This is a genomic window from Amycolatopsis lexingtonensis (assembly GCF_014873755.1).
GTDB classification, from domain to species: domain Bacteria; phylum Actinomycetota; class Actinomycetes; order Mycobacteriales; family Pseudonocardiaceae; genus Amycolatopsis; species Amycolatopsis lexingtonensis.
Genome location: NZ_JADBEG010000001.1, coordinates 4,444,647 through 4,500,504 on the forward strand (window position 1 = coordinate 4,444,647; position 55,858 = coordinate 4,500,504).

Here is a 55,858-nt window from a genome sequence, read left to right on the forward strand (position 1 = left end):
CAGGATGTCGACGATCGGCTTCGCGCACAGGCCGGGCACCGACGTCGAGCCGACGTGCTCCAGCACCACGACCCGCTCCCCCAGCACGCCCCTGATCCGCGCGGCTTCGCGCTCGAAGAGCGCCGGCCACGCCGGGTCGTAGTCCACCAGCGTGACCGTGGAGTTGAGTTTCGGTGCCTCGCCGACCCACGCGGCGGCGATCTCGGCCTCGCTCTGCGCTTCCTGGCTGCTCATCCCGTGCAGACCCCCTTCTTTTGGGCAGCCCGCCAGAATAGCGTCAGTCGATCGGCAGCGGCAGCAGATTTCCGGTCGCTTCGCGCAGCGCGTCCCGCATCGCCGCGCGCGGGGCCGGGCGGCCGGTGAAGTGCTCGGACTGGCCGAACGCCTGGTGCAGCAGCATGTCCAGGCCCGTCGCGAGGCGGCCGCCCCGCGCCGCGACCGCTTCGGCGAGCGGGGTCGGCCACGGGTGGTAGATGACGTCGAGGACGTGCCCGATCGCCGCCAGTTCCGCCGCGTGCGGGGCCACCGCCGGCGGCGGGACCGTGTTCACCAGGACCGCCGAGGACGCCAGCGACGCGAAATCCGTGTCGGACCAGCGAAGGACGTCGACGTCGAGCGCGGCGCGCTTGGCCGCGTCGAGGGTTTCCGCCGCCCGGGCCGGTTCGCGCACCACCAGGCGCACCCGGCGGACGCCGAGGGCCGCGAGGCCGACGACCGCCGCCGCCGCGGTGCCGCCCGCGCCGAGGACCACCGCCGTGTCGCCCGGGGACGGCTCGTAGCCGCCCGCCGCGCGCAGGGCTCCGGTGACGCCTTCGACGTCCGTGCAGTCCGCGAGCCAGCCCTTCGGCGTCCGGACCAGGGTGTTGGCCGCGCCGACCGCCGCCGCGCGCGGGGTCACCTCGGCCGCGTGGTCGAGGGCCGCGCGCTTGCCCGGCATGGTGACCGAAAGGCCCGCCCACTCCGGGCCGAGACCGTCGACGAACGCCGGGAGCTCCTCGGCGCTCGTCTCGATCCGCTCGTACGTCCAGCCGGTCAGGCCGAGCGCGGCGAACGCGGCGCCGTGCAGCACCGGGGACAGCGAGTGCGCCACCGGCTTGCCGAGCACGGCCGCCTTGCGGGGCTCAGATGACACCACGATCCCTGGCCAGGTCGCGGTTCTTGTTGTGCTCGTCGTTGGTGACCGCGAAGCAGGACAGGCCGTTCTTCTCGCACTTGACGAAGTAGACCCAATCGCCCGCCGCCGGGTGCACCGCAGCCTGGATCGCGTCCGCGCTCGGCACCGAAATCGGCGTCGGCGGCAGCCCGTTGATCTTGTACGTGTTGTACGCGCCGGACTTCACGCGGTCGCCCTCGTTGGTCAGCAGCGTCGGCCGGTCCAGCACGTAGTTGACCGTCGAGTCCATCTGCAGCCGCATGTTGATCGCCAGCCGGTTGTAGATCACCCGCGAAAGCTTGCCGAAGTCGGCCTTGACCGCTTCGCGCTCGATGATCGACGCGATGATCAGCGTCTGGTACGGCGTCATGCCCGGACCGGTCGACTGCGGGCTCAGCCCGGCGTTCTGGATCGCCTCGGTCGAGCTCTTCACCAGCTGCCCGAGGATCTCCTGCGCGTTCGCCCCGGGCCGGACGTCGTAGAGGCCCGGCGCGATCAGGCCTTCCAGCCTGCGGTCCTTGCGGTCGGCCTTGTTCGCCGGCTCGATCGCCCAGTCCGGCACCCCGAGCGTCTTGAGGTCCGCGCCGTCCACGGCCTTGCGGAAGTCGTCGGCGGACACGCAGGTGCTCTTGCCGTCGAGCTGCGCGCACGACGCCTTCGCCAGCAGGCTGAACACGCCGGGCGTGACCTTGCCGTCGGGCTGGGTGATGTCGTCGAACTGCGTGTACGGCCGGATTTCCAGCTGGCCGACGCGCGAGGACGGTGTGGTGATCCGGTCGACCGCGCTGGCCCCGGACATGTGCGACTTCATCACGTAGAAGCCGTGCTGGATCCGGGCCAGCTTCGGGTTGTCCTCGCCGGCCTTCACGAACGCCTTGCCGCTGGCGACGATGCCCGCCGTGGCGAGCTTCGCGCCGATCGCCGACGTCGAGTCGCCGTCGTCGACCTGGAACAGCACGTCCCCGTCGCCGGCGCCGTCGAAGTCCTCGTAGCCGAAGAACTTGGTGAAGCCGTAGTAGGCGCCGCCGGCGAGCAGGGCGATCACCGCGATCGCGGCGACCCAGCCCAGGAAGCGCTTGCCCTTCTTCTTGCGGGGCTTCGCCGGCTCGTCCTCGTAGTCGTCGTACTCCTCGTCGTACGCGGCCTCGTCGTCGTAGTCGTCTTCGTACTCGTCGTAGTCCGCGTACTCGTCGTCCTCGGCGAAGAACTCGTCGGGTTCCTCGTGGGCCGGCTCGGCCGGCGCCTGCGCGGGGATGATGTCCGTGGGCGGGTCGTCGCGCACCGGCGGGGGCGGCGGACGGCGGCGCCGCGGCGGTTCGGCACCGGGTTCGGGCACGCCGACAGGACGGTCACCCGGCTGGCGGGGCCGCCGCGGGGCCTCGGGAGCCGCGAGCCGGGGATCGAACTCGGCCTCGGGATCGAGGGCCGCGCGGCGGCGGCGTGACTCGTCGTCGGGCTCGGCGGCCCGGCGGCGGCGCCGCGGGGGCTCGTCTTGGGGTCCGCCGTGCAAGTGGGCGATCTGCGCTTCGGCGCCCTCGTCGACGGGGCCGCCGCGCATCCGGGCAGCCTGCGCTTCGGCGGCCTCTTCCAGGTCGAGCATCGCCTGGTGCCGGCGCGCGGCCTCGGCTTCGGCCAGCTCTTCCGGAGTGGGCCGGCGACGGCGCCCCTCGTCCACCTCCGGATCCGGCATCGCCTGGCGGCGACGCGCGGCCTCGGCTTCGACCAGTTCCTCGGGACTGGGCCGGCGGCGGCGCGCGGCTTCGGCCTCGGCCAGTTCCTCCGGGCTCGGCCGACGACGGCGCGGCGGCGCCGCCTCGTCCGGTGCGGGACGGCGGCGCCGGGGCTCGGCGGGGTCCGGGGCGGCGCGACGACGGCGCGGGGCGGGGCCGTCGGCACCGGCGTCGAGGCCGTAGCGGGCGCGGGCCGGACCGGCGCGCTCGGCGTCACGGGGGTCGAAGTCCGCTTCGGCCGGCGGCAGCGGGGCCGGCGGCTCCAAGCGGCGACGGCGGCCGGACGGCGGGGCGTCGGGACCCGGCTCGGCGGAACGGCCGCGGCGGGAAGGCTGGGGCAGGTCGTACTCGCCGCTGTGCCGTGAGGCCTGCGGCAGTTCCTGGTACCCGCTCGCCCGCGGGTCGTCGCGGCGTGGTGCGGGACGGGACGGCGGCGGGGTGGCCGGTCCCGGCTCGCGCAGTCGCCTGCGTCCGCGGGGCAGCTCGGGGTGCTGCTCGTTCATCGGTCTCCCTCCCGGGCGCGGTGCGCAGCGGCGGCGTCGATCCAGGCCTGCAGGATCTCGACGGCGGCGGCCTGGTCGACCACCGCACGCTGCTTGCGGCCTTTGACCCCGCGCTGGGAGAGGATGCGGGATGCGGTGACCGTGGTCAGCCGCTCGTCGCCCAGCCGGACCGGCACGGGCGTGATCCGCCCGGCCAGGCGTTCAGCGTACGCGATCGCCAGCTCGGCCGCCGGACCCTGCCGGTTGGCGAGCGTTCTCGGCAGGCCCACGATCACCTCGACCACCTCGTGTTCGGTGACGAGGTCGGCCAGCCGGTCCAGATCACTGTCGTCGGTCGCATCGCGGGAGAGGGTAACCAATGGCGAAGCGAGCAGGGGGGCCGGATCGCTGAGCGCCACTCCGACCCGGACGGATCCGACATCCACCCCGAGCCGACGGCCGCGCCCCGGATCGTCCTTGCCTGGCCGATCCGGGCCGCGGTTTCCGCGGTTAACCAATGCCGGCGATCGCCGCGCGGAGGGCGGTGACCCCCTCGGCCGCACCGGCCGGGTTCGTGCCACCGCCCTGGGCCATGTCGGGCTTGCCGCCGCCCCGGCCGCCGATCTTCTCGGCGAACGACGGGACCAGCTTGCCCGCGGCGATGCCCTTGTCCTGGGCCGCCTTGGTCGTCGCGACGACGAAGCTCAGCTTCTCGCCGGCCGGCGAGAAGAGCGCCACCACGCCGGGCCGCGTACCGAGCCGCCCGCGGATGTCCGACGCGAGCGCGCGCAGGCCGTTGCCGTCGACGTCCGGGACGACCTCGGCGACGACGGTGACGCCGCCGATCTCCTGTGCCTTGTCGACCAGCGCGCCCGCCGAGCCCAGCACCTGCTGGGTCTTCAGCTGCGCGATCTCCTTCTCGGCGTTCTTCAGCCGGGTCAGGACGTCGTCGATGCGGCCCGGCAGCTGGTCCGACGGCACCTTGAAGGTGTTCGCCAGCTGCGAGACCAGCAGCTGCTCCTTGCGGACGTACTTCAGCGCGTCGGTGCCGACCAGCGCCTCGACGCGGTGCACGCCGGAGCCGATGGAGGCGTCGGAGACCAGCTTGACCAGGCCGAGCTGGCCGATCCGGTCGACGTGCGTGCCACCGCAGAGCTCGCGGGAGTAGTCGCCCATGTCGACCACGCGGACGTCGTTGCCGTACTTCTCGCCGAACAGCGCGACCGCGCCCAGCTCGAGGGCCTTGTCCTTGGTCGTGGTGTAGCTCTGCACCTCGACGTTGGTCTGCAGGTAGTCGTTGACCTCCTGCTCGACCTCGGTCAGCACGTCCGCCGACACCGAGCCCGGGGTGGTGAAGTCGAACCGCATCCGGCCCGGCGAGTTCAGCGAACCCGCCTGCGCCGCGCGCTTGCCGTACGCGCCGCGCACGGCCGCGTGCACCAGGTGCGTCGCGGAGTGCGAGCGCTCGATCGAGAGGCGGCGGTGCGCGTCGACCGAGCCGGTGACCTTCGAGTCGAGGCCGACCTCGCCGTCGACCACCTCGACGCGGTGCACGAACAGCCCCGGGACGATCTTCTGGACGTCCAGGACCTTCAGTTCGACGCCGTCGCCGAGCAGGACGCCGGTGTCGGCGACCTGGCCGCCGCTCTCGGCGTAGAACGGCGTGCGGTCGAGGACCAGCTCCGCCTTCTTGCCCGCGGAGACGCTGCGGACCGGCTGGCCGTCTTCGAGCAGCGCGACGACCTTCGCCTCGGCCTGCAGGTCGGTGTAGCCGAGGAACTCGGTCTCGCCGTGCTGCTCCAGGACCTTGCGGTACTCCGAGAGGTCGCCGTGGCCGGTCTTGCGAGCCGCCGCGTCCGCCTTCGCGCGGGTCCGCTGCTCGTTCATGAGCGTGCGGAAGCCGTCCTCGTCGACGGTCAGGCCCTGCTCGGCCGCCATCTCGAGGGTCAGGTCGATCGGGAAGCCGTAGGTGTCGTGCAGCTGGAAGGCCTTGTCGCCGGCCAGCACGTCGCCGCCGCCGCGCTTGGTCTCCTCGGCCGCGAGGTCGAAGATGCGCGAGCCGCTGGTCAGGGTCGAGAGGAAGGCCTCCTCCTCGATCCGGACGACCTCGTTGATCCGGTCGAAGCCGTCGACCAGCTCGGGGTAGGTCGGGCCCATGGTGTCGCGGACGACCGCCGCGAACGCCTGCAGCACCGGCTCGTGCACGCCCAGCAGGCGCGAGGAGCGGATGATGCGGCGCAGCAGGCGGCGCAGCACGTAGCCGCGGCCGTCGTTGCCCGGGGTGACGCCGTCGCCGATCAGCATGACGCCGGTGCGGGCGTGGTCGGCGATCACGCGGAAGCGGACGTCGTCGGCGTGGTTGCTGCCGTAGCGGCGGCCGGAGAACTCCTCCGCGCGGCCGATGACCGGGCGCACGAGGTCGGTCTCGTAGACGTTCTCGACGCCCTGCAGGATCGTCGCGACGCGCTCGACGCCCATACCGGTGTCGATGTTCTTCTTCGGCAGCTCGCCGATCGGCTTGTGCCCGAGCTTGGGGCTCAGCTCGCCGCGGACGTCCTGCATGAAGACGAGGTTCCAGATCTCGATGTAGCGGTCCTCGTCCGCGACCGGGCCGCCCTCGCGGCCGTACGCCGGGCCGCGGTCGTAGTAGATCTCGGAGCACGGGCCGCCGGGACCGGGCACGCCCATGTCCCAGTAGTTGTCCTTGCCGTCGCGCGCCTGGATCCGCTCGCCGGGCAGGCCGGTGAGCTTGCGCCACAGGCCCGCGGCCTCGGAGTCGTCCTCGTAGACCGTCGCCCAGATGCGGTTCGGGTCGAGGCCGTAGCCGCCTTCGCTCTGGGGCTTGGTGATCAGCTCCCAGGCGTTCTCGATGGCGCCTTCCTTGAAGTAGTCGCCGAAGGAGAAGTTGCCGGCCATCTGGAAGAACGTGTTGTGCCGGGTGGTCTTGCCGACCTCGTCGATGTCCGGCGTGCGCACGCACTTCTGCACGGAGGTCGCGCGCGGGTACGGCGGCGGCGCCTCACCGAGGAAGTACGGCTTGAACTGGACCATGCCGGCGTTGACGAACAGCAGGTTCGGGTCGTCGAGGATCAGCGGCGCGCTGGGCACGCGCGTGTGGCCCTTGGCCTCGAAATGGCGCAGGAAGCGATCGGTGATTTCGTGTGTGTCCACGGGTCAGTCCTTGTGCTGGTGGCGACGAACGGGGTCGGACGGCGGCGGCGGAAGGGTTCCGGGCAGGCCCGGATCAGCCTTCCGCCCGGCGAGCTCGCCGGACCGGGCGCCGCGCGGCGGCCGCGTGCCGTCCTTCGGCGCGGGGCGCCGAGACGCCCGTCCGCTCCTCGACCATGTCGTGCAACTCCTGCTCCCGCTCGTTCATGCCCGCGCGCACTTCGGCGCCGAACGAACCGACGGCGCCGGCCAGCTCGCGCACGGCGTCCCCCAGGTTCGATGCTAACCCCGCGGGAGTGGCCTGACGAGCCGTTTCGGCGGCCTTGCGGGAGAGCACCACGCCGGTGACCACGCCGACGCCGAGCCAGAACAGCCGCTTCACTTCGCGGCCTTCTTCGCGGCCTTCAGCGCGTTCTTCTTCTTGCGCGCGCGGATCGCCTTGGACAGGCCGTAGGACAGCGCCGCGGTCTTGACGAGCGGGCCACCCAGCGTCGCGGTGAACACCGACGTCAGCGCGGAGACGTTGCCGGTGACGGCCTGCGCGTTCGACGTGATCCCGTCCACCCGCTCGAGCTGGGTGTTCACGTGCGTGATCGTCTGGTTCGCGCCGATCAGCAGCGGGTCGGTGTTGCTGTTGGTGCGCTCGATCGCCTCGGTGGCCGCGTCCAGCGTCTTGCCGAGCTTGATCAGCGGGATCGCCAGCAGGACGACCAGCACCACGAATGCTCCTGCGGCGATCAACGCGGCGATCTGCCCTGCCGACACGGGCCCTCCTCGGATAAGCGGTCTTGGGTGCTGGTGAGGTTACCGCCTGGCCGGGTTCCCGACCGTGTCACCCCGCGCGGGCCGGAAAACGCCTCGCCCCGGTGCTCGCGGGAGCGGTACACCTGGGCGATGGGACACGACGAAGGACCCGTTTCGTTCAGAGTCCTTTCCGGGCCGGGCGGGGCGGCGGCCGACGTGCTGGCCGCGTTGCCCGGCGCCGACCTGACCACGGTCCAGCTGGAGATCGCCCGCCGCCGGGCGGCTCGCCTGGCCGGGCCCGACGTGCTGCGCCGGCACCGGGACGACCGGTTCGTGGCCCCGAGCCCGCTGCCGTCCGGGCTCCTGCGGCGGGTCGAGGACACGCTGCTCGTGGCGGCGTCGTCGTTCGAGCTGGTGACGCTTTCGCCGCTGACGCCGCTGGGGACGCACTCGGCGGTGACCGGCCTGGCCCAGCACCGGGTGGTCCCGACCGGCCGCGGCACCGAGGTGGCCGCCGACCCCACAGCGGGCCTGGCCCTGGAGGCGGCGGTCCGGCGCGCTTCGGCGTCCGTGGTCCGCCTGGCGACGGTGCAGCGGGTGGTCCGCGCCCAGCAGGTCGCCGCGGGGCTGTTCGCGCACTTTTCACTGTTCGGCGCGGTGACGGCGGGCCGCGACACCGGCAACCTGGGCTTCGAGCGGGAGCACGCCGCCGAGCACGCCCGGCTGATGGCCGCGGGGTGCCGGGCGCTCGGCGCGACGAAGGTTTCGCTCGGGGTCACGGTGCTGGATCCGCGGTTCGAGGGCCTGCTCGACGGCGCCGGGGTGCCGGTCCACCCGTTCCCGGACCGCGAGGGCGGCCGTGGCGGCTACTACGAAGGCCTCTGTTTCAAGGTGTACGCGGCCTTCGGCGGCGAACTCGCCGAAGTCGGCGACGGCGGCTTCACGCCGTGGACGCGGCGGTTGCTGGGGAACGCGAAGGAACGGCTGATGACGAGCGGCCTGGGTGTGGACCGCCTGGCGACGCTCCTCCCGGCCTGAAGCGCCCCAATGTGGCGTTCGGTGCGTCCAGCGCACCCAATGTGGCGTTCGGTGCGTCAGACGCAACCAACGCCACATTGGGGCGCTTGGGGCCGGGGTCAAGCTTCCTTCAGGACCGCGCGGTAGAGCGCCGCCATGTCCTCGTCGCCGTGGCCCGCTTCGACCGCCGCCTCGAGGTGGGACAGCACCGCGCGAGCGCCCGCCAGGTCGACGTCGTCGCCCGCGGCCGCCACGACCAGGCGTGCGTCCTTCGCCGCCAGCCCAGCCGGGAACGACGGCGGGTACTCGCCCGACAGCATCGCGCCGCCCTTGACGTGCGCGTAGCCGACGTCGAGGCCGCCGCCCGAGATCGTCTCCAGGAACAGCGCGGGGTCGAGGCCCAGCGCCTTGGCCAGGCCGAGGCTCTCGGCGGTCGCGTTGGTCAGCGCGAGCACCCAGGCGTTCACCACCAGCTTCAGGCGGCTGCCGCCGCCCGCGGGCCCGAGCCACTGCGTCTTGATGCCGACCGCGTCGAACACCGGGGTGGCCTTGGGCCGGGCTTCCTCCGGACCGGACGCCAGGACCTGCAGCTGCGCCTGCTCGGCGGGCTGCCGGGTGCCGAGCACGGGGGCGTCGACGAACACGACGCCGGCCTTCTCGGCGGCCGCGGCGAGCCGGTCGGTCCAGTCGAGGCCGACCGTGCTCATCTGCAGCCACAACGTCCCCGAAGCGGGCGAAGCGGCTTCGAACGCTTCGGCCACCGCGGGCCCGTCGGCGAGCATCGTCACGAGGATGTCCGCGCCCTCCGCGGCCTCAGCCGCCGAGTCGGCGATCGTGGCGACGTCGGCGAGGGGCTCGGCCTTGGCCCGCGTCCGGTTCCAGACCCGGACGTCGAGGCCCGCCTTGGCGATGTTGGCCGCCATCGGGGCGCCCATGATCCCGGTTCCCAGGAAAGCGACAGTCATGCCTTCATCGTGCCCAGCGGGCGCGCTCAGTAATCACCGAGGAGGCAGAACGGGTGGCCCGCCGGGTCGGCGTAGACGCGCCAGCCGCGGCCGCCGAGGTCGGGGTCGAGCAGCCGGCCGCCGTTCGCCAGGACGACGTGGTGGGACTCCCGGAAATCGTCCACCTCGAAGTCGAGGTGGAACTGCTGCGGGAACGCCGGGTCCGGCCAGTGCGGCGGCTGGTGGTCCGGCGCCCGCTGGAAACCCAGGACCAGGGCGCCCACGTGCAGCGTCGACCAGTCCTCGTCGACGCGCCAGCGCGGGTCCGGCCGGTCCACCTCGCCGCCGAGCAGGGCCTGGTAGAAGCGGGCGAGCACGAGCGGTTCCGGACAATCCAGGACGATGCACTGCAGCGTCGCGGGCACGGGTACGCCTCCTGCCGTCGCCGGGCCCGGTGCCGGGCCGCCTTGAAGGCCAGCAGCTTACGGAACCCGATGATCTTGACCGCCCCGGCCCGCGAAGGTGATCAGGCTCCCGAAGATCCTTCCGCCGCGGTCACTTCTCCCCGCGGATCGTCCGGCGCAGCTTGGGAACGCGCTCGGCGAGCGTCCGCTCCGCCCCGCGCTGGGTCGGCTCGTAGTAGTCGCGGCCCACCAGCTCGTCCGGCGGGTATTGCTGCGCCAGCACGCCTTCCGGGACGCCGTGCGGGTAGCGGTACCCCTGGGCGTTGCCGAGCTTCTTCGCGCCCGCGTAGTGCCCGTCGCGCAGCGGGGGCGGCACCGCGCCCGCCAGCCCCGCGCGGACGTCGGACAGCGCGGCGTCGATGCCCGTGATCACCGCGTTCGACTTCGGCGCGGTGGCCAGGTGGATCGTCGCCTGCGCCAGCGCGAGCCGGCCTTCCGGCATGCCGATGAACTGGACGGCGTGCGAGGCCGCGACCGCGACCTGCAGGGCCGTCGGGTCGGCCATCCCGATGTCCTCGCTCGCGTGCACGACCAGGCGCCGGGCGAGGAACCGCGGGTCCTCCCCCGCCTCGATCATCCGGGCCAGGTAGTGCAGCGCCGCGTCGACGTCGGACCCGCGGATGGACTTGATGAACGCGCTGATCACGTCGTAGTGCTGGTCGCCGTCGCGGTCGTAGCGCACCGCCGCCTTGTCCACAGTGGACTCCACGATGGCGAGGTCGATCGCCTTCGCCTCGGTGGCCGAAGCCGCGTCCGCCGCCGCTTCGAGGGCGGTCAGCGCGCGGCGCGCGTCCCCGCCCGCGAGCCGGACGAGGTGGGCCCGCGCGTCCTCGCTCAGCGTCAGCTCGCCGCCGAGGCCGCGTTCGTCGGCCAGCGCGCGCTCCAGCAGCCGCGTGATGTCCTCGTCGGTCAGCGGGCGCAGCTGCAGCACCAGCGACCGCGACAGCAGCGGCGAGACGACCGAGAACGACGGGTTTTCGGTGGTCGCCGCGACCAGCAGCACGGTGCGGTCCTCGACCGCGCCGAGCAGCGCGTCCTGCTGGGTCTTGGAGAAGCGGTGCACCTCGTCGATGAACAGCACGGTGTTTTCGGCGTTGTACTGGCGCCGCCGCCGGGCCTCTTCGATGACCCCGCGGACCTCCTTGACGCCCGCCGAAAGCGCGGACATCGCGACGAACCGGCGGCCGGTGGCGATCGAGACGAGGTTGGCCAGAGTTGTCTTGCCGGTGCCGGGCGGGCCGTAGAGCAGCACGGACGCCGGCGCGGCCCCTTCGACCAGGCGCCGCAGCGGGGCGCCTTCGCGCAGCAGGTGCTGCTGGCCGACGACCTCGTCGAGCGAGCGCGGCCGCATCCGGACCGCCAGCGGCGAGCTCGCCGGGTCCGCCTGCGGCTCGCCCGCGTTCGCCCCCGTCGGTTCCGGCGGGGGCGCCAGATCGGCGTTCACGGTGAAGAGCTCGTCCTGTGCCACACCGATGACGTTAACGGACGGCACCGACAGAACCGCTTGCCGTGGCCCCGGCGGCCGCGCTACGGTCGTGCTGACCGGTTGACCGAAAGTGCGATTCTGGTCAACAGGTCAAACGTTCAACAGATCAGCAGGTGGAACCGCATGAGTCATCCGAACCGCGAGCGCGCCGACCGCATCCTGGACGCGGCGGGCGAGCTGCTGCTGCGCATGGGCTACCGCAAGGTGGCGATCGACGACATCGCGCGCGCGGTCGGCATCGGCAAGGGCACCGTCTACCTGCACTGGCGCAACAAGGAACTGCTGTTCCAGGCGCTGATGATGCGCGAGTCGGCCGACCTGACCGACGAGATACTGGCGTCGATCAAGGCCGACCCGGCGATGATCCTGCCGCACCGGATGATCTCGTCGTCGTTCCTCGTCACGCACCGCCGTCCGCTGGTGATGGCGATGCTGCGCGGCAACGCCGAGATGTTCGGCTCGCTCGGCGACCTCGCCCTGCGCAAGCAGCAGGACGAGCTGCGCGGGCAGTTCGAGGACGCGATGCTCCGGCGCGGGCTGATCCGCGCGGACGTCCCGAACGTGACCTACGCGCTGCACGCCGCGACGCTCGGGTTCTACCTCGGCGACACGCTTTCCGACGAGTTCGAGGGGATCGCCCTCGAGGAGAAGGCGGCCGTCCTCGCGCACATCATCCGCACCGCGTTCGAGCCGGCGGGGGAACCCGATCCCCTGGCCGTCGCGGACGTGGCGGCGGAACTGGGTTCGGCGCTCGAGGCGCTCGTCTCGGGCTACCGGAAAGGGATCTACGCACACGATCCCACCAAGGCCCCCGGCTGATCCCGGGGCCGCACAGGGGAAAGAAGGGGCGGACATGACGACCACACTCGCCGACACCTGGGGACTCCACGAATCCCAGTTCTGGCTGCGGGGGAAGCAACCGGAAGCGCGGGTGCAGCACGCGCCCGAACTCGGCTTCTGGAACGTCTACGGGCACCCGGAGGCCGAAGAGGTCCTCCGCGACCCGGCGACGTACTCCTCGGACACCACCCGGCTGGTGCCGCAGGAGATGATGAAGGACGCCGACCTGAAGGAGATGTCGGCGGGCAACCTGCTGCAGCTGGACCCGCCGCTGCACAACAAGATGCGCAAGCTCGTCAGCCGCGCCTTCACGCCGAAGGTCGTCGCGGACCTGGAGCCGCGCATCGCCGCGGTGACGAACGAAATGCTCGACGCGGCCGGTGGCGACGGCCGGCTCGAGCTGGTCGAGGACCTGGCCTACCCGTTGCCGGTGATCGTGATCGCGGAGCTGCTGGGGGTCCCCGCGAGCGACCGGTACCTGTTCAAGGGCTGGGTGGACAAGCTGTTCGACTCCTCGGAACAGTTCTCGCTGAAGGAGCAGACGAAGACCCAGGAGGAGTCGGTCGCGAAATCCCTGGAAGGCCAGAAAGCGCTTGCCGAATACCTCGGCACGCACGTCGACGAACGGCGGAAGCAGCCGCGGGAGGACCTGCTGACGAAGCTCGTCGAAGCCGAGGTCGACGGGGAACGGCTGACGCGCAACGAAGTCGTCAACTTCGCGAACATCCTGCTGCTGGCCGGGCACATCACCACGACGATGCTGCTCGGGAACGCGGTGCTGTGCCTGGACACCCACCCGGAGTGGGACGAGCGGGTGCGCGCCGACCGGTCGCTGCTGCCGGCGACGATCGAGGAGTCCTTGCGGTACCTCTCGCCGTTCGCGGCGGTGGCCCGCACGGCGAACCGCGAGGTCGAACTGGGCGGGGTGACCGTGCCGCCGGACCAGATGCTGCTCGTGTGGGTGGCGGCCGCCAACCGCGACGAGCGCGTGTTCGCCGACCCGGACACGTTCAACCCGCTGCGCGACCCGAACCCGCACCTGGCGTTCGGCCGCGGGATCCACTTCTGCATCGGCGCGCCGCTGGCCCGCCTGGAGGGGCGGGTGGCGCTGGACATCCTGTTCGACCGCTACCCGGCGCTGCGAACGATCCCGGGTGAGCCGCCGAAGTTCCAGGTCAACCCGAACATGACGGGGGTGCGCGAGCTGCCCCTCTCGATCGGGTAGCACCGGTTGCGCCCTGGGCGAAATCCCTCGCTCAGGGCGCCGCCGTGCCGGATGGTGGACCGGTGAAGGTGGCGGTGCTGTCGGACGTCCACGGGGTGCTCCCCGCGCTCGAAGCCGTCCTGGCCGAGCCGGACGTCGAGGCGGCGGACCGGATCGTGCTGCTCGGCGACGCCCTCGCCGGGCCGATGCCGGTCGAGACGTTGTCGCGCCTGCGATCGCTCGGTTCCCGGGCGGTGTGGGTGCGCGGCAACGCCGACCGCGAGCTGGCGGCGTCCGCGCGCGGGGCCGGCGACTTCGTCCCGGACCCGATCTTCCCGTGGGCGGCGAAGCAGTTGCGTCCGGACCACCTGCCGTTCCTGGACGCGCTGCCCCTGACGGTGACCTTGGGCGAAGTCCTGTTCTGCCACGCGACCCCGCGCGACGACAGCGAAATCGTGCTCGTCGACAGCCCGCTGGAGCGGTGGGCGGAAGTGCTCGACGGCGTCACGGCGGAAACCGTGGTCTGCGGGCACACGCACATGCCGTTCGTGCGGCTGGCCGACCGGCGGCTGATCGTCAACCCCGGCAGCGTCGGAATGCCTTACGGCGCAAGGGGTGCGCACTGGGCGTTGCTCGGCGACGGCGTCGAGCTGCGGCGCACGGAGTACGACGCCGAAGCGGCGTGCCGGTTCCTCGCGGAGCACTGCGCGTACCCGGACATCGAGGAGTGGGCGGACTTCTTCGTCCGCAACCCGGCTTCGGATGCGGAAGCGCTGCGCGTGTTCAGCGGGCGCGGAACGAGTTCCACATGATGACCGCGGCGTAGGGCAGGAACTCGCGGCCGCGGCGCCAGAGCCACGGGATGCCCTTGAGCACCAGCCACCCCACGTGCCCCGCGGCGCTCGGCTCGACACCGCCGCTGCAGGTGAGGCTCACCGGCTCCGGCACGGCGAACCCGGCGCCGGCGAGCAGCGCGGTGAAGCCCTCCGCGAGCATGCGGTGGCCGAGTTCGGACGGGTGCAGGCGATCGACGCTCCACGAGGCCAGCTCGTACGCGCCGGGCAGCCGGTCGAGGTCGAGGCAGGGCACGCCTTCGCGGGCGACGACCTCGTCGATGGCCGCGTTCAGCTCGGCGACCCGGGCGCTGAGCGCGCGCTTGAGCGACGGCGGGAGGCGGAACACCTTGCTGTGGTCGTGGAACCGGACGGGCACCACGGTCGTCCCGGCCTCGCGGAGGCGGTGGATCACCTCGGTGAGGTCGGCGGCGATGCGAGCGGCGTCGAAGTCCGGCCGGAGCGTGTCGTTCATCCCGGCTACGAGAAGGGCGACATCCGGCCGGTGCGCGACGGCGGCGGGCACCTGCTCGGTGAGCACGCACCGCATCCGCGCCCCGGTGAAGGAGGGGTTGAGGTACCCGTCGCCGGTCACCCCGAGCGCGGCGGCGACCAGCGGGCCGACCCCGCGCCACCCGCCCCGCCGGGGCAGCGGATCCCCCAGCCCGACGGCGGTGGAGTCCCCGAGCACGACAAGCCGCCGCGCTTGCTTGAGGGCATGGTCCGGCACGGCCGCGAGCGGGGGCCGGGAGGGTTCGGGAGTGACTTCGACACTGATCACGGTCACGCGTCGACCATCGGCCACCGAGGCTCACGGCCGGTGAGGACGAGGTAACGCGACTTCGACACCGCGCCTAATTCTTGACGCTCACCTCACAAGTGCCGGAAAAGTCCCGTTCGCCGACGCAGCGGGATGCCAGGAACGGGTCGTTCACCGCGCCGGACACCGGAGTTTCGGCAAAGGTGCGGCGGCCCGCCCGGCGACTTCGCCGGCGGTGGCCCCCAGCGCCCCAATGTGGCCTTCGGTGCGTCAGACGCAACCAAGGCCGCCTTCGGTGCGTGAGACGCAACCAAGGCCACATTGGGGCGCTGGGGTCAGCGGAACGCCGGGTAGAACGCCAGGTCCGCGTGCGGTCCCAGCTTCGCCGCCAGCGCCGCCGCCACCCGGGCCGCGAACTCCGACACCGCCGTCATCCGCACGTACCCCGCGTGCTTCGCCAGGTCGCGCCACCACGTCACGAACGCCGCCTCGCGGCTCACCGGGGCCGCGTGCCGGGACAGGTCCAGCGACGCCAGCTCCTCCCCCGTGATCAGCCAGACGCGCAGCAGCTCGCTGGTCGTCAGGTGCTCCGCCAGCGCCTCGTCGTCGGCGAACGCCGGCCAGACGCCCACCACCTCCGCGCGCCACGCCGCGATCATCGCCTCGCTCATGCCCGCCGGCAGAGCCAGCGCGTCCGGCCAGCTCGCGAACGGCAGCCTCAGGTGGGCCGCGTCGACCAGGGCCGAGCGGACGCAGCCGTACTCGAAGTCCAGGAAGCGGACGCCCTCGCCGGTCACCAGGTTGTTGTCCGGGCTGAGCTCGACCGGGCTGAACGCGCGGAAGCCCGCCGAGCGGGACAGCTCCAGCGCCGCCGTCACCTGGGCGCGGACCGCGTCCGGGACCGGGATGCCCAGGCGCTCCTGGATCAGCGGCGGCACGGCCGCGCACAGCTCGTCGACGCCGCTCTCGTCCCCCTTCGCCGGGCCGCCGAGGCGCCGCAGCAGCGCGTTGAAGTCCGCTTCGCGGCCCGCGGTGTTCGCGTGCAGCCGGCCCAGCGAGCGGGCCCAGGACAGCAGCGCGCGCTCGGCCGCGCGGGAATCACGCGCGTAGAGCTTGTCCTCCAGCGTCGGGGTGCGGCCCAGGTCCTCGAGCACCAGCGCGCGGTCGCGGCCGTCGTGGGCGAGCAGCTCCGGGCACATCCGCTCCTCCGGGGCCAGCGCCGTGAACAGCTGGTAGCTGACCGCCTCCTGGGCGAACGGGTCGGCGCCCGGGCCGGGCGGGTCCGGGTAGTGCTTGACGACCACCGTGCGCGGCAGCGCGAACGACGACGACACCACCCGTGCGCGGACCACCGTCGCCGGCCCGCTCCCCGCGAGGTCCTCGGGGGCGACCAGGGTGATCGCACTGCCGAACCGGCGCGAGAGAACGGACTCGCCCGCCGCGACCGCCGCGGCGACGGCGAGCTGCTCGGCTCCTGCCCCGACCCCAGCGTCGCCGGAGGAGGAGGTGTCGACTGTCATTGTCACCGACCCTACTCGTGACTGAGCAACCATGACTACTGACATCCGGACAAGAAGACGCATCCCACCCGGATACGGGTCACCCGCGTGGAAGCGGACGCATCCCCACCGGTGAACGTTGCCCATTCCGGCGCACGATCAACACAATGGCCGCTGCTGCAACGATTCCGAGAAGGTTCACGAGCAGCTGTCCCACCGATTGGAGGCATCGGCTCCACTCCCCCGCCACGGCCGCGACCATCGCGTAGCCCGCGGCGGGAACCGTGGTCACGGAGATGAACACGCCGACCAGCGCGGCCGACTTGGCCGACGTCATGGCGAGCATCCCCGCGGCGCCCGCGAGCATCGCCACCACCAGGGACGGTACGCCGACGGAGAAGACGAAGTCGACCTCGTTGTGCTGTTTCAGCTCGAACGCGCGCTCGCCGAAGACGTCGGTCACCCGCACCAGCAGCGCGCCGCCCAGCGTGACCACCATCGCCAGCGGGAAACCGACGCCGAGCGCGGTGCCCGCGAGGCGGACGAGGTCCCAGCGCCGCAGCACCAGCCCGACCGCGAGCGCGGCCAGCGGGCCGAACTCCGGGCCGACGACCATCGCGCCGACGATCGTCACGGCGGAGTCGGTCAGGACCCCGACCGCGGCGAGCAGGCAGGCGATGGTGAGGAACGCCAGGAACGTCACGTTGAGCCGCGACTCCTCGCCCGTGCGGCCGAGCAGCTCCTGCCACACGACGGCGTCCGCGCCCTCGCCGGGCGCGGCCTCTTCCGCCTGGTCGGCCGCGTCCGAGAGCGCCGTGTCGAGCGCTTCGAGCGTGATCCCGCCGGAGTGGTCGAGGTCGAGCCCGCACAGGGCTTCGACGATCTCGTCCGCCGCCTCGCGCGCGATGTCGGCCTCGACCAGGTCACCCGCCGGTTCCACGGCGGCCCCGCGGTGCACGATCAGGTGCGCCGTCCCGGCGTGCGCCCGCAGGATGTCGAGCGCCTCGGCGGTCTTGTCCGGCGGGCACACGGCCCTCAGGTGCAGCACTAGTTCTGCGGAGCGGGGGCCGGCTTCGCGTCGATGCCGGCTTCCTTGCGCTGCTGCGCCGTGATCGGCGCCGGCGCCGCGGTCAGCGGGTCGTACCCGCCGCCGGTCTTCGGGAACGCGATCACGTCACGCAGCGAGTCGGCCTTGGCCAGCAGCATGACGATCCGGTCCCAGCCGAACGCGATGCCGCCGTGCGGCGGGGGGCCGTAGGCGAAGGCGTCGAGCAGGAAGCCGAACTTCTCCTGCGCCTCTTCCTCGCCGAGGCCCATCAGGCTGAAGACGCGCTTCTGGACGTCGCCGCGGTGGATACGGATCGAGCCACCGCCGATCTCGTTGCCGTTGCAGACGATGTCGTAGGCGTAGGCGAGCGCGTTGCCCGGGTCCTGCTCGAACTTGTCGATCCACTCCGGGGTCGGCGAAGTGAACGCGTGGTGCACGGCGGTCCACTTGCCGGATCCGACGGCGACGTCGTCGCCGATGTCCTCGACCGGCGCGAACAGCGGCGCGTCGACGACCCACACGAACGACCAGGCGTCTTCGTCGATCAGGCCGAGGCGCTTGCCGATCTCGTCGCGCGCGGCGCCGAGCAGCGGCTGGGTCGACGCGGCCTTGCCGGCGGCGAAGAAGATGCAGTCGCCCGCCTTGGCGCCCGCCGCGGCGGCGACGTTCTCGCGCTCGGTCTCGGACAGGTTCTTCGCGACCGGGCCGCCGAGCGTGCCGTCCTCGTTCACGAGGATGTACGCGAGGCCGCGCGCGCCGCGCTGCTTCGCCCACTCCTGCCACGCGTCGAGCTGGCGGCGGGGCTGGTCAGCGCCGCCCGCCATCACGACCGCGCCGACGTACGGGGCCTGGAACACGCGGAACGGCGTGTCGGCGAAGAACTCCGTCATGTCGGTGATCTCGAGGTCGAAGCGCAGGTCCGGCTTGTCCGAGCCGTACTTGGCCATCGCCTCGTGGTAGGTGATGCGCGGGATGGGCCGCGGGATCTCGTGCCCGATCAGCTTCCACAGCGCCGAGACGATCTGCTCGCCGATGTCGATGACGTCGTCCTGCTCGACGAAGCTCATCTCGATGTCGAGCTGGGTGAACTCGGGCTGGCGGTCGGCGCGGAAGTCTTCGTCGCGGTAGCAGCGCGCGATCTGGTAGTACCGCTCCATGCCGCCGACCATGAGCAGCTGCTTGAACAGCTGCGGCGACTGCGGCAGCGCGTACCAGGAGCCGGGCTTGAGCCGGGCCGGGACGAGGAAGTCCCGCGCGCCTTCGGGCGTCGAGCGGGTCATCGTCGGGGTCTCGATCTCGACGAAGTCCTGGTTGTGCAGCACCTCGCGCGCGGCGCGGCTGACCTCGCTGCGCAGGCGCATGGCCGCGGCCGGGCCGCTGCGGCGCAGGTCGAGGTAGCGGTGCTTGAGGCGGACCTCTTCGCCGACGTCGACGCGGTCGTCGATCGGGAAGGGCAGCGGCGCGGCTTCCGAGAGCACCTCGAGCTGGGTCGCGAGGACCTCGATCTCACCGGTGGGGATCTCGGCGTTCGCGTTGCCCTCGGGGCGCTTCGCGACCTCGCCGACGATCTTGACGCAGAACTCGGAGCGCAGGGCGTGCGCGCGCTCGGCCATTTCGCCTTCGCGGAAGACGACCTGCGCGACGCCGCTGGCGTCCCTCAGGTCGATGAAGATGACGCCGCCGTGATCGCGCCGCCGGGCCACCCATCCGGTGAGGGTGACGGTCTGTCCGGCCTGTCCGGCACGCAGGGTGCCGGCTTGGTGGGTGCGGAGCACTGCGACTGCTCTCCTTCGAGATGGGCTGCTGCGGCGGTTGTCGCCGCCCAAAGGCTAACGAACAGCCCAGCCTACGACGTCGGCAGGCTCGCCCGGCGCGGTGCTCCCTTCAGAGCACGTATTTGGGCCGGGCCTCCAGCGCCGCCACCAGCCGGTGAGCTTGGGCCAGGTAGGCCGCCACCTGGTAGATCCGGCCGCCCGGGTGGGCCACCAGCCAGCTCGCCGCGGCCGAGGCCGAGGCGAAGAACGGCTGGCCCGCGCAGGCCACCGCGTCGACGTTCTCCAGGCCGAAGCCGAGGTCGATCGCGGCCACCACCGCGGACGGCGGGTCGGCCTGGATGATCCCGTGGGGCACCAGGTCGATCCGGATGTGGGTGCCGGTGACCGGGCAGACGGCGGCCGCCTGCACGCGCTCGCCGGCGGCGATGGCCAGCAGGAACATGTCGACCGAGCCGTCCGGGCCGGCGCCGAGGGTGCCTTCGGCGGGCTCCAGCCGGCGGTGGGCGCCGAGGGTGCCTTCGGCGGGCTCCAGCCGGCGGTGGGCGCCGCGCGGGGCGGGGCCGGTGGAGACGAGGTCGCGGTGCAGCGTGAAGCCGATCAGCTCGACCAGCCGGCGGGCTTCGGCAGGGGTGACGCCGACGATCGCGGCCAGCCTGTCGACGCCGACCGGGTGCCGTCCGGCCCGCGTCAGCTTCAGCGCGGCCCAGGCGAGCCGGGCGGCCGCGACGCGGTCGGTCTGCGAGGTCGTCACCGCGCTCCTTCCGGGTTCGATCCCTTCGACGTTAGGCGCCGGTGACGCGGGACGACAACGACACGATCGGACATTTTCCCGCAAGCCCAGGACAGCGCGGTGCACCGGTCCCGCGATTACGTCGAACGGCCCAGCGCGTCACCCGGATGGTCCACAGTGGACCGTCAGAGCAGGCGCAGCTGCTCGGCGGGCGCGACGGGTTCCGGCCCGGCCGCCGGTTCGGGGTCTCGCGGGTCGTAGCCGGTCTTCGGCGCCAGCCCGTGCCGCCGTAGCAGGGGCGCGACGCGCTCCGCGAGCCGCTCGCGGTAAGCCTTCTGGACGTAGCTGCCCCGCGCGTACAGCTCCCGGTACCGCGGGACGAGCGCCGGGTACGAGCCGGCCAGCCAGCGCCCGAACCACTCGCGGGCGCCCGGGCGCAGGTGCAGCGGGAAGACCGTCACGCTCGACGCGCCGACGTCGGCGAGCTGCGCGAACAGCGCGTCGAGGGCCTCGGCTGAGTCGGTCAGCCACGGCAGCACCGGCGCCACCAGCACCGAGCACTCCAGCCCGGCGTCCCGGGCCTTGCGGACCAGCTCGAGCCGCGCCCGCGGGCTCGGCGTCCCGGGTTCGAGGCGGTGCTGCAGCTCGCCGTCGAGCAGCGCGATCGACACCGCGAGCCCGACCGGCACGTCGGCCGAGACGTCCTGCAGCAGGGGCAGGTCCCGCGCCAGCACGGTGCCCTTCGTGAGCACCGACAGCGGCGTGCCGGAGCGCGCCAGCGCCGTGATGATGCCCGGCATCAGCCGGTAGCGGCCCTCCGCGCGCTGGTACGGGTCGGTGTTGGTGCCCATGGCGACGTGCTCGCGCCGCCACGACGGCTTCTTCAGCTGCGCGGTCAGCACCTGCGGGGCGTTGACCTTGACGACCACCTGGGTGTCGAAGTCGCGGCCGGCGTCGAAGTCGAGGTAGGTGTGGGTGTTCCGGGCGAAGCAGTTGTGGGACACCATGCCGTCGGCGATGAAGTCGCCGGTGCCGGTGGTGATGTCGAACAGCGGCAGCTGCAGGCCCAGCGGCTCGATCGCTTCGACGCGGCGGCGGCTCGCGCCGATCACCGTGCCGTCCAGCGACCGCTTCCACGTCACCGCCGGGTTGCTCACGTGCAGGAACCGCAGTACCTCGGCGGCCCCGCCGAGCAGCCGGACCTCCTGGCGCGACGGGAACTTCGGCACCTCGTCGAGCTGGCGCGCGAAGCCGAACCGGGCGAGCGCGGCGGCGACGGCGTCGGTGATCTCGGGTTCGTCGTGCGCGATCGTGAGGATGCCGCGGCCGTAGCCGCCCGCGAGGTCGAAGACGCCGGCGAGGAACCCGCGCTGCCAGTGCGCGTCCGGGTCCGGCGGCACCTTCAGGAACCCGACGGACGACCCGAAATCGGGCAGGTAGGCGAGCGCACGGGCGGCGGCGTCCGGTTCCGCGGCGAACCCGCCGGAGCGCAGCATCCCGCAGAGGTACCCGGCGCGGTACCCGAGCGTCTCGTCCGGCGTCGGCGCGAACCGCCCGACCCCGATCAGCTCGGTCCCGGCCTCGAGGTGCGGCCGCTGCGCGGCACCGAACTTGCTCCCGGTGACGTGCTTCCACCCCTTGTTCGTCAGGAACCGGTGATCCCCGCCGGCGACGAGCCGCGTGCCGTCCTCGAGGGTCACCCGGTACGCGGCGCGCAGGGTCGTCCAGTGGGCTTCGACGCGAGTCGGCACCAGCCGCCGGGCGGCGCCGTGGCCGCGGGTGCCGTAGATGGCGTCCCCGACCTTCAGCTCCGACAGCGCCTTGGTGCGGCCGTCGGCCAGCAGGATCCGGGTGCCGCCTTCGAGGCAGTAGGTGCAGGCGTGGGAGCAGCCGCGGTAGGGGTTCACGGTCCAGCCGAAGGGCACCCCGGACCCGGCGGGCACCTTGTTCAGCACCGAGCGCGCGTGCACCTCGTGAAAGGTGACGCCGTCGAATTCCGGTGACCGCACGGAACGCACCAGGCCTTCCAGCCCGGGCAGTGCCGGCTCACCCTCCCCTGCTCGCTGCCGATCCCATCGCACGACGCCAGTCGAACATATGTTCTAGTCGAGTGTCAAACCGGTTCGCGGCAGGCGAATCGGGTGGTGCTGGTGTGACCGCTGGGGCCGCGGAGGGACTGTGCGCCGGCTCCTGATGTCTTGAATGACTCATTCAGGTCTTCGGAGGTCCTGAATGACTCATTCAAGACACTGCGGGGCCGCCCCGCACCGCCCGACCGCCCACTCAGGACGAAAAGCGGTCCAGCGCGCGGATCTTGTTCGTCGCGTCCAGCGCCGCCACCTTGTACGCCTCCGACAGCGTCGGGTAGTTGAACACCGCGTCGACCAGGTAGTCGACCGTCCCGCCGCAGCCCATCACCGCCTGTCCGATGTGGACCAGGTCGGTCGCGCCGGTGCCGAAGACGTGCACGCCCAGCAGCTTCCGGTCCGTCGTGGACACCAGCAGCTTGAGCATGCCGTAGCTGTCGCCGGTGATCTGCCCGCGCGCCAGCTCGCGGTAGCGCGCGATCCCGACCTCGTACGGCACCGAAGACGAAGTCAGCTGCGCCTCCGTCGCGCCGACGTACGAAATCTCCGGGATGGTGTAGATGCCGATCGGCTGCAGCGCGCCCAGGCCGTTCGCCGGTTCGCCGAACGCGTGGTACGCCGCCAGCCTGCCCTGGTCCATCGACGTCGCCGCCAGCGCAGGGAAGCCGATCACGTCGCCGACCGCGTAGATGTGCGGGACCTCGGTGCGGTAGTTCTCGTCGACCACCAGCCGGCCGCGCGCGTCCGCGGTCAGGCCCGCCGCGTCCAGGTTCAGGTCGCCGGTCAGGCCCTGGCGGCCCGCGGAGTACATGACGCCGTCGGCCGGGATGCGCTTGCCGCTGACCAGGGTGGTGATCGTGGCGTCGTCGGACACCGCGACGTCCGCGACCTTCTCGCCGAAGCGGAACGTGACGCCGAGGTCGCGCAGCTGGAACTTGAGGGACTCCACGATCTCCGGGTCGCAGAAGTCGAGCATCTGCTCGCGCTGCTCGACGACCGTCACGCGCGAGCCGAGCGCGGCGAACATCGACGCGTACTCGATCCCGATCACGCCGGCGCCGACCACCACGAGCGACGACGGGATCTGCTCGAGCCGCAGGATCTCGTCGGAGTCGAGGACGCGGGCGGCGTCGAAGTCGACGTGCCCGGGCCGCGCCGGGCGGGTGCCGGTGGCGATCACGATGTGGTCGCCGCCGAGCGTCCGGCGGTCACCCGGGTGCTTGCTCTCGACGACCACGGTGTGCGCGTCGGCGAACGAGCCGGTGCCGGGGATGAGGTCGACGTGGTTGCGCATCAGCTGCGCGCGCACCACCTGGACCTCGCGCCCGACGACGTGCTGGGTGCGCGCGAGCAGGTCGGCGATGGTGATGTCCTGCTTGACGCGGTAGCTCGCGCCGTACAGCTCGCGCTGGTTCATCCCGGTCAGGTAGAGCACCGCTTCGCGCAGCGTCTTGGACGGGATCGTGCCGGTGTTGACGCACACCCCGCCGACCATGTCGTGCCGGTCGACGACCGCCACCCGTTTGCCCAGCTTCGCCGCGGCGATCGCGGCCTTCTGCCCGCCCGGACCCGAACCGATGACGATGAGGTCGTACTCGTGCTCGCTCACGACGTCGAGCCTGCGCACCCGGGCGCCCCGGCGCAACCCCTGGCAGGTGAAGATCCGGCCTGACGCACTCAGGAACGGAGGGCACCCCGGCGGCGCTGCCAGTCCGTGACCGCGTCCAGCCCGGACTCGATCTCCTCGGTCAGCAGCGCCTCCAGCTGGGCCGCGACGTCCGCCCCCAGCAGCTCCCCCGCCCGCCCCAGCAGGGACAGCGCTTCCCACGGCGAGCCGGCCAGCGACCCCGCGGACACGCCGGGCTCCGGCGGGGCCAGCCCTTCCTCCAGCCCGAACCGCCCGGCCGCGAGCAGCGCCGCGACCACCAGGTGGGGCTGCGCGTCGGCGCCGGCGAAGCGGAACTCCAGGCGGGGGTCCGACGGCGGGCCGGCGACGCGCACCGACGCCGTCCGGTCGTCATGGCCCCAGCGGACGTCACGCGGGGAGAACGGGGCCGTCCGCAGCCGGACGTAGCTGTTCCACGTCGGCGCCCACACCGCCGTCAGCGCCCGCGCGTCGCGCAGCACGCCCGCCAGGAAGCCGCCCAGCAGGTCCGGCGGCGAGCCGTCCACAGTGGACAGCGACAGGTGCACGTGGCCCGAATTCCCTTGCCCCGGCTCCGGTGCGGCCAGGTAGGAGGCGGACACCCCGTGGCGTGCGGCGGCCCGGCGCACGACCAGCTGCTGCAGCAGCACGTCGTCGCACGCGGCCAGTGCGTCGCGGTGGCGCAGCACGACTTCGTACTGCCCCGGGTGGCACTCCGCGCGCGCGGATTCGACCCCCAGCCCGGCTTCGTCCAGGCCGGACCGGATGTCGGCGAGCAGCGGCGCCAGGTGTTCGGTGCCGCCGAGCGCGTAGTCGGTGCCGTGCGCGGTGAGCGGGCCGCCGGCGCCGGTGAACACGACCTCGTGCTCGATGCCCACCGACGGCACCAGGCCGAGTCCCTCCAGCGCCGCGAGCTGCCCGCGCAGGACCTCGCGCGGGGCGAGTTCGGCGGTCCGGCCGGAGGGCCACTCGGCGTCGCACACCACCGCCCACGTCCGGTCGCCCAGCGGGATCGCCGTCGCCGCGTCCGGGCGCATCCGCAGGTCGCCGAAGCCTTCGAGGTACCCGCCCAGCACGCCGGCCGCGGCGAGCGGTTCCCGGTCCGGCGTCCACGCGAAGACGTAGCCGCAGACGCCGTAGCCGTCGTCGAGGACCGAGGCGGCGAACGGCGCGGCCAGCTCGACCGCGGCGAAGCGGGCGTGCGGGTCGGGCACCAGCAGGAGCAGGCGCGCGCCGTCCTCCGCGAGCACCCCGCGCAGCACGGCCGTCCCCGCCGCGGCCGCCGCCTGCCGCGCGGCCAGTGACCGCGGGCCGGCCGGCCGCGCGAACGGCGTCACCACGCGCCGCCGGGGTCCGGGGCGTGCAGCGGGTTCGGCACCCGGCCCCACCGGACGTCGAACTCGTCGTCGCGCTCCACCTTGTCGAACCCCTGGCCGGCCAGGTGCTCCCGGTTGAGCGTCACGCGCTCGACGTCCGGCGCGAACAGCCGGCACGCGTCGAACCGCGCGGCCACGTCCGGGTTGTCGTCCCGGTAGCGGCCCACGACCTCGCGCACGAGCGCCCAGAACCGGGCGCGGGGCAGGCCGACTTCGTCCAGCAGGACTTCGGCCCAGAACCGGAACTGACCGGAGAACACCGAGCTGAACAGCGACTGCGCGAGCAGGTGCGCGGGCCAGCGCAGCATGTCCGCCGCGGCTTCGGGTGGGAGGCTCCGGTAGCTTTCGACCTGTTCGTCGAGCAGGTCGACGCCCTGGGCGAAGTCCTTGATCAGCACCCGTTGCGGGACGCTGGCGGCGTCGACGACCAGAATCAGGTTCTGGCCGTGCGGGCAGAACCCGACGCCGTGGCGCAGCAGCCACTGCAGCAACGGCGTGAGCAGCAGGTCGAACAGCCGGGCCAGCCACGTTTCCGGGTCGTGGCGCCCGATCAGGTGCGTGAGCACGGAACCGCCGCGAAGCCCGCGATACGGCAGGGCGGCGAACGAAATCGCGCGCTCCCCGTCCGCGAGCCGGATCGGTTCGCGCCAGAGCGCGCCCAGCGTCTCGTGGAAGCGGTACGGCAGCTCCTCCAGGTGCCCGAACAGCGGGTGCGTCACCGATACGCTCGCGACTTCGCCGAGCAGCCCGAACCGGTACCGCTCGCTCAGCAGCGGGTCGGCGGCGCTGATCCGGCGCAGCCACGACGTCACCGACGGCCCGGCGAGCGTCGCGGCCGAGTTCAGCCCGCGGTAGACGAGCGTGTTGCGCACCGAGACCGCGGTCTTGACGTCGTGGCGGCCCGGCGTGGTCACGTTGCCCAGCGTCCGGACCGTCTGGTGCGCGCGGTAGGCGTCGGCGCTCTCGCCGAGCTCGACCACGACACCGGTGGCCAGCTCGGCGGCGTAGAGCGTGCCGAGGATTTCGTCGGCCTGCCACGGGTGCACGGGAACCCAGACGTAGTTTTCAGGTGCCTTCCCGGCGAACTCCGCCCGCTGCGCACCGAGTTCGGCGTCCAGGAGCGCGTCCCGGCTCAGCTCGTCGACGCAGCGGAACTCGGCGTGGTCCGGGTGGACGGCGAACCAGCGGAGCCGGACGTCCGCGCCCGCCTCCGGCGCGTAGCGGGCGCGGTCGCGCGCGGAGAACCCGACCCGGCCCTTGTTCAGCACCAGCCGCGGGTGGCCGGTGAGGTGCCCTTCGGCGAAGTTGTAGTCCATCGTGGACAGTGCGGGCGCGATCGGGGCGCGGCGCAGCCGGGCGGCCTCGTTGGCGACCGTCGAGGTCAGCTCGGCCAGTACGTCGGCCAGGCGCAACCCGCTGAGCCCCAGCACTTCTCTGGCGTCCACGACGAGGGTGCGCGGGTCGGTGACCGGCTCGCCCGACCGGTGCGCGCTGTCCGGTTCGACCGTCCAGGAGTCGAACGCGCCCCGCCGGGCCCGGAACGTGTAAGTGGCGTCCGGCAGCTCGAGCCGGTACGCGTCACCGTCCCGGGCGGGCTCCAGCAGGTGCTCGTAGGACAGCTCACCGAGCATCTTGTGCGCGATCAGGGCACCGGCCGCGCGCCAGGCGGCCGCCTCGTCGAGGGTCACTCTTCCTCCAGGCCGAACGTGGTGAAAGCGGTGCGGTCGGGCAGCTCGTGCACGGTCTTGCCGCACACGGCGTTGAGGATCACGGCCGCCCGCCAGGCACCGAGCCCGAGGTCGGGGGCGCCGGGCCCGTGGGTGTGCCGTTCCGCGTTCTGGACGTACAGCGCGCCGGGCACGTCGAGGGCGACGCGGTAGCCGGCGTCGACGACCAGGCGGCCGCGGCCGTCCCGGTGGACGGCGTCGCCGAGCCCGGCCAGCAGCGGCCCGGACGGGGCCTCCGCGTACCCGGTGGCGACGACGACGGCGTCGGTGCGCACGGTGCTTTCCCGCCCCTGCTGGGCCTGCGCGACGCGCAGCTCGATCCGGCCATCCACAGTGGACGCTCCGACGACCTCGACCCCCGGCGTCAGCACCGCTCCCGGCGGGCCGGTGATGCTGCGGCGGTACAGCTCGTCGTGGATCGCGGCGATCGTCTCGGCGTCGATCCCCTTGTACAGCTGCCACTGCGCGGGCAGCAGCCGGTCGCGAACGGCTTCGGGGAGGCCGTGGAAGTACGCGGTGTAGTCCGGGGTGAACTGTTCGAGGCCGAGCTTCGAGTACTCCATCGGCGCGAACGCCGGGGTCCGCGCGAGCCAGCGCAGGCCGTCCACAGTGGACTGCGAGCGCAGCAGGTCGAGGAACACCTCGGCCCCCGACTGCCCCGACCCGACGACCGTGACGCTCCCGGCGGCGAGCAGCTTTTCCCTGTGCGGCAGGTAATCCGCCGAGTGCAGAGCGAGGACGCCGGGATCGGCGACGACGTCGCGCAACGGCTCCGGCACCGACGGCACCGAGCCGACGCCGAGCACGACGTTGTCCGCGAGCACCGGTTCGCGGCCCGCGACCGTCAGCTCGAAGGCGTCCCCGGCCCAGCGGATCCCGGTGACCTCGTGGCCGAACCGGCACGACGGCAGCCGGGCCGCGGCCCACCGGCCGTAGTCGTCGTACTCGGCGCGCGGCGGGTGGAACCGCTCGGCGAAGTAGAACGGGAGCAGCCGGCCGCGGTCGCGCAGGTAGCTCAGGAAGGAGAACGGGTTCGTCGGGTCGACCAGCGTCACCAGGTCGGCCAGGAACGGCACCTGCAGCGTCGCGCCCTCGACCAGCAGGCCGGGGTGCCAGCGGAACTCCGGGCGGGCGTCGAAGAACACCGCGTCCAGGCCGTCGACGCCGGTGGCCAGCGCCGCGAGCGAGAGGTTGAACGGCCCGATCCCGACGCCCGCGAGGTGGTGGCGCCTCACGAAGCGACCGGGCTTTCCCGGCCGGCGACGAGTTCGGCCCCCGCGGTGGCGGCGATCCGGTCGAGCAGCGGCCGGTAGGCGCCGGCCGTGGTGTGCGGGTGGAGCAGGGTCAGCTTGAGCCACAGCTGACCGGTACCGCCGGGCCCGGTCGGCAGCGTGGCCCGGCCGATCACGGCGGTGCCGGCTTCGAGCAGCGCCCGGCGGACGCGCGCGACGAGCTCGTCGCCGCCCGCCTCGTCGGCGACGACCGGCCGCAAGACCACTGTGGACAGTTCCGGCGGGCCCCAGAGCCGCAGGCCGGGGTGCCGCTCGACGTCCGCCGCGACCTCGGCCGCGGTGGCGCAGCAGCGTTCGACGAGCGCGCCGAGCCCCTCGGTGCCCAGCGCGCGCACGGTGACGGCCATCCGGAAGGCGTCCGGCCGCCGCGACGTCCGGATCGACCGGCCGAGCAGGTCCGGCAGCCCGGCTTCGGTGTCGTCGTCGGCGTTGAGGTACTCGGCCCGCACGGTCAGCGCGGCGAGATCGGCGGCATCCCGGACGGCGAACAGCCCGGCGGCGACCGGCTGCCAGCCGAACTTGTGCAGGTCGAGCGCCACGGAGTCGGCCAGCTCGAGCCCGGCGAGCTTGCCCTTGAGCGCGTCGCTGCACAGGGCGGTGCCCCCGTAGGCGGCGTCGACGTGCAGCCGCGCCCCCTGCCGTCGGCAGATGGCGGCGATTTCGGCGAGCGGGTCGAGGGTGCCGGTGTTGGTGGTCCCGGCGGTGGCGACGACGACGGTGCCCGGCGCGGCGGCTTCGGCGAGCGCCCCGGGCAGCATGCGGTCGCCTTCGCACGGCACGACGATCGGCGCGGGCAGCCCGAGCAGCCAGGCCGCGCGCGCGACGCTGTGGTGGGCGTTGGCCCCGCAGACGGCTTGCACGATGCCGGTCTCGCGGGCGAGGAGCAGGCCGAGGAGGTTCGATTCGGTACCGCCGGTGGTCACGACGGCGTCCGGGCGGGGCGCGTCGGGGTAACACAACCGGGCGATTCCGGTGGTGAATTCGCGCTCGAGTTCGCTGGCGACGGGGGCCTGGTCCCAGGAGTCCATGGAGGGGTTGAGCGCGCTCGCGACGACATCGGCGGCCACGGAAACCGCGAGCGGCGGGCAGTGCAGGTGGGCGGCGCAGGCCGGGTCGGCGGGATCGGCGGAGCCCGCGGCGAGGAGGCGGCTCAGCTCTTCGAGGGCCGCTTCGGCTCCCACGCCGTGGCGCGGGAGGGTGCCGGGCGGGGTGGGCTCGGGGGTGGCGGCTCCGGTGCGCGGGGTGTCGGCGGGTTCGAAGTCCTCGGACGCTTCCTGAGCGGTGGCCGGTTCGCGCACCGCCGCCAAGCCACCGAGCGACTCCGCCTCACCTGCCGCGTCCGCGGTCCCCGGCTCGCCGTGCTCGGCCATCAGCGCCGCCGCCACCGCGGCCGGGCCGCCGGCCGGGATGGGGCCGCCGCGCTCGGTGATGCCCGCCGCCATGCCGCGCAGGGCCGCCGGGATCAGCTCGGCGAGCCGGTCCGCGCCGTCGTGGCCACCGGCCAGCCCGTCTGCTCGCATGTACCCGCCTTCCTTAGGGTTGCCTTGCCTACGCTGAGCAACAGTACGGCGACCGACGGCTGCCTGTCATCCGGCCCCGTCCAGCATGCTCGACCGGGTGGCGGGGACGCGTCGGCCATCGGGAGTAGGTTCGGCTCCGGAGGTGATCAGCGTGCCCGCGACCCGCTGGGACGTCCTGCTCGCGATCGGCGCCGGCGGCGCGCTGGGCAGTCTCGCCCGCTACGGGCTGTCGGTCGCGATCCCGCACGCGCGCGGCGACTTCGCCGTCGCCACGCTGCTCACCAACGCGCTCGGCTGCCTGCTCATCGGCGTCCTGATGGCGTTCCTGACCACCACCGCGCGCCCCCACCACCTGCTCCGGCCGTTCCTCGGCGTCGGCGTCCTCGGCGGGTTCACGACGTTCTCCACGTTCGTGACCGACTCCCTCGACGCGGCGACGACCGGGCGGATACTGGGTTCGCTGCTGTACGTGGCGGCATCGCTGGTGCTGTGCCTGGCGGCCGTGACGGCCGGGCTGACGGCGACTCGCGCGATCCGGAAAGGACGCTGATGGAAGGACCGGCCACCCGCCTCACGATCTACCTCGGCGAAGACGACCACTGGCACCACAAGCCGCTCTACCACGAGATCGTCCGCCGGGCGCGGGACGCGGGCCTCGCGGGCGCTTCGGTGCTTCGCGGCGTAGAGGGCTACGGCGCTTCGTCGCTGATCCACACGACGCGGATCCTGTCGCTGTCGGAGGACCTGCCGATGGTCATCGTGATCATCGACGCCGAGGAGAAGCTCCGCGCGTTCCTGCCCCAGCTGGACGAGCTCATCGGCGAGGGACTGGTGACGCTCGACCAGGTCGAGGTGGTCCGCTACGTGGGACGGGCGGAGTGACGCTGCTCCTGGTGGCCGCCGGCGGCGCGGCCGGCTCGATCCTGCGCTACCTGACCGACCGCCGGGTGCAGGCGTGGCGGGATTCGCCGTTCCCGTTCGGCACGCTGACGGTGAACATCGCCGGCTCGTTCATCCTGGGCTTCATGAGCGGCTGGCTCCTGCACGGCGCGGAGCCGTCGTCGGTGCGCGCCTTGATCGCGGTGGGCTTCTGCGGCGGCCTGACGACGTTCTCGACGTTCGGCTACGAGACGGTCCGGCTGTTCCTGGAGAAGACCCGGCTGTACGCGGTGCTCAATGTGGTGGTGACGGTGGTCGCGGGCCTCACCTCGGGCGCCCTCGGCCTGCTCCTCGCGACCGCGGTCTTCGCCTAGCGATCCGGCCGGCCCAGCCGCCGCTGCACGCGGGCGAGTGCCTCGTCCAGGCGTCCGGCCCGGCCGTCTTCCCGCTCGGCGCGGCGTTCGACCTTCCACTCCACGTACTCGGCGAGCGGGATGTCCGGCCACTTGCGCTTCACCCGGCGGCGCTTGCCCAGCAGCCGCAGCTCGGCCGCTTCGGCGCGGACCTCGTCCGGGTTGCCCGTCGCCGCCCGCAGCGCCAGGCTTTCCCGCGCCCGGTTGCTCCGGCGCGCGAAAGCCTTGCTGCGCGCCAGGTTCTTCCGTGACGACTTGTCGTTCTCGCCGTAGGCGTCGCGCCGGTCCTTGAGGTAGCTGAGCCGCTTCTTCTCCGGCGGCGTCTTCCGTCTCATCCGTCCCTCCTCCGGGGCCAGGAAACACCCAGCCCCGGCGGACAGCAACGGAATATCAGCGCGGCGCCAGCCCGCGCACCTGCTCGAACGGATCCCCGCCGGTGGGCAGCAACGCGATGATGGGCGTCGTCAGCCCGTTGTCCACATAGGACTTCACCTGCTCGCGGCACGACTCGACGCTGCCGTGGATGACCAGCTCGTCCACCACCGAGTCCGGGATCACCTGGTTCGCCTTCTGCCGATCCCCGGCCGCCCACGCCTCGTGCATCGGGGCCAGCGCCTCGCCGCGGCCGAGCCAGTCGTGGAACGCCGCGTACACCGGAACCGTCAGGTAGCTCGAGATCAGCATCCGCCCCAGGCCGCGTGCCGCGTCGGCGTCCTCCGTCGGGCAGACGAAGATGCGGGCCGCCAGCTCGGCGTCCGGGCCGATCACCGAACGGACCTTGGGCACGTCCGAAGCCGCCAGCCAGTTGGTGATCGCGCCGTCCGCCTCGCGGGCCGCGAGGCGCAGCATGCCGGGGCGCAGGGCGGCCAGCATGATCGACGGCGGCGGGTCGGCCGGGCGCTCCAGGCGGAACTTCGAGACGGCGAACGTGTCGTACTTTTCGGTGACCTTCTCCCCTGCCAGCGCCGAACGCAGGAACCGCAGCGTGTCCCGCGAGCGCGCGAACGGCTCTTCGAAGGGCGCCGCGTTCCAGTTCGAGACGATCACCGGGGACGACGCGCCGATGCCGAGGACGAACCGGCCGGGAGCCAGCTCCGCGACCGTCGCCGCCTGCATCGCCAGCAGGCCCGGGCCGCGGGTGTACACCGGCACGATCGCCGTGCCCAGGCGCAGCTGCGGCGCCCACTGCGACGCGAGCACGAGCGGCGTGAAGGCGTCCGTGCCCGCCGTCTCCGCCGTCCACGCGTCGGTGTAACCCAGGTCCGGCAGCTGTTCCACCAGCTCGCGGTGCGCGGCCAGCGGCACCCCGGTCAGCGGAATCGTGAGGCCCCAGCGGCTCATGCGTTCTCCTTGTCGACGGCGACGGCGGAAAGCTCGCGCAGCAGCCAGTCCACCTGCGTGCGCATCAGGTTCTCCGCGACCTCTTCGGCCTGCGGCGTCATGTGGGTCGCGCCCGCCAGCGGCAGGAAGACGTGCGGGCGCCCCTTCGCCAGCAGCGCCGACGACAACCGCAGGGAGTGGGCGACGAACACGTTGTCGTCGGCCAGCCCGTGCACGATGAGCAGCGCGCGGCTCAGCTCGGCGGCGCTCTCGATCAGCGAGTTGTGCGCGTAGCTTTCCGGGTCGTCCTGCGGCGTCCCGAGGTAGCGCTCGGTGTAATGCGTGTCGTACAGCGACCAGTCGGTGACCGGCGCGCCCGCGACCGCCGCGTGGAACACGTCCGGGCGCCGCAGCACCGCCAGCGCCGACAGGTACCCGCCGTAGGACCAGCCGCGGATGGCCACCCGCTCCAGGTCCAGCTCCGGGAACCGCGCGGCCGCCGCCTGCACCGCGTCCACCTGGTCGGCCAGGGTGACGTCGGCGAGGCGGCCGTGGATCTCGCGCTCCCACACCGCGCCGCGCCCGGGCGTGCCGCGGCCGTCCGCGACGAGCACCGCGAAGCCCTGGTCGGCCAGCCACTGCGAGGTGAGGAACGCGTTGCGGCTCTGCAGCACGCGCTGGGCGTGCGGGCCGCCGTACGGGTCGAGCAGCACCGGCAGCTTGCCCTCGCTCGGCTCGTAGCCGCGCGGCAGCAGCAGCGCCGCGCGCAGGCCGCGCTCGCCCAGCGTCAGCCAGGTCAGGTTCGGCACGATGTCCGGGTCCACAGTGGACACGGAAATCGTCGCCACCGGCGAGCCGTCGCGCAGCACCGAAACGCGCGGCCCGCTGTACTCCAGGCTCCACGACGAAAGCACGGTGACCGCGGCATTCCCGGACCCGTGATGCACGCCGTCCACAGTGGACAGACGACGCACCGACGAACCTTTCGTCCGGAAGACGTGGATCTGCGTGGGGTCGTCCTCGGAGGCGCTGAAGAGGATCTCGTCACCGACGTCGAGCACCGCGCGCAGCTGCAGCCCGGCCGGGGTGACGGCCTCGCCGCCGACGAACAGCCGGTGGTCGCCGTCGACCATGCCCTCGGTGACCAGGCGGCCGTCCGGCGTCCACGCCGGGACGCCGCCGACGATGTCGATCCAGTGCTGGTCGGACGCGGTGTGCACGACCGACGTCGAGCCGTCGGCGACGTCGAGCGCGAGCACGTCCATGCGCTTCTGGTCGCGCGGCTGGACGGCGAGCAACGGCGCGCCGCCCGCCGACCAGTGCACCGAGGCCAGGTACTCCCACTCCCCCGGCTCGACGTCGACGCGGGAGCCGTCCAGGCCGAGCACCGCCAGTGAGACGAGCGCGTTCGTGGTGCCCGCGGCCGGGTAGGCGACGACGTTCGCCGGGTGCTGCGGGTTGGCCGGGTCGGCGATGGTCCAGCGCGGGACCGGGCCGCGGTCCGAGCGCTCGGCCAGGATGCTGCGGCCGTCCGGGGCCCACCAGTAGCCGCGGGTGCGGTCCATCTCCTCGGCGGCGATGAACTCGGCGAGACCCCAGGTGATGTCTTCGCCGTCCTCCTCGACGAGCACGCGGTCGTCGCCGGTGGCCAGCTCCAGCACGTGCAGCCGCCGGTCCTGGACGTAGGCGACGTGCGTGCCGGCCGGGCTGGGCCGCGGGTCGATGACCGAACCGTCGACGCGCAGTGTCACCTCGCCGGACGCGAGGTCCAGGGTGTAGAGCTTGCCCGAGAGCGAGAACACCGCGACGGTGAAGCCGGCGTCGACGCCGTAGTGCACGACGCCGCCACCGGTCTCGCGGGCCCGCTCGCGGCGCGCCCGCTCTTCGGCGGGCAGCTCCTCCTCGCCGGGCAGCAGCTCGGCGGCGTCGACCAGCTTGGTCTCGGCGCCGGTCGCGAGGTCGGCCGACCAGAGGCTGTGCCGGGGGTCGGTGCCCGACTCCGCGCGCAGGAACAGCACGCGGGAGCCGTCCGGGGCGACCCGGAACTCCTTCGGCGCGCCGAGGGTGAAGCGCTGGGTACGGGCCTGCTTGCGGAGGAACGGGAGGTCGTCGACATCGGTCACGCCCGCACTCTTTCAGACGATCAGGACGGGACGCCAACACCCTTGAGCTTCGCCAGCTCCGCGTCGACGTCGTAGTCCGGCTCGGGGAACCGCGGCTTCAGGCCGGCCAGGGTCTCGATGAGCAGCTCCGCGACCGCCCAGTTGCGGTACCACTTGTGGTCGGCGGGCACCGCGTACCAGGGTGCGGCGCCGGTCGAAGTGCGCTTGAAGATGTCGGCGTAGGCCTCCTGGTAGGCGGGCCACTGCGCGCGCGCCTCCAGGTCGCCCGGGTTGTACTTCCAGTGCTTCTCCGGGGTGACGAGCCGCGCCTTGAGCCGCTTGAGCTGCTCCTCCGGCGAGATGTGCAGGAACGCCTTGACGACGGTCGTGCCCGCGTCGGCCAGTTCCTTTTCGAAGGCGTTGATCTCGGCGTAGCGGCGCCGCCGCTCGGCCGCGGTGAGCAGCCCGGTCACCCGCGGGACCAGGATGTCCTCGTAGTGCGACCGGTCGAAGACGCCGATCTGGCCCGCGACCGGCAGCTGCTTGCGGATCCGCCACAGGTAGTGGTGGCGCCGCTCGGCCGGCGTCGGCTTCTTGAACCCGGCGTAGCGGACGCCCATGGGGTTGACCAGGCCGAGCACGTGCGACACGGTGCCGCCCTTGCCGGAGGTGTCCATGCCCTGCAGCACGAGCAGGACGCTGCGGTCACCGCCGCCGACGCCCTCGGCGTAGAGCGCCTCCTGCAGCGCGGACAGGCGCGTGGCGGCGTCGTCGAGCTTGGCGAGGGCCTTGGGCTTCTTGCCGGGCCCGACCGGCGTGGCGCCCGGGTCGGGCAGCTCCCCGTCGATGCGCAGCGCGTCCCGGATCCGGCTTCCGTCGTCCTTCTTGGCCATCTCGCGAAGCTACCGGCTCAGGCGGCGGCTTTCTCGGCGAAGAGTTTCAGCAGGGCGCCGTGCCCGCCCTCGCCCGAGACGCCTTCGCGGACCTTCGCGCCGGTTTCGCCGTGCCGCTCGAAGGCCCGGTGCTCCAGTTCGACGCGGGTGCTGCGCGGCCCTTCCTCGACGAATCTCACCTCGATCTCGCTGGCGTTCGCCGGGTCGGGGTCGATCTTCCAGTCGCCGTCGATCCGCCACGAGAGGACCACCCGGGCGGGTGGCTCCCAGACGAGCACCTCGCCCCACTCGCACTCGGCGCCGTCGACGGTCCGCTCGTACCAGCGGCCACCCCGCTTCGGCTCCAGGACGGCTTCCGCCAGGTCGCCCGCGCCGATGTGGTGCGCCCGCGGCCACCAGCTGTCGAAGGCCTCGGTGTAGGTCTTGAACGCGTGCTCGCGCGAGCAGGCGACGGTGATCGTCTTGCGGATCGGCTCCAGGGTCATGGTTCCTCGCTCTCGGTGGATTCGGCGTACTCGGCGAACGAGCGGAGCGCGTCCGACCACATGTGATCGAGGTAGGCGCGCACCGCGGCGATGCCGTCGGGCTCGAGGCGGTAAAGCCGCTTCGTGCCTTCGGCCCGGTCCGCGACCAGGCCCGCCGCCTTGAGCACCTTGAGGTGCTGGGAGACGGCCGGGCGGCTGATCGGCAGGTCCGCAGCCAGCTGCCCGACCGCGCGCGGACCGGCGCGCAGCGCTTCGACGATCGCGCGCCGCGACGGGTCGGCCAGCGCGGCCAGCTGGTCGCTTCCGTAAGTCGCCACGAACGGTAAGTTACGGCTTACCGTTGCGGCCGTCAACCACAGCGCAGCGTTTCGGGGGTGCCGGCCGCGGATTGCGCAACGAACAACGGGTGAAAGCAACGATTCCCGGCTGAATTCCGCGTGTCTTGCCCTTAACCTGAACGCATGACGACGTTCGCCGGCCGGGAGACCGCCGCCCCCTCCGCCGCGAGCTTCATCGAGCTCGACGAGCGGTGGAGCACGCACAACTACCACCCGCTGCCCGTCGTGATCGCCGAAGCCGAAGGTGCCTCGGTGACCGACGTCGAGGGCAAGTCCTACCTCGACTTCCTCTCCGGGTACTCGGCCCTGAACTTCGGCCACCGCCACCCGGACCTGGTCGCCGCCGCCGTCGAGCAGCTCGGCCGCGTCACGCTGACCTCGCGCGCGTTCCACCACGACCAGCTGGGCCTGTTCTGCCGGGAGCTCGCCGAGCTGACCGGCACCGAGCTGGTGCTGCCGATGAACTCCGGCGCCGAAGCCGTCGAGTCCGCGGTGAAGGTCGCGCGGAAGTGGGCGCACCGGGTCAAGGGCGTGCCGGACGGCACCGCCGAGATCATCGTCGCCGGCTCGAACTTCCACGGCCGGACCACCACGATCGTGTCGTTCTCGACCGACGAGACCGCGCGCGCCGACTTCGGCCCGTTCACGCCCGGCTTCGTCACGGTGAAGTACGGCGACGCCGCCGCGCTGCGCGACGCGATCACCCCGCGCACCGCCGCCGTGCTGCTGGAGCCGGTGCAGGGCGAGGCCGGCGTCATCGTGCCGCCGGAGGGCTACTTCGCCGAGGTCCGCGCCGCCTGCGACGAGCACGGCGTGCTGCTGATCGCCGACGAGATCCAGTCCGGCCTGGCCCGCACCGGCACCGTGCTGGCGCTGGACCACGAAGGCGTCCGCGCCGACGTCTACACCCTCGGCAAGGCGCTCGGCGGCGGCATCCTGCCGGTGTCCGCGGTGGTCGGCCGCCGGGACGTCCTCGGCGTGCTGCAGCCGGGCGAGCACGGCTCGACGTTCGGCGGCAACCCGCTGGCCTGCGCCGTCGGCCGCGCCGTGGTCAAGCTGCTGAAGACCGGCGAGTTCCAGCAGCGCTCCACCGAGCTGGGCGCCCACCTGCACGCGCGGCTGAACGAGCTGATCGGCAGCGGCCTGTCCGAGGTCCGCGGCCGCGGCCTGTGGGCGGGCATCGACATCGCCCCCGGCGGCCCGTCCGGCCGGGAGGCTTCGCAGGCGCTGTCGGCGCGGGGCGTGCTGTGCAAGGAGACGCACGAGCGCACGCTGCGCGTCGCACCACCGCTGGTGATCACCCGCGAGGAACTGGACCGCGGCATCGACGCGATCGCCGAGGTCATCCGCCCCTGAACCACCCGGATGCCGCCGGCCGAGCCTCCCGCCCCGGCGGCATCCGGGAGCACAACGTCCCCTTCGGACGTTGTGCCCGGTATGGGATCAGGGGAATGGGTGGAACGGCCGCTCGTCGGCACGGGTAGCGGCACGCCGGCCGAGCTGTACGAACAGGGGAAGCGGCTCCGGGAGAAGACGCCGGCCGCGGCGCACGACCACGAGGCCGCGGGGGCGGACCGGCCGAGCGCCAAGCAGTACTTCGAGGCCAGCAACGCCGGGCGGCTGCCGGAACTGGCCGAACTCCGGCGCGAGCGCATGCGCGCGTCGCCGTTCACGTTCTTCCGCGGCGCCGCCGGGCTGATGGGCGCCGACCTCGCCGGCACGCCGTCGGCCGGGCTCACCGCGCAGCTCTGCGGGGACGCGCACGCGGCGAACTTCGGGCTCTACGGCACCCCCGAAGGCAAGATCGTGATGGACATCAACGACTTCGACGAGACCGTGCCGGGCCCGTGGGAGTGGGACCTCAAGCGGCTCGCCGCCAGCCTGGTGCTCGCCGGCCGCGAAGGCCGGATCGGTGAGGCCGGCTGCCGCGAAGCCGCCGAAGACGCGGTGAAGTCCTACCGGCGGACCATCCGCGCGCTGGCCGACCTGCCGTTCCTGCGGTCGTGGAACGCCCTGCCGGACTCCTCGGTGCTGTCGAAGGCCCGCGCGGACGAGCTGATCGACGACTTCGCCGACGCCGCCGAGAAGGCCCGCAAGAACACCAGCGCCAAGGTCGCGGCGAAGTGGACCGAGCGCGTCGACGACCACGAGACCGGCCTGTCCCGCCACCGGTTCGTCGAGGACCCGCCGGTGCTGACGCACGTCGACGAGCCGACCGCCGAAGCCGTCGCCGCCGGTCTGGTGTCCTATGTGGACACCCTGCGCGAGTCGCGGCGGACGCTGATCGCGCGCTACCGGCTCGCCGACGTCGCCTTCCGAGTGGTCGGCACCGGCAGCGTCGGGCTGCGCAGCTACGTCGCCCTGCTGCACGGCAACGACGAGGAAGACCTGGTGCTGCAGGTGAAACAGGCGCAGCGGCCGGCGCTGGCGCCGTACCTCGGCCTGCCCGCCGCGGACCACGAAGGCCGGCGGATCGTCGACGGCGCCCGGCTCGTCCAGGCCGAAACCGACATCCTGCTCGGCTGGACCACCATCGACGGCGTGCCCTACATCGTCCGGCAGTTCCGCAACCTCAAGGGCGACATCGACCCGTCGGAACTCGAGAAGGACCACCTCGACGACTACGGGCGCCTGGCCGGGGCGCTGCTCGCCCGCGCCCACACGCGGTCGCTGCACCCGAAGCTCCTGGCGGGCTACTTCGCCGAGGACTCCGAGCTCGACGAGGCGCTGGGCGCGTACGCCGTCCGCTACGCCGACCGGACGGAGGCCGACCACGCCGAGTTCTCAGGCAGCTGAGACGAGGCCGGCGACGTCCGCCGCGCAGCCCCAGGCCAGGGTGATCCCCGAACCGCCGTGGCCGTAGCAGTGCACGACGTCGCCGTCCCGCTCCAGCCGCACCTCGCGCCGGAACGGGCGCAGCCCGACCAGGGACCGCAGCACCCGCGCGCCCGCCAGACGCGGCTCCAGCTCGCGGCAGCGGCGCACGATGTCGGCCGTCACGCCCGGGTTCGGGTCGGTGTCGCCGCGGCCGGGTTCTTCCGTGCCGCCGCACACCACGTGGGTGCCGTGCGGGATGACGTAGGTGACGCCCGGGCCGGTCTCGTCGACCGCGAACTCCGGCAGGCCCGGGTCGCTCAGGTGCACGACCTGGCCGCCGACAGGAACCATCGACGGGTCACCCGCCAGCCGGCCCGCGCCGAGGCCCGCCGCGTTGACGACCGGGCCGAGGCCGGCGAGGGAGGTCAGCGGCCGGTACTCGACGCGCACGCCCAGCGCGCGCACCCGGTCCAGGAGCCAGTCCAGGTAGACCGGCGTGTCGACCAGCGCCGTGGTGAACTCCAGCCGGTCGCCGTCGCGGACCGGGTCCGCCATCGCCGGCAGCCACGCCGGGTCCGGGGCACCGGGCGCCAGCAGGACCCGGCCGCGGCGGAACCGCACGCCGGGCGCGTGCTGCTCGCGCAGCACCGCGAGGGTTTCGGCGGTCCAGCGCACGATCCGCTCGTCCGGCCGGCGCACCGGCGGGTAGAGCACCCCGCCGGCGACGGCGGAGGTCGTCTCCCCCGGCGGCGCGGCCGCGACGACGGTGGTTTCGTGCCCGGCTTCGGCCAGCCGGTACGCGCAGCTGAGCCCCACGATCCCGGCCCCGGCGACTGTCACCCGCATCCCCGCATCGTGACGCACCCGCGTCCGTCCCCGGCCCGTGGGGGCGTGACCACCCTCGCACGGGTGAGGACGATCGGCCCGGCCCGACTACCCTCGCGGCGGTGAGAACGATGTGGGTGCCGGCCGCCGTCTGCGGCTTGTTCGCGCTGCTGCTCGGCCTGCCCTTCGCGGGCGGTGCCGCCCCGGGCGCCGTCGACGAAACCGCCGCCGACGCCGTCGCGCACCTGGGCCCCGGAGTCGCGCGGATCCTGGTGCTCCCCACCGAGCCCTACGTCGTCCTCGCGCTCGGGGTGCTCGCCGTCGTCCTCTGCCTGCGTGCCGGGCGGCGCCTCGAAGCCGCGCTCGCCGTCGGCGTCCCCGTCCTGGCCATCCTCCTGACGAGCTGGCTGCTGAAACCGCTCTACGACCGCTGGAAGAACGGCACCCTCGTCTACCCGAGCGGCCACACCGTGAGCCTGGTGGCCGTCCTGACCGTGCTCGTCCTGATCACGCGCAAGACGGTCGTGCTCGTGCTGGCCGTGCTCGCGCTGCTGGCGGCCACCGCCGGGCTGGTCGGGATGGGCTACCACTACCTCACCGACGTCGTGGGCGGCACGCTCTTCGCCGTCTCCGTCGTGCTGTTCAGCTGGCCGGCACCGCGTCGCGTGCCAGTGCCGTCAGGCGGCTGACCGCGCGCAGGTACTTCTTGCGGTAGCCGCCGTCCACCATCTCGTCGGTGAACAGCGACGGCAGCGGCTCGCCCGACACGACCACCGGGATCGCGCGGTCGTAGAGCCGGTCGGCGAACGCCACCAGCCGCAGGGCCACGTTCTGGTCCGGCGCCGGGTGGATGCCGCGCAGGTGCACACGGGTGACGCCGTCCAGCAGCCGCCCGTAGCGCGAGGGGTGCAGGGACGCCAGGTGCTCGCACAGCGCGTCGAAGTCGTCCACAGTGGACCCTTCGTGCGCGGCCACCGACTCCTCCAGCTCCGCCGGGGTGACGGGCGGCGGCGCGTCCGGCAGGCCGCGGTGGCGGTAGTCCGGGCCGTCGACGCGGACGACGCCGAAGCGGGCCGAGAGCGTCTGGATCTCGCGCAGGAAGTCCTCCGCGGCGAACCGGCCCTCGCCCAGCTTCTCCGGCAGGGTGTTCGACGTCGCCGCGATGTACACCCCGGCGTCCATCAGCTCCTGCAGCAGCCGCGTGACCAGCGTGGTGTCGCCGGGGTCGTCGAGCTCGAACTCGTCGATGGCCAGGATCCGGTGCTCCGAGAGCCGCCGCACGGCTTCGGCGAAGCCCAGCGCGCCGACGAGGTGGGTCAGCTCGACGAACGTCCCGTACGCCTTGGGCGACGGCGCCGCGTGCCACGCCGAGGCCAGCAGGTGGGTCTTGCCGACGCCGAAGCCGCCGTCGAGGTAGAGGCCCATCGGCCCGGCCGGCTCGGCGGACCCGCCGAAGAGCTTGAAGCGCTTCTTCTCCTTGCGCGCCCCCACTTTCGCGGCGAACGCCGAGCACGCCTCGACCGCGGCGGCCTGGCTGGGCTCGTCGGGGTTGGGCAAGTACGTCTCGAACCGGACGGCGTCGAAGCGCGGCGGCGGCACCAGCGCGCCGATCAGCTCGTCGGCGGACAGCTCGGGACGGCGGCCGGTGAGGTGCGCGGGCATGGTCGCAGAGCCTATCCGCCACGGTCCCCCGTCCGGGCGGCGATGTGCCCCGGTAGAGACGTGCTTCACGCCCGTGCTGGGATTGTCCCGTGCGGAGTGTGTGGCCCCTCTCGACGGGCGAGCTGACCGGGGAAGACCTCGAAGAGATCTACGCCTATCCGACGCCCCTCGACCGGCCTTGGGTGCAGGTCAACTTCGTCGCGTCCGCCGACGGCGCGGTCGAGGTGGACACGACGTCGGCCGGGCTGTCCCACGCCGCCGACCGGCGGATCTTCCTGCTCGGCCGCGATCTCGCCGACGTGGTCCTGGTCGGCGCCGGGACCGCCCGCGCGGAGGACTACCGCGGGGTCGTCGCGGGCCCGAAGCGCCTGGAACGCCGTCGCCGCCTCGGCTTCACGGGTGTCCCGCCGATCGCGGTGGTGACCCGGACCGCGGATCTCGACCCCGCGTCCCGGCTGTTCACCGAGACCGTCGTACCCCCGATCGTGGTAACCACGGAAACCGCGGACACCGCGGCGCTCGAAGCGGCCGGGGCGACGATCCTGCGGGCGGGTACCGGCGACGTCGACCTGCCGCGCGCGCTCGACCTGCTGGCCGAGCGGGGTCTGCGCCGGATCGCGTGCGAAGGCGGGCCGAGGCTGTTCGCCCAGCTCGTCGCGGCCGACCGGATCGACCAGCTGTGCCTGACGGTCGCGCCGCTGCTCGTGGCCGGGACGGCGGACCGGATCGCCACCGGTCCCGGCAGCGTTCCCCGCCGGCTCGCCCTGGCGTCGATCCTGGTCGAGGACGGTTTCACCTTCCTGCGCTACCGCCGGGCCGCCGGGTGAGCCGCGACGCCGACCTGATCACCCGGGCCGCCGCCGGGGACGAAGCCGCGTTCGGCGCGCTCGTCCGGGAGCACACGCCCCGGATGTACCGGGTCGCGCTGCGGATCACCGGCAGCCCCGCCGAGGCCGAGGACGTCGTGCAGGAGTCGTGGCTCGCCGCGTGGCGCGCGCTCGGCACGTTCCGGCACGAGTCCGCGGTCTCGACCTGGCTCTACCGGGTCGTCACCAACAGCGCGCTCGCCCTGCTGCGCCGCCGCAAGCCCACGATCTCGCTGGACGAACCCTCGTGCCAGTCCACTGTGGACACCGAACGGCTCGCCGTCCCGGGCCCCGAAGGCCGGGTCGTGCGCGCCGAGGAGGTCGACGCGGTGCTGCGGGCGATCGGCCGGCTCGAGGTGTCCCAGCGGGTGCCGCTCGTGCTGCGCGAACTGGAGGGGCTCAGCTACGAAGAGGTCGCCGAGGTGCTCGACGTGAACGTCGGCGCCTTGCGTTCCCGGCTGCACCGGGCCAGGGTGGCGCTGCTCGCCGAGTTGAAGGAGCGGTGATGGCCGAGCAGACCGACCCCGAGCGCGACCCGCGCTGGGACGCCGTGCGCGCCGCCGCCCGGCGCCGCGTGGCGACGCCGCCGGGCCTGGTCGAACGCGTGCTGCGGGCGGTCGCGCGCGGTACCCGGACCGCCGTCGAAGTGCCCGGGGACGACGGCGGGCTGCGGATCACCGAACAGACCGTCGTCCGCCTGGCCGGGACCATCGCGGCGGCCCGGGCCCCCGGCGGCGTGCGCGTCTCGGCCGTCGCCGTCGAGGACGGCGTCGTGCAGGTGCTGGTGTCGGTCCGCTTCGGCGTCGTCGCCGGCGAAGCCGCCGAGGCGCTGCGGCGGGAGGTCACCGCCGAGCTGTCCCGCCAGCTGGGCGTCACGACCGCGGTGAACGTGCACGTCGTGGACGTCCACCCGGACTGAGCATTCCCCCGTTCGGGGGACCTTGCGTGAGGTATCCGCGCTCCCGGGCATCGTAAGGGCGAGAGCCCGCCGCGAGAGGAGCCAGGACGCATGCACCCGGAACGGACCGAGAGCCCCGGCACGGTCACCCCGCTCAACGAGGACGGCGCCGCCGGGCGCACCACGATCTCGTCACTGGTCGTGCAGAAGGTGGCCGGGCTGGCCGCCCGCGAGGTCGCCGGCGTGCACGCACTGGGCGGCGGCGGGGTGTCCCGCGCGATCGGCGCGCTGCGCGAGCGGATCCCCGGCTCCGGCACGGTGACCACGACGGGCGTGTCGGTCGAGGTCGGCGAGAAGCAGACCGCGATCGACCTCGACGTCGTCGTCGAGTACGGCGCCCGGATCACCGACGTCGCCCGCGCGGTGCGGCGCAACGTGATCACCGCGGTCGAGCAGATCACCGGGCTCGAGGTGATCGAGGTCAACATCGCGGTCAACGACATCCACCTGCCGGGCGACGAAGAGCCCGAGTCGACGCGGGTGGAGTGACCGCGCGCGGACCCGACGACCCGGAAGGCCGCGCGGCCTTCCGGGCGTTCGTGCGGGAACACCACCCGGACGTCGGCGGGGACCCGGCCGAGTTCGCGGCCGGGCTGGCCCGCTTCCGGGAATCCGCACGGGACTCCCGCTTCGACGCCCCGGTCAGCTTCGTGCGCCGCCGCCGGGGTCTCGCCGGCTTGCTGTCCCGCTTCCGCCGCCGCCCGCCCCGGGTGCGGTGACCGCCCCGCCGGGGCAAGCTTCCCGTTCCACCCCGTCCAAGGAGGACATGTGAACGCAACGCAGACCGGGCTCCTGGCCGGGCTGGTCCTCGGCCTCGCCGCGACCCAGGGGTTCACCGCGTTCCTGGTGACCCTGGCCGTCGGGATCATCGGCCTGGTCGCCGGCCGGGTCCTCGACGGCGAACTCGACCTCGGCGAGCTGTTCGGCAAGGGCCGCGACAAGTGAACCGCGCACTGGACGTGCCGCGCGAACTCGCCGAGCCGGACGAGCGCGGCACCCTCACCATCGGCCACGCGGTGGTGCGCAAGGTCGCGCAGCACGCCGCCGACCAGGTGCCGGGTACCGCCCACGACGGCAAGAAGGGCGCGAAGGCCAAGGTCGGCGGCCTCGACAACGACGTCGACCTCGCCCTCGACCTGGCGCTGCGCTACCCGGGCGCGGTCCGGGCGGTCGTCGGCGACGTGCGGCGGAAGGTCACCGAAGAGGTCGAGCTGATCACCGGCTACCACGTGCGGACGCTCGCGGTGACGGTGTCCGCGCTGCGGCCCGAAGCCGCGCCGAGGGTGCGGTAGCCGTGCGCCCGTTCGTCCGCATCCTGGCCACGCTGCTCGGCCTGGCCTTCGCGGCCGCCGGGGCGCTGCTCGCCCTCGAAGTCGGCTGGCACTGGTGGCGCCCGGGCGCGGCGCCGCTGGTGGTGCCGTGGCCACGCTGGCAAACCGAGCTCGCGGCACTGGGCTGGGACGCCTACGCGGTCCGCGTCGGCGCCGGGGTCCTCGCCGCCGCGGGGCTGGTGCTCGTCTTCTGCGCGCTGGCCGCCGGCAGCCGCGCGGTGCGGCTGACCGACCCGGCCGACGAGGTGAGCGTTTCGACGTCGCCGCGGTCGCTGGCCCGGCTGGTCGGGCTGACCGTGCGCGCGCAGGACAACGTCGCCGGCGCGTCGGTCACCGCGAGCGCCCGGCGGATCCGCGTCCGGGCGAAGAGCACCCTGGAAACCGAGGGCGAGCTGCGGCCGCGGCTGCTGGAAACCGTGTCCGCCCTGCTCGACGACGTCCCGCTGGCGCGGCGGCCGAAGGTCACCGTCGTCGTCGACTCGCCGAAGGACCGCCGATGAGCAAGTCCGTCGCTTCGAAGGCGCTTTCCCGTTCCTACGCGGGCGAACGCGTGCTGACGTTCCTCGTCGGGCTGCTCGCCCTGCTCGGCGGCGCGCTCGCGCTCGTGGTCGGCTTCGGCGTGCTCGGCGAGTACCGCGGGCGGCGCCCGCTGTTGGACCCGATGGCCGTCGAGTGGCTCGGGAGTCACGCCACGCCCGCGCGGATCGCCGCGATCGTGCTCGGCGTCCTGCTGTTGGTCCTCGGGCTACGCTGGGCGTTGCGCTCGCTGCGCCCGGAACCGCGGCCGGACCTGGACCTCGACCGCACCGAGGGCGCCGAGCTGGTGGTCACCGCGGCCGCGATCGCGGAAGCCGTGCAGGCCGACGCAGAACGGCTCGACGGCGTCAGCCGCGCCCGCGTCCGCGCCGTCGGCTCGCGCACGTCCCCGGCGCTGCGGGTCACGCTGTGGCTGCACGAAGGCACCGACCTCAAGGCCGTCTGGGCCGGCCTCGACACCCAGGTGCTGGCCCGGGCCCGGGAATCGCTCGGCCTCGACGTCCTGCCCACCGCCGTCCGCCTGGAACTCGACACGGCCCCGGCGAAACGCGTGCGCTGAGCCGGGCTTTTCCGCAGAATGCGCAGCATGCCCCTACCGCTGCAGCCGCCGCTGAAGCCGATGCTCGCCAAGCCCGCGAAGGCCATCCCGGACTCCGGCGGCCTGCTGTTCGAGCCGAAGTGGGACGGCTTCCGCTGCCTCGTCTTCCGCGACGGCGACGAGCTGTACCTGCAGTCCCGCGCGGAAAAGCCGCTCAACCGGTACTTCCCCGAAGCGGTGGCCCGGCTGCTGGAGGTGCTGCCGCCGCGGGTCGTGCTGGACGGCGAGCTCGTCGTCGCGCGGGACGGGCGGCTGAACTTCGACGCGCTGACCGAGCGGATCCACCCGGCCGAAAGCCGGATCACGCTCCTGGCGGGCGAGCAGCCCGCGGAGTTCGTCGCCTTCGACGTCCTCGCCCTCGGCGACGATCTGCTGCTCGAAGAGCCGACGTCGGTGCGCCGCGACCGGCTCGTCGAGCTGGCCGGCGACCGGTTCCCGCTCACCCCCGCCACCACCGACCCGGCCACCGCGCGGCACTGGTTCGAGCTGTTCGAAGGCGCCGGCCTCGACGGCGTCATCGGCAAGCCGCTGGACGAGCCGTACACGCCCGGCAAGCGCGTGATGCTCAAGTACAAGCACGTGCGCACCGCGGACTGCGTGCTGGCCGGGCTGCGCTGGCACGTCGACGGCGGCCCCGGCGAACTGGTCGGCTCGTTCCTGCTCGGCCTGCACGACGAAACCGGCGTGCTGCACCACGTCGGCACGGTCGGGTCGTTCCCGATGCCGCGCCGCCGCGAGCTGGCCGAGGAACTGGCGCCGCTGGTCACCGACGGCGAAGACCACCCGTGGGGCGGGCAGGCTCAGGGATCGGGGCAGCGGATCCCGGGCGGGATCACGCGCTGGCGCGCCACCGAGCACGAGTGGGTGCCGCTGCGGCCCGAGCGCGTCGTCGAGGTCGCCTACGAGAACACCGAAGGCGGGATGCCGTCGCGGTTCCGGCACAACGCGCGGTTCAAGCGCTGGCGTCCGGACCGCGAAGCCGCGTCGTGCGACTACAGCCAGCTGGAGGAGCCGGCCCGCTACGACCTCGACGCCGTGTTCCGCGGCCAGGTCGTGCGGACCCGCTAACCCTCGTCCCACACCGGCCGTGCGAAGCTCGGCTGGCCCTGCCTTGATCGTGCTCGACGTGAGGATCCCGCCCGTGCGCCGCCGCCGTTCCCGTCTCCTGGTCGCGCTGCTCGCCGTGGCCTCCGCCGCGGGGTGCGCCGCCGGGCCGTCGGTGCGCCCGGCGCTGGTCGAGAACGACGGGAAGACCACCGGCAGCACGCCGGCCGGGACGCCGTCGGTGCCGCTGCCGCCGCTGGCCGAACCGCAGTCGCCGTCGGTGAAGTGGGCCGACTGCGACGACGACACCCGGCAGCGGATCGGCACCCCCGCCGTCCCGGACAGCCTGCACTTCACCTGCGCCCGCGTCACCGCCCCGCTGGACGCGCCGGGCGAGCCCCGCCGCTCGCTGGTGCGGCTGCTGGCGCTGAAGGTGGGCAGCGGACCGGTGCCGCTGGTGGTCGTCAACGACGTCGACGGCGAGCCGGGCACGGTCTACGCGGCGCGGCTGGCCGCGACGCTGCCGCCGGCGTTCCTCGAGAAGTTCTCGCTGGTGGGCGTGGACCGCCGCGGCACCGGGATGTCCGGCGCGGCCCAGTGCGTGCCGCCGGACATCCGCCACGACCTGATCGACGCCGACCCGGCACAGGGCGACCTGCAGGACGTGCTGGACGCGGCCCGCAAGGCCGGCCAGCAGTGCGCGATCGAGCTCGACGACTCCCAGACGGCACTGGACAGCTGGCGCGCGGCGGGCGACCTCGAGGAGGTCCGCAAGCAGCTGGGCTTGGAGCACCTGAACGCGCTCGGCCGCGGCGACGGCTCGAAGGTGCTGGCCGAGTACGCGGTCCGCTTCCCGGCCCAGGTCGGCCGCATGGTCCTCGACGGCGTCCCGGACCCGGGCGCCGACACCGCGGCGGTGCTCGACGCGGTCGCCGCCGGCGCCCAGTCCACATTGGACGCGTTCGGCACGGACTGCGCCTCCCGAGGCTGCGCGTTAGGCGACCCGAAGGCGGCCCTGGCCGCGCTGACCGACCAGCTGCGCGCCAGCCCGCCGTCCACCGACGACGGCGTCGAGTTCGGCCCGGGCGTGGCGATGTTCGCGGTGTATTCGGGCCTTTCCCAGCGCTCGCGCTGGCCGGAACTGGCGGACGCGATCGTCGCGGCCCGCGGCGGCAACATCGGCCCGCTGGCGGCGTTCGTGGCCCCGGTGCTGCACGACTCGCGCGCCCAGCCGTCCCGCATCGACGCGACGATCGCGACCCGCTGCAACGACAGCCAGTCCCGCCTGTCGGCCGACCAGCTCGACCAGGTGGTGGCCGGCATGCGCGCGAAGTACCCGCAGTTCGGCACGGTGGTAGCGCAACAGCTGGCCTGGTGCGGCCCGTGGCCGGTCCGGACGGAGCCCCTCCCGCCCCCGGGCGCCCCGGGAGCCCCGCCGATCCTGGTCGCGGCAACGGCGGCCGACCCCTCGACCCCGGGGGTGGGCAGCACGCGCGCGGCGGACCAGATGCCGTCGGCGGTGACGATCACGTGGCAGGGCGCGGGCCACGGCGCGGTGGGAGCTTCGCCGTGCGTGACCGACGCGGCGCGGGCGTTTCTTGTGGACGGGAAGATCCCGGCGAACGGAACCCTCTGCCCGGCCTGACATGTCATGCCTGGGCTGGGCCCCGCGGTCAGCGAGACGGCTCACCCACCCGCCGAATGCCATGAAGGGCCCCTTCACGGGCATTAAGTGCCGTGAAGGGGCCCTTCACGGTCAAGACTCGCGCAGCCCCGCGTTGAGCCGAGCCGCCTCCCGAGTCAAGTGCTCGACTTCAGCCGCGTTAGTGGCCTTCCGAGCCGCCTCGACGTACAACTCCGCCGCCCGCGCCCGATCCCCCTCGCGCTCATGGAGGTACGCCGCCACCGCCGCATACCGCGGCAACGACGGATCCAGCTCCGCCAACGCAGCCAGCCCCGCCCGGGCCCCGTCGGCCTCCCCCACCGCCACCGCCCGGTTGAGCCGCACCACGGGACTGTCCGTCAACCGGGCCAGCTCGTCGTACCACTCGACGATCTGCACCCAGTCCGTCTCCCCCGCCGTCGGCGCGTCCGCGTGCAACGCCGCGATCGCCGCCTGCGCCTGGAACTCCCCCAGCCGGTCCCGCGCCAGCGCGGCCTGCAGGATCGCGACCCCCTCGGCGATCAGCTTCGTGTCCCACAAGGACCGGTCCTGCGCGGCCAGCGGCACCAGCCCGCCGTCCGGGCCGGTGCGGCCGGCGCGGCGGGCGTGGTGCAGCAGCATCAGGGCGAGCAGGCCCGCCACCTCCGGGTGGTCGATCGACGCCGCCAGCCGCCGGGTGAGGCGGATCGCCTCCGCCGCCAGGTCGACGTCGCCCGAGTACCCCTCGTTGAACACCAGGTACAGCACGCGCAGCACCGTCGCGACGTCGCCGGGCTCGTCGAACCGGACCCCCGAGACCGTCTTCTTCGCCCGGCTGATGCGCTGCCCCATCGTCGCCTCGGGCACCAGGTACGCCTGCGCGATCTGGCGCGTGGTCAGGCCGCCCACCGCACGCAGGGTCAGCGCGACCGCGGACGACGGCGTCAGCGACGGGTGCGCGCACAGGAAGTACAGCTGCAGCGTGTCGTCCGCCGCGGGCACCTCTCCGGGCGGCACCTCGGCTTCGACGACGTCCTCGCGCCGGCGGCGGGCGGTGTCCGATCGGGACTCGTCGAGGAACTTGCGCCAGGCGACCGTGACCAGCCAGCCCTTCGGGTCGCGCGGCGGGCCGTCGGCCCAGCCGCGGACGGCCTCGATCAGCGCTTCCTGGACGGCGTCCTCGGCCGCCGCGAAGGGAGCCCCGCGGCGGACGAGGATCGCCAGCACCGCCGGGGTGAGGGTGCGCAGCAGTGCCTCGTCCACCGGGCGGGTCACTCCGTGATGGTGGGCAGCGGGGCCAGGCACGGGCGCAGCTCGAGCCACTCGTGGATCGGTTTCCCGCCCGCGCCCGGCGCCGCGGACAGCTCGCCGGCCAGCTCGAGCGCGCGCTCGTAGCTGTCGACGTCGATGATCATCCAGCCGGCGATGAGGTCCTTCGTCTCGGCGAACGGGCCGTCGGTGACCGGCGGGCGCCCCTCGCCGTCGTAGCGGACGAACGTCCCCTCGGGGGCCAGCCCCTGCTCGCCGACGAACTCCCCGGTCTCCCGGAGCTTGGCCGCGAACTCGTCCATGTACCGGATGTGCGCGGTGATCTCTTCGGGCGTCCAGCGGTCCATCGGCACGCAGTTGACCGCCTCCGGGGCGCCGCGGTAGTGCTTGAGCAGCAGGTACTTGGCCATCGTGGTGCTCCCTCGGTGGTGGGCGACCGGCGTTCCCGGTCGCCTTCACCCCGGGGACGGAGCCGGTTCCCGGCTTTCGACATCGCCGCCGAAGAAAATCTACTGGCGGTAGGACTCGACCTCGGAGACCGGGCGGGCCGCGGCGTCGTCCGGGTTCTCGTGGAACTCGGTCTTCGCGCGACGCTGCCGCAGCAGGTCCCAGCACTGGTCGAGCTGCTGCTCGACCGCGGTGAGGCGGTCCTTGTCGCCACCGCTCAGCCCCACGCCCACCGAGCGCGACCGGAGCTCGTGCTCCTCCGCGATCAGCTCGTCGATCCGGCCCAGGATTTCGCCGTCGGCCATCTGTGGTCCTCCTCTTCCGGGTTGCTCGGAGGAAGACGCTACCCCGGACCCGGGAATTCCCGCCGCGCCCGGTTCGTTGACCAGGGCATGAGCACCGTTGAGCTGACCGCCGAGAACTTCGACCAGACGGTAAACGACAACGAGTTCGTCCTGATCGACTTCTGGGCGAGCTGGTGCGGACCGTGCCGCCAGTTCGCGCCGGTCTACGAAAAGGCCTCCGAGAAGCACGACGACATCGTGTTCGCGAGCGTCGACACCGAGGCGCAGCAGCAGCTCGCGGCCGCCTTCGACGTCCGCTCCATCCCGACGCTGGCCATCATCCGGGACAAGACCCTGATCTACGCCCAGCCCGGCGCGCTCCCCGAGCCCGCGCTGGAGGAGCTCATCAAGCAGGCCCGCGACGTCGACATGGACGAGGTCAAGCGCAAGGCCGCCGAAGCCGAGGCCGAACAGGCCTGACCACCACCACACCCGTGAAGGCCTCCTTACCGGTCGAAAAAGCCGGTAAGGAGGCCTTCACGGCGTTTCAGGAGCGGGTCGCGAGCCCGCGCAGGAAGAACGCCAGGTTCGCCGGGCGCTCGGCGAGGCGCCGCATGAAGTAGCCGTACCACTCGTCGCCGTAGGGCACGTAGACGCGCATGCGCGCACCCGACGCCGCGATCCGCGCCTGCTCCTCCGGCCGGATGCCGTAGAGCATCTGGAACTCGTGGTCGTCGTCCTTGCGGCCGTTCTCCTCGGCCAGCGCGGCGGCGATCTCGATCATCCGCGGGTCGTGCGAAGCGACCATCGGGTACCCGGAGCCCGCCATCAGCACGCGCAGGCAACGGACGTAGGACTTGTCCACTTCGGACTTCTCCTGGAACGCCACCGACTCCGGCTCGGCGTAGGCGCCCTTGCACAGCCGCACGCGCGAACCCGGCCCGGACAACTCGCGGCAGTCCTGTTCGGTGCGCCGCAGGTAGGCCTGCAGCACCGCGCCCACCCACGGGTACTCAGCGCGCAGCTCCCGCAGGATGCCGAGCGTCGAGTCCGTGGTGGTGTGGTCCTCCATGTCGAGCGTCACGGTGGCGCCGACCGCGTCGGCCGCCGCGCAGATCTTCCGCGCGTTCTCCAGCGCGACGTCCTCGCCGTTCGACGGCAGGAACTGGCCCACCGCGGACAGCTTCACCGAGACGTCGGCGCCGGCCGCCAGCCCTTCCGCGGCCAGGGCGGTCAGCACGGCTTCGTAGGCCGCGACGGTCGACGCGGCCTGCGCGGCGTCGGTCGTGTCCTCGCCGAGGTGGTCGAGGGTGATCCGGCGCCCGTCCGCGGCCAGCTCCCTGGCCACGCGGACGGCGTCGGCGGTCTCGGACCCGGCGACGAACCGGCGCACCACGGACCGCGTGGCGGGCACGGCTTCGACGAGCGCCCGGATCTTCCGGGACCGGGCGGCGGCGAGCAGCGGGGCACGCAACATGACGGTCTCCCTCTCAGCCCTGGTGCGGGTAGCGCACGGAGGTCGGCGGCACGAAGGTCTCCTTGATCGAGCGCGGGCTGGTCCAGCGCTGGAGGTTGAAGATCGAGCCCGCCTTGTCGTTGGTGCCCGAGGCCCGCGCGCCGCCGAACGGCTGCTGGCCGACGACGGCACCGGTCGGCTTGTCGTTGACGTAGAAGTTGCCCGCGGCGAACCGCAGCGCCTCGGACGCCTTCGCCACGGCCGCGCGGTCGTCGGCGATGATCGCGCCGGTCAGCGCGTACGCGGCGGTCTCGTCGACCAGCTTCAGCACGGCGTCGAAGTCGGCGTCCTCGTAGACGTGGACCGACAGGATCGGCCCGAAGTACTCGGTCGAGAAGATCTCGTGCTTCGGGTTGTCCGACACGAGGATCGTCGGCTGGACGAAGAAGCCGTCCTCGTCGTCGGCGGTACCCCCGGTGAGGACCTCCACCGAAGCGTCGCTCTTGACGCGGTCGAAGAGCTCCGCGTGCTTGGTGAACGCGCGCCGGTCGATCACCGCGCCGCCGAAGTGCGACAGGTCGGTGACGTCGCCGTAGGACAGCGCCTCGGTCTCGGACACGAGACCGTCCTTCAGCTTCGTCCACACGCTGCGCGGGACGTACGCGCGCGAAGCGGCGGAGCACTTCTGGCCCTGGTACTCGAAGGCGCCGCGGACCAGCGCGGTGCGCAGGACGTCGACGTTGGCCGACGGGTGCGCGAGCACGAAGTCCTTGCCGCCGGTCTCGCCGACCAGCCGCGGGTACGACCGGTAGCCCGCGATGTTGGCGCCGACCGTGCCCCAGAGGTGCTGGAACGTCGCGGTCGAGCCGGTGAAGTGGATGCCGGCCAGGTCGCGGTGGGTCAGGGCGACCTCGGAGACGGCCTTGCCGTCGCCCGGCAGCAGGTTGATGACGCCCGGCGGCATGCCCGCCTCTTCGAGCAGCCGCATGGTCAGGTGCGCGGCGAACGACTGCGTCGGCGACGGCTTCCACAGGACCGTGTTGCCCATCAGCGCGGGCGCGGTCGGCAGGTTGCCGGCGATCGCGGTGAAGTTGAACGGCGTGATCGCGTAGACGAAGCCTTCGAGCGGGCGGTGCTCCATCCGGTTCCACACGCCCGGCGAGCTGACCGGCTGCTCGGTGAGCACGCGGCGGCCGAACTCGACGTTGAAGCGCCAGAAGTCGGCGAGCTCGCAGGCGGCGTCGATCTCGGCCTGGGTCGCGGTCTTGGACTGGCCGAGCATGGTGGCGGCGTTCAGCGTGGCGCGCCACTTGCCGGTGAGCAGGTCGGCGGCGCGCAGCAGGATGGCGGCGCGGTCGTCGTAGGACAGCGCGCGCCACTCCGGCGCGGCCTTCGCTGCGGCCGCGATGGCGTCGGTCGCGTCCTGCTGGGTCGCGCTGTGGATGGTGCCCAGCACGTGCCGGTGGTTGTGCGGCTGGACGACCTCGATCTTCTCGCCGCCGCCGGGGCGCTGCTCGCCCCCGACGGTGACCGTGAAGTCGAGGGGTTCCGCCTGGCCCAGCCGCTTGAGCGCACCCTCGAGTTCCGCGCGCTCAGCGCTGCCCGGCGCGTACGTGAGCACCGGCTCGTTCTTCGGGGCGGGGGTCTGGGTCACGGCGTCCACGGCGGCTCCTCTGCAGCGCTGTACGTCTGGATGCCCCGAACGGTAACTCCGGACACGTGGTGGCGGATTGTCCAACCGGCTAAAATCGCCCGTATGATCTTGGCTGATCAGACAACTCGGCGATGACGTCGCTGCGGCACGTGCTGGCGACACTCGGCGAGCCGCTGGTCGAGGTCGTCGTGGCGCCGCACGGCCTGGGCGTGCCGGTCTCCGACGTCGTCATCCTCGATCCCGAAGACCCCCTCGAAGCTTCGCCGGGCGACCTGGTGCTGGTGATCGGCGCGCGCGGCCGGGCGGCGGCGCCGGCGATCCGCGCGGCCGGGCGCGGCGGCGCGGCCGCGGTGGCGGTCAAGGGCGCGACGGGCGCCGACGTCGCCGCGGACGCGGGCGTCGCGCTGCTCACCGTCGGCGCCGAAGCGCGGTGGGAGCAGGTCGAGTCGCTGGCGCGCGGAGTCGTCGAGGCGGCCCGCGCGGGCGGCGAAGCGGCCAGCGGCGAGGTGCTCGGCGACCTGTTCGCCCTGGCCCAGACCATCGCGACGCTCACCGGCGGCCTGGTCAGCATCGAGGACACCGCGAACCGCGTCCTCGCCTACTCACGGGCGGGTGACGAGGTGGACGAGCTGCGGCGGCTGTCGATCCTCGGCCGCGAAGGCCCGGAACGCTACCTCGCGATGCTCCGCGAATGGGGCGTCTACCAGCGGCTGCGGGCCGGCGAGGGGATCGTGCGCATCGACGAGCGCCCCGAGCTGGGCATCCGCCGCCGGATCGCGGCCGGCATCCACGCCGGCAAGCAGCCGCTCGGCACGATCTGGGTCCAGGAGGGCGCCCAGCCGCTGACCGAACGCGCCGAGACCGCCCTGCTCGGCGCGAGCCGGACCCTCGCCCCGCAGCTCATCCGCGCCCGCACGCTGCCCAGCCCCGAACTGCGGCTGCGCGAGGACCTCCTGGCGAGCCTGCTGGAAGGGCGGCTGGACGCGGAGTCCGTCGCGGACGACATCGGGGCCGATCCCGCGCGCCCGGCGCAGGTGCTGGCGTTTTCCTTGGAGCGGTCGGACAACCGGCAGCTGCGCCGCGCCGAGCTGGTGCACCTGATCGCGGTGCACACGGCGGCCTACCGGCGCAGCGCGCTGGTGAGCGTGATCGGCGGCCGCGTCTACGCGCTGCTGCCGGACCTGCCCGAGCACTCCGACGCGGCGGTGCTCGCCCTGGCGCGCGAAATCGCCGCGACCGCCCGGCGGCACCTGGACGTCCCGGTGCGCGTGGCGCTCGGCGGCGTCGTGCCGCGCCTGTCCGACGCGGCCGCGTCCCGGGGCGACGCCGACCGCGTCCTGGCGGCGATGGCGCGCGGGCAGTGGGCGGCCGGCGTCGCCTCGCTCGCCGACGTCCGCGCCGAGGTGCTGCTGTCGGAGGTGCTGGCGTACCTGGGCGGGCAGCCGCGCATCCGCGACCCGCGCCTGACGGCGCTGACCGAGCACGACGCCGAGCACGGCGGCATCCTCGTCCCGGCGGTCCTGGCCTGGCTGGACGCCTTCGGCGACGTCCGGGCGGCGGCGCGGGTGCTGAACATCCACCCGAACACCGTGCGCTACCGCGTCCGCCGCGCGACCGAAGTGTCCGGAGTGGACTTCGACGATCCGGCCCAGCGCATCCTTACTCAGCTGCAGCTGAGGCTCTGATCCTGCTAGCTTCGCCGCCGTGGACCTCTTTTCCCGCACGTGGGCGGCGTTGCGCGCCGCGGTCGCCGCACTCCCCGACGCCGCGTTCGCCGAGCCGTCGGGCTGCCGGGGCTGGCTGGTCCGGGACCTGGTGTGCCACCTGGTGATCGACGCGCAGGACGTGCTGATCACGCTGGTCACGCCGTCCCCGGCCGCGGTCACGCACGACTCGGTGTCGTACTGGGCGGTGGCTTCCGAGCCGCCGGCGGGCGACGACCCGCTGGACGCGCTGATCGTCCGGCTGGCGGCGGCGTACGAGGACCCCGCGCTGCTCAAGTTCCACCTCGACGACGTCGGCTCGGCGGCCGGCCGCGCGGCGGACCTGGCCGACCCGGGGATGCGGGTTTCGACGCAGGACATGGTCCTGACGGCGGGCGACTACCTCTCGGCGTACGTGCTGGAGTGGACACTGCACCACCTGGACCTGGTGGCCCACCTGCCCGCGGCCCCGCCGCCGCCCGCGGCGGGCCTGGCCCGGACGCGGGCGATGCTCGAGCGGATCGCCGGGACGGCGTTCCCGGCGTCGTTTTCGGACACCGACGTCCTGCTGGTGGCGACCGGCCGGCGTGCCCCGTCGGAAGCCGAGACGGCAGCGCTGGGCGCGCTGGCCGGGCGGCTGCCGTTCGTGCTCGGGTGAGGCAGGGCGCCCTGCCTCACCCGGCTCACTTCACGCCCGAACCAGGCTGAACCGGCGCCGTTCGACGTCGATCTCGCCGATCCGGACGGCCACCCGGCTGCCCGCTTCGGGTGCCGTGTCGGTCACCCACAGGCCGTGGATCCCGGGAGCCAC

At 73.1% G+C, this 55,858-nt stretch carries 59 protein-coding genes (2 of these 59 only partly in view); 24 read left to right on the forward strand and 35 right to left on the reverse strand.

Going from position 1 to position 55,858, the window contains the following annotated elements; genetic code table 11:
- From H4696_RS19660 to H4696_RS19690, 7 genes are all read right to left on the reverse strand, one after another.
- Positions 1-234: the beginning of a GrpB family protein gene (locus H4696_RS19660; protein ID WP_086856392.1), read on the reverse strand. 1,011 nt of this gene lie to the left of the window's left edge; 234 of the gene's 1,245 nt are visible here — the first part of the coding sequence; the start codon lies at positions 232-234; its stop codon lies beyond the left edge, outside the window.
- 43 nt (positions 235-277) lie between these two features.
- Complete coding sequence (locus H4696_RS19665; protein ID WP_249026840.1) at positions 278-1,105, reverse strand: shikimate dehydrogenase; 828 nt, start codon at positions 1,103-1,105, stop codon at positions 278-280.
- 16 nt (positions 1,106-1,121) lie between these two features.
- Positions 1,122-3,386: an endolytic transglycosylase MltG gene (gene mltG, locus H4696_RS19670; protein WP_192782418.1), complete on the reverse strand. Its 2,265-nt coding sequence runs from the start codon at positions 3,384-3,386 to the stop codon at positions 1,122-1,124.
- Positions 3,383-3,811, reverse strand: coding sequence for a Holliday junction resolvase RuvX (gene ruvX, locus H4696_RS19675; RefSeq protein ID WP_249027271.1), 429 nt, complete (start codon positions 3,809-3,811; stop codon positions 3,383-3,385). The genes mltG and ruvX overlap by 4 nt, the downstream gene beginning before the upstream one ends.
- A 64-nt stretch (positions 3,812-3,875) precedes the next feature.
- Entirely contained in the window at positions 3,876-6,536 is a 2,661-nt protein-coding gene (gene alaS, locus H4696_RS19680) for an alanine--tRNA ligase (protein WP_086865268.1), read from the reverse strand.
- 73 nt (positions 6,537-6,609) lie between these two features.
- On the reverse strand, positions 6,610-6,915 hold the full coding sequence (locus H4696_RS19685; protein WP_086865269.1) for a hypothetical protein: 306 nt from the start codon (positions 6,913-6,915) through the stop codon (positions 6,610-6,612).
- Positions 6,912-7,298, reverse strand: coding sequence for a DUF948 domain-containing protein (locus tag H4696_RS19690; RefSeq protein ID WP_086865270.1), 387 nt, complete (start codon positions 7,296-7,298; stop codon positions 6,912-6,914). The genes H4696_RS19685 and H4696_RS19690 overlap by 4 nt, the downstream gene beginning before the upstream one ends.
- 129 nt (positions 7,299-7,427) lie before the next feature.
- On the opposite strand from H4696_RS19690, the gene H4696_RS19695 reads away from it, so the two are divergent.
- Entirely contained in the window at positions 7,428-8,315 is an 888-nt protein-coding gene (locus H4696_RS19695) for a hypothetical protein (protein ID WP_192782419.1), read from the forward strand.
- A 98-nt stretch (positions 8,316-8,413) separates the two neighbouring features.
- On the opposite strand, the gene H4696_RS19700 is transcribed toward H4696_RS19695, so the two are convergent.
- The 3 genes from H4696_RS19700 to H4696_RS19710 form a co-directional block, all read right to left on the reverse strand.
- Positions 8,414-9,259, reverse strand: a complete 846-nt coding sequence (locus H4696_RS19700) for an NAD(P)-dependent oxidoreductase (protein ID WP_086864535.1) — start codon at positions 9,257-9,259, stop codon at positions 8,414-8,416.
- A 26-nt stretch (positions 9,260-9,285) separates the two neighbouring features.
- The gene (locus H4696_RS19705; protein WP_086864536.1) at positions 9,286-9,663 is read right to left on the reverse strand and encodes a VOC family protein; all 378 of its coding nucleotides are present in this window, start codon (positions 9,661-9,663) and stop codon (positions 9,286-9,288) included.
- Positions 9,664-9,793: 130 nt separating this feature from the next.
- Complete coding sequence (locus H4696_RS19710) at positions 9,794-11,170, reverse strand: replication-associated recombination protein A (RefSeq protein ID WP_086864537.1); 1,377 nt, start codon at positions 11,168-11,170, stop codon at positions 9,794-9,796.
- 141 nt (positions 11,171-11,311) lie between these two features.
- On the opposite strand from H4696_RS19710, the gene H4696_RS19715 reads away from it, so the two are divergent.
- The 3 genes from H4696_RS19715 (at position 11,312) to H4696_RS19725 (ending at position 14,044) form a co-directional block, all read left to right on the forward strand.
- Positions 11,312-12,007: a TetR/AcrR family transcriptional regulator gene (locus tag H4696_RS19715; protein WP_086864538.1), complete on the forward strand. Its 696-nt coding sequence runs from the start codon at positions 11,312-11,314 to the stop codon at positions 12,005-12,007.
- A gap of 34 nt (positions 12,008-12,041) precedes the next feature.
- Positions 12,042-13,253 carry a cytochrome P450 gene (locus H4696_RS19720; RefSeq protein ID WP_086864539.1) on the forward strand — a complete coding sequence of 404 codons (1,212 nt, stop codon included), beginning with the start codon at positions 12,042-12,044 and terminating at the stop codon, positions 13,251-13,253.
- A gap of 62 nt (positions 13,254-13,315) precedes the next feature.
- Complete coding sequence (locus tag H4696_RS19725) at positions 13,316-14,044, forward strand: metallophosphoesterase family protein (protein ID WP_086865407.1); 729 nt, start codon at positions 13,316-13,318, stop codon at positions 14,042-14,044.
- Here H4696_RS19725 and H4696_RS19730 read toward each other — a convergent pair.
- From H4696_RS19730 to H4696_RS19780, 11 genes are all read right to left on the reverse strand, one after another.
- Positions 14,016-14,852: a GDSL-type esterase/lipase family protein gene (locus H4696_RS19730; protein ID WP_192782420.1), complete on the reverse strand. Its 837-nt coding sequence runs from the start codon at positions 14,850-14,852 to the stop codon at positions 14,016-14,018. The genes H4696_RS19725 and H4696_RS19730 overlap by 29 nt on opposite strands.
- Before the next feature lie 308 nt (positions 14,853-15,160).
- Entirely contained in the window at positions 15,161-16,345 is a 1,185-nt protein-coding gene (locus H4696_RS19735) for a phosphotransferase (RefSeq protein ID WP_192782421.1), read from the reverse strand.
- 79 nt (positions 16,346-16,424) lie between these two features.
- Positions 16,425-17,372 carry a DUF389 domain-containing protein gene (locus tag H4696_RS19740; RefSeq protein ID WP_169735240.1) on the reverse strand — a complete coding sequence of 316 codons (948 nt, stop codon included), beginning with the start codon at positions 17,370-17,372 and terminating at the stop codon, positions 16,425-16,427.
- Positions 17,372-19,147, reverse strand: a complete 1,776-nt coding sequence (gene aspS, locus H4696_RS19745; protein WP_086865519.1) for an aspartate--tRNA ligase — start codon at positions 19,145-19,147, stop codon at positions 17,372-17,374. Before aspS ends, H4696_RS19740 begins: the two co-directional genes overlap by 1 nt.
- Positions 19,148-19,256: 109 nt before the next feature.
- Complete coding sequence (merB, locus tag H4696_RS19750) at positions 19,257-19,898, reverse strand: organomercurial lyase (RefSeq protein WP_086865520.1); 642 nt, start codon at positions 19,896-19,898, stop codon at positions 19,257-19,259.
- Between the two features lie 164 nt (positions 19,899-20,062).
- Complete coding sequence (locus H4696_RS19755) at positions 20,063-21,958, reverse strand: intein-containing Rv2578c family radical SAM protein (protein ID WP_192782422.1); 1,896 nt, start codon at positions 21,956-21,958, stop codon at positions 20,063-20,065.
- Positions 21,959-22,160: 202 nt separating this feature from the next.
- Entirely contained in the window at positions 22,161-23,573 is a 1,413-nt protein-coding gene (sthA, locus tag H4696_RS19760) for a Si-specific NAD(P)(+) transhydrogenase (RefSeq protein WP_338078691.1), read from the reverse strand.
- A gap of 68 nt (positions 23,574-23,641) precedes the next feature.
- Positions 23,642-24,946, reverse strand: a complete 1,305-nt coding sequence (locus H4696_RS19765) for a type I glutamate--ammonia ligase (RefSeq protein WP_192783047.1) — start codon at positions 24,944-24,946, stop codon at positions 23,642-23,644.
- Positions 24,943-26,673: an IucA/IucC family protein gene (locus H4696_RS19770; protein WP_192782424.1), complete on the reverse strand. Its 1,731-nt coding sequence runs from the start codon at positions 26,671-26,673 to the stop codon at positions 24,943-24,945. The genes H4696_RS19765 and H4696_RS19770 overlap by 4 nt, the downstream gene beginning before the upstream one ends.
- Positions 26,670-27,947, reverse strand: coding sequence for a lysine N(6)-hydroxylase/L-ornithine N(5)-oxygenase family protein (locus H4696_RS19775; RefSeq protein ID WP_086865593.1), 1,278 nt, complete (start codon positions 27,945-27,947; stop codon positions 26,670-26,672). The genes H4696_RS19770 and H4696_RS19775 overlap by 4 nt, the downstream gene beginning before the upstream one ends.
- Positions 27,944-29,524: a pyridoxal phosphate-dependent decarboxylase family protein gene (locus tag H4696_RS19780; RefSeq protein WP_192782425.1), complete on the reverse strand. Its 1,581-nt coding sequence runs from the start codon at positions 29,522-29,524 to the stop codon at positions 27,944-27,946. Before H4696_RS19780 ends, H4696_RS19775 begins: the two co-directional genes overlap by 4 nt.
- Positions 29,525-29,666: 142 nt before the next feature.
- Between H4696_RS19780 and H4696_RS19785 the strand changes: the two genes are divergently transcribed.
- The 3 genes from H4696_RS19785 to crcB are packed head-to-tail and all read left to right on the forward strand — an operon-like array spanning position 29,667 to position 30,777.
- Entirely contained in the window at positions 29,667-30,074 is a 408-nt protein-coding gene (locus H4696_RS19785) for a CrcB family protein (RefSeq protein WP_192782426.1), read from the forward strand.
- A complete protein-coding gene (locus H4696_RS19790) occupies positions 30,074-30,406 on the forward strand; it encodes a DUF190 domain-containing protein (protein WP_086858318.1) in 333 nt (110 codons plus the stop codon). The genes H4696_RS19785 and H4696_RS19790 overlap by 1 nt, the downstream gene beginning before the upstream one ends.
- Positions 30,403-30,777 carry a fluoride efflux transporter CrcB gene (crcB, locus tag H4696_RS19795; RefSeq protein WP_086858319.1) on the forward strand — a complete coding sequence of 125 codons (375 nt, stop codon included), beginning with the start codon at positions 30,403-30,405 and terminating at the stop codon, positions 30,775-30,777. Before H4696_RS19790 ends, crcB begins: the two co-directional genes overlap by 4 nt.
- Here crcB and H4696_RS19800 read toward each other — a convergent pair.
- The 6 genes from H4696_RS19800 to H4696_RS19825 are packed head-to-tail and all read right to left on the reverse strand — an operon-like array spanning position 30,774 to position 35,933.
- Complete coding sequence (locus tag H4696_RS19800; RefSeq protein WP_086858320.1) at positions 30,774-31,151, reverse strand: hypothetical protein; 378 nt, start codon at positions 31,149-31,151, stop codon at positions 30,774-30,776. The two genes, crcB and H4696_RS19800, sit on opposite strands and share 4 nt — an antisense overlap.
- 55 nt (positions 31,152-31,206) lie before the next feature.
- Positions 31,207-32,157, reverse strand: coding sequence for an LLM class F420-dependent oxidoreductase (locus tag H4696_RS19805; protein ID WP_086858321.1), 951 nt, complete (start codon positions 32,155-32,157; stop codon positions 31,207-31,209).
- Positions 32,154-34,259: a S9 family peptidase gene (locus H4696_RS19810; RefSeq protein ID WP_086858322.1), complete on the reverse strand. Its 2,106-nt coding sequence runs from the start codon at positions 34,257-34,259 to the stop codon at positions 32,154-32,156. The genes H4696_RS19805 and H4696_RS19810 overlap by 4 nt, the downstream gene beginning before the upstream one ends.
- A gap of 20 nt (positions 34,260-34,279) precedes the next feature.
- On the reverse strand, positions 34,280-35,131 hold the full coding sequence (locus H4696_RS19815; protein ID WP_086858323.1) for a PPK2 family polyphosphate kinase: 852 nt from the start codon (positions 35,129-35,131) through the stop codon (positions 34,280-34,282).
- Positions 35,132-35,148: 17 nt separating this feature from the next.
- Positions 35,149-35,616: an SRPBCC family protein gene (locus H4696_RS19820; RefSeq protein ID WP_086858324.1), complete on the reverse strand. Its 468-nt coding sequence runs from the start codon at positions 35,614-35,616 to the stop codon at positions 35,149-35,151.
- Positions 35,613-35,933, reverse strand: a complete 321-nt coding sequence (locus H4696_RS19825; protein WP_086858325.1) for an ArsR/SmtB family transcription factor — start codon at positions 35,931-35,933, stop codon at positions 35,613-35,615. The genes H4696_RS19820 and H4696_RS19825 overlap by 4 nt, the downstream gene beginning before the upstream one ends.
- Before the next feature lie 144 nt (positions 35,934-36,077).
- Here H4696_RS19825 and rocD point away from each other — a divergent pair, with 144 nt between their 5' ends.
- Entirely contained in the window at positions 36,078-37,310 is a 1,233-nt protein-coding gene (rocD, locus tag H4696_RS19830) for an ornithine--oxo-acid transaminase (RefSeq protein WP_086858326.1), read from the forward strand.
- A gap of 81 nt (positions 37,311-37,391) precedes the next feature.
- Positions 37,392-38,750: a DUF2252 domain-containing protein gene (locus H4696_RS19835; RefSeq protein ID WP_086858327.1), complete on the forward strand. Its 1,359-nt coding sequence runs from the start codon at positions 37,392-37,394 to the stop codon at positions 38,748-38,750.
- On the opposite strand, the gene H4696_RS19840 is transcribed toward H4696_RS19835, so the two are convergent.
- The gene (locus tag H4696_RS19840; RefSeq protein WP_086858328.1) at positions 38,739-39,617 is read right to left on the reverse strand and encodes an FAD-dependent oxidoreductase; all 879 of its coding nucleotides are present in this window, start codon (positions 39,615-39,617) and stop codon (positions 38,739-38,741) included. The two genes, H4696_RS19835 and H4696_RS19840, sit on opposite strands and share 12 nt — an antisense overlap.
- A gap of 116 nt (positions 39,618-39,733) precedes the next feature.
- Here H4696_RS19840 and H4696_RS19845 point away from each other — a divergent pair, with 116 nt between their 5' ends.
- A complete protein-coding gene (locus H4696_RS19845) occupies positions 39,734-40,285 on the forward strand; it encodes a phosphatase PAP2 family protein (protein WP_086858335.1) in 552 nt (183 codons plus the stop codon).
- Here H4696_RS19845 and zapE read toward each other — a convergent pair.
- Positions 40,239-41,258, reverse strand: coding sequence for a cell division protein ZapE (gene zapE / locus H4696_RS19850; protein ID WP_086858329.1), 1,020 nt, complete (start codon positions 41,256-41,258; stop codon positions 40,239-40,241). The two genes, H4696_RS19845 and zapE, sit on opposite strands and share 47 nt — an antisense overlap.
- Positions 41,259-41,347: 89 nt before the next feature.
- On the opposite strand from zapE, the gene H4696_RS19855 reads away from it, so the two are divergent.
- From H4696_RS19855 to H4696_RS19905, 11 genes are all read left to right on the forward strand, one after another.
- Positions 41,348-42,085: a pyrimidine reductase family protein gene (locus H4696_RS19855; protein ID WP_086858330.1), complete on the forward strand. Its 738-nt coding sequence runs from the start codon at positions 41,348-41,350 to the stop codon at positions 42,083-42,085.
- Entirely contained in the window at positions 42,082-42,630 is a 549-nt protein-coding gene (locus H4696_RS19860; RefSeq protein ID WP_086858331.1) for an RNA polymerase sigma factor, read from the forward strand. Before H4696_RS19855 ends, H4696_RS19860 begins: the two co-directional genes overlap by 4 nt.
- Complete coding sequence (locus tag H4696_RS19865) at positions 42,630-43,043, forward strand: Asp23/Gls24 family envelope stress response protein (protein WP_086858332.1); 414 nt, start codon at positions 42,630-42,632, stop codon at positions 43,041-43,043. The genes H4696_RS19860 and H4696_RS19865 overlap by 1 nt, the downstream gene beginning before the upstream one ends.
- A 90-nt stretch (positions 43,044-43,133) precedes the next feature.
- Positions 43,134-43,571 carry an Asp23/Gls24 family envelope stress response protein gene (locus H4696_RS19870; RefSeq protein ID WP_086858333.1) on the forward strand — a complete coding sequence of 146 codons (438 nt, stop codon included), beginning with the start codon at positions 43,134-43,136 and terminating at the stop codon, positions 43,569-43,571.
- Positions 43,568-43,801 carry a hypothetical protein gene (locus H4696_RS19875; protein ID WP_192782427.1) on the forward strand — a complete coding sequence of 78 codons (234 nt, stop codon included), beginning with the start codon at positions 43,568-43,570 and terminating at the stop codon, positions 43,799-43,801. Before H4696_RS19870 ends, H4696_RS19875 begins: the two co-directional genes overlap by 4 nt.
- Before the next feature lie 49 nt (positions 43,802-43,850).
- Positions 43,851-44,027: a hypothetical protein gene (locus H4696_RS19880; protein ID WP_086865721.1), complete on the forward strand. Its 177-nt coding sequence runs from the start codon at positions 43,851-43,853 to the stop codon at positions 44,025-44,027.
- Positions 44,024-44,374: an Asp23/Gls24 family envelope stress response protein gene (locus H4696_RS19885; protein WP_249027318.1), complete on the forward strand. Its 351-nt coding sequence runs from the start codon at positions 44,024-44,026 to the stop codon at positions 44,372-44,374. The genes H4696_RS19880 and H4696_RS19885 overlap by 4 nt, the downstream gene beginning before the upstream one ends.
- A 2-nt stretch (positions 44,375-44,376) precedes the next feature.
- On the forward strand, positions 44,377-44,913 hold the full coding sequence (locus tag H4696_RS19890) for a DUF6286 domain-containing protein (RefSeq protein WP_086865720.1): 537 nt from the start codon (positions 44,377-44,379) through the stop codon (positions 44,911-44,913).
- Positions 44,910-45,509 (forward strand): alkaline shock response membrane anchor protein AmaP, encoded by a 600-nt coding sequence (locus H4696_RS19895; RefSeq protein WP_086865719.1) that lies wholly within the window; start codon positions 44,910-44,912, stop codon positions 45,507-45,509. Before H4696_RS19890 ends, H4696_RS19895 begins: the two co-directional genes overlap by 4 nt.
- Positions 45,510-45,536: 27 nt before the next feature.
- The gene (locus H4696_RS19900) at positions 45,537-46,616 is read left to right on the forward strand and encodes an ATP-dependent DNA ligase (RefSeq protein ID WP_086865723.1); all 1,080 of its coding nucleotides are present in this window, start codon (positions 45,537-45,539) and stop codon (positions 46,614-46,616) included.
- A gap of 73 nt (positions 46,617-46,689) precedes the next feature.
- The gene (locus H4696_RS19905) at positions 46,690-48,237 is read left to right on the forward strand and encodes an alpha/beta fold hydrolase (RefSeq protein ID WP_192783048.1); all 1,548 of its coding nucleotides are present in this window, start codon (positions 46,690-46,692) and stop codon (positions 48,235-48,237) included.
- Positions 48,238-48,348: 111 nt separating this feature from the next.
- On the opposite strand, the gene H4696_RS19910 is transcribed toward H4696_RS19905, so the two are convergent.
- The 3 genes from H4696_RS19910 to H4696_RS19920 all read right to left on the reverse strand — a co-directional run bounded on the left by H4696_RS19910 (position 48,349) and on the right by H4696_RS19920 (position 50,255).
- Positions 48,349-49,497 carry a DUF6596 domain-containing protein gene (locus H4696_RS19910; protein WP_192783049.1) on the reverse strand — a complete coding sequence of 383 codons (1,149 nt, stop codon included), beginning with the start codon at positions 49,495-49,497 and terminating at the stop codon, positions 48,349-48,351.
- An 8-nt stretch (positions 49,498-49,505) separates the two neighbouring features.
- Positions 49,506-49,913: a YciI family protein gene (locus H4696_RS19915; protein WP_086865314.1), complete on the reverse strand. Its 408-nt coding sequence runs from the start codon at positions 49,911-49,913 to the stop codon at positions 49,506-49,508.
- Positions 49,914-50,012: 99 nt separating this feature from the next.
- Complete coding sequence (locus H4696_RS19920) at positions 50,013-50,255, reverse strand: DUF2630 family protein (protein ID WP_003068842.1); 243 nt, start codon at positions 50,253-50,255, stop codon at positions 50,013-50,015.
- An 87-nt stretch (positions 50,256-50,342) separates the two neighbouring features.
- On the opposite strand from H4696_RS19920, the gene trxA reads away from it, so the two are divergent.
- Entirely contained in the window at positions 50,343-50,714 is a 372-nt protein-coding gene (trxA, locus tag H4696_RS19925; protein ID WP_086865313.1) for a thioredoxin, read from the forward strand.
- A 67-nt stretch (positions 50,715-50,781) separates the two neighbouring features.
- On the opposite strand, the gene H4696_RS19930 is transcribed toward trxA, so the two are convergent.
- Positions 50,782-51,711 carry a proline dehydrogenase family protein gene (locus H4696_RS19930; protein WP_086865312.1) on the reverse strand — a complete coding sequence of 310 codons (930 nt, stop codon included), beginning with the start codon at positions 51,709-51,711 and terminating at the stop codon, positions 50,782-50,784.
- A 13-nt stretch (positions 51,712-51,724) separates the two neighbouring features.
- A complete protein-coding gene (gene pruA, locus H4696_RS19935; RefSeq protein ID WP_086865311.1) occupies positions 51,725-53,353 on the reverse strand; it encodes an L-glutamate gamma-semialdehyde dehydrogenase in 1,629 nt (542 codons plus the stop codon).
- Between the two features lie 122 nt (positions 53,354-53,475).
- Here pruA and H4696_RS19940 point away from each other — a divergent pair, with 122 nt between their 5' ends.
- Positions 53,476-55,029 (forward strand): PucR family transcriptional regulator, encoded by a 1,554-nt coding sequence (locus H4696_RS19940; protein ID WP_192782428.1) that lies wholly within the window; start codon positions 53,476-53,478, stop codon positions 55,027-55,029.
- A gap of 19 nt (positions 55,030-55,048) precedes the next feature.
- Entirely contained in the window at positions 55,049-55,705 is a 657-nt protein-coding gene (locus tag H4696_RS19945) for a maleylpyruvate isomerase N-terminal domain-containing protein (RefSeq protein WP_169735226.1), read from the forward strand.
- Positions 55,706-55,735: 30 nt separating this feature from the next.
- On the opposite strand, the gene H4696_RS19950 is transcribed toward H4696_RS19945, so the two are convergent.
- Positions 55,736-55,858 carry the 3' portion of a hypothetical protein gene (locus tag H4696_RS19950; RefSeq protein WP_086864915.1) on the reverse strand. 96 nt of this gene lie beyond the right edge of the window, so only the last 123 of its 219 coding nucleotides appear in the window; the start codon falls outside the window, past its right edge; its stop codon occupies positions 55,736-55,738.

Excerpts from the sequence above, each read along its gene's own strand:
- H4696_RS19940 (WP_192782428.1), top strand. The coding sequence starts at position 53,476 with ATGACGTCGCTGCGGCACGTGCTGGCGACACTCGGCGAGCCGCTGGTC.
- H4696_RS19835 (WP_086858327.1), top strand. The coding sequence starts at position 37,392 with ATGGGATCAGGGGAATGGGTGGAACGGCCGCTCGTCGGCACGGGTAGC.
- H4696_RS19800 (WP_086858320.1), bottom strand. The coding sequence starts at position 31,151 with ATGAGACGGAAGACGCCGCCGGAGAAGAAGCGGCTCAGCTACCTCAAG.
- H4696_RS19815 (WP_086858323.1), bottom strand. The coding sequence starts at position 35,131 with ATGGCCAAGAAGGACGACGGAAGCCGGATCCGGGACGCGCTGCGCATC.
- H4696_RS19820 (WP_086858324.1), bottom strand. The coding sequence starts at position 35,616 with ATGACCCTGGAGCCGATCCGCAAGACGATCACCGTCGCCTGCTCGCGC.
- H4696_RS19870 (WP_086858333.1), top strand. The coding sequence starts at position 43,134 with ATGCACCCGGAACGGACCGAGAGCCCCGGCACGGTCACCCCGCTCAAC.
- H4696_RS19790 (WP_086858318.1), top strand. The coding sequence starts at position 30,074 with ATGGAAGGACCGGCCACCCGCCTCACGATCTACCTCGGCGAAGACGAC.
- H4696_RS19920 (WP_003068842.1), bottom strand. The coding sequence starts at position 50,255 with ATGGCCGACGGCGAAATCCTGGGCCGGATCGACGAGCTGATCGCGGAG.
- H4696_RS19930 (WP_086865312.1), bottom strand. The coding sequence starts at position 51,711 with ATGTTGCGTGCCCCGCTGCTCGCCGCCGCCCGGTCCCGGAAGATCCGG.
- H4696_RS19780 (WP_192782425.1), bottom strand. The coding sequence starts at position 29,524 with ATGCGAGCAGACGGGCTGGCCGGTGGCCACGACGGCGCGGACCGGCTC.
- H4696_RS19895 (WP_086865719.1), top strand. The coding sequence starts at position 44,910 with ATGAGCAAGTCCGTCGCTTCGAAGGCGCTTTCCCGTTCCTACGCGGGC.
- H4696_RS19900 (WP_086865723.1), top strand. The coding sequence starts at position 45,537 with ATGCCCCTACCGCTGCAGCCGCCGCTGAAGCCGATGCTCGCCAAGCCC.
- H4696_RS19915 (WP_086865314.1), bottom strand. The coding sequence starts at position 49,913 with ATGGCCAAGTACCTGCTGCTCAAGCACTACCGCGGCGCCCCGGAGGCG.
- H4696_RS19695 (WP_192782419.1), top strand. The coding sequence starts at position 7,428 with ATGGGACACGACGAAGGACCCGTTTCGTTCAGAGTCCTTTCCGGGCCG.
- zapE (WP_086858329.1), bottom strand. The coding sequence starts at position 41,258 with ATGCCCGCGCACCTCACCGGCCGCCGTCCCGAGCTGTCCGCCGACGAG.
- H4696_RS19720 (WP_086864539.1), top strand. The coding sequence starts at position 12,042 with ATGACGACCACACTCGCCGACACCTGGGGACTCCACGAATCCCAGTTC.
- mltG (WP_192782418.1), bottom strand. The coding sequence starts at position 3,386 with ATGAACGAGCAGCACCCCGAGCTGCCCCGCGGACGCAGGCGACTGCGC.
- trxA (WP_086865313.1), top strand. The coding sequence starts at position 50,343 with ATGAGCACCGTTGAGCTGACCGCCGAGAACTTCGACCAGACGGTAAAC.
- H4696_RS19715 (WP_086864538.1), top strand. The coding sequence starts at position 11,312 with ATGAGTCATCCGAACCGCGAGCGCGCCGACCGCATCCTGGACGCGGCG.
- H4696_RS19840 (WP_086858328.1), bottom strand. The coding sequence starts at position 39,617 with ATGCGGGTGACAGTCGCCGGGGCCGGGATCGTGGGGCTCAGCTGCGCG.
- rocD (WP_086858326.1), top strand. The coding sequence starts at position 36,078 with ATGACGACGTTCGCCGGCCGGGAGACCGCCGCCCCCTCCGCCGCGAGC.
- H4696_RS19865 (WP_086858332.1), top strand. The coding sequence starts at position 42,630 with ATGGCCGAGCAGACCGACCCCGAGCGCGACCCGCGCTGGGACGCCGTG.
- H4696_RS19735 (WP_192782421.1), bottom strand. The coding sequence starts at position 16,345 with ATGACAGTCGACACCTCCTCCTCCGGCGACGCTGGGGTCGGGGCAGGA.
- H4696_RS19700 (WP_086864535.1), bottom strand. The coding sequence starts at position 9,259 with ATGACTGTCGCTTTCCTGGGAACCGGGATCATGGGCGCCCCGATGGCG.
- H4696_RS19805 (WP_086858321.1), bottom strand. The coding sequence starts at position 32,157 with ATGAGCCGCTGGGGCCTCACGATTCCGCTGACCGGGGTGCCGCTGGCC.